This window comes from Curtobacterium sp. 1310 (assembly GCF_017834105.1).
Classification (GTDB): Bacteria; Actinomycetota; Actinomycetes; order Actinomycetales; family Microbacteriaceae; genus Curtobacterium.
In genome coordinates this window covers 632809-690479 of the sequence record NZ_JAFICY010000002.1, presented here as the reverse complement: position 1 = coordinate 690479, position 57671 = coordinate 632809, and the positions used below count along the sequence as shown (strand labels likewise).

Sequence of the window (57671 nt, the reverse complement as noted above, 5' to 3'; positions counted from 1 at the left end):
GCGGCGGGTAGTGCGAGGTGCGGATCGCGTTGACGTTGTTGCGCTTCATCAGCGCCATGTCCGCCCGGGCGTGCTCCTCGTCGAAGACGCGGCCGCGCACGGGGTGGGTCTCGTGCCGGTTCACCCCGTGGAACACCACGCGCTCGCCGTTCACCAGGAACCGGTCGCCGACGATCGACACGGTGCGGAAGCCGAGGCGCAGCGCGACGGTCTCGCCGCCCGCGCGGCCGCCGGCGTCCGTGCCGGTGGAGACGGTCGCGTCGTACAGCTTCGGGACCTCGGCGCTCCACGGCTCGACGCCCTCGAGGGTGATCGGCGCGACCTCGTCGGCCGAGGCCCACGTCACGTCGACACCGAGGTCGGGCACCCGGAAGCGCACCGGGAACGCTGCGTCGAGGGTCGGGAACGTGATCGTCCCCGTGCCGGTCTCCGGCCGTCCGGAGGCAGCCGTACCGGCCGTGGCGGCGTTGCCGAGCGTGGCGGTCCAGCCGGCGCGCACGAACACGTCGTCGATCGGCGCGGTCGGTCGGGCGAGCAGGGTGACGCTGCGGAAGATGCCGGGCAGCCACCACTGGTCCTGGTCCTCGAGGTACGAGGCCGCCGACCACTGGTGCACCCGGACGAGCAGCTCGTTCGACCCCGGCACGAGCAGCGAGGTCACGTCGAACTCGGTCGCGAGTCGGGATCCGGTCGACCAGCCCACGAGGGACCCGTTCAGCCACACCCGGAAGTGCGACTCGACACCGTCGAAGCGCAGCAGCACCCGGGCCGCGGCGTCGAAGGACGCGGGGACCTCGAACGTGCGGCGGTGGTCGCCGGTCGGGTTCTCCTCCGGCGGGTGCGGCGGGTCGATCGGGAACGGGTACTGCAGGTTCGTGTAGCTCGGCGCGCCGTGCCCGTGCAGGACCCAGTGCGACGGCACGGGGAGGCTGCCCCACCCGTCCTCCACCCCCGGGAGCGGGACGTCCGCGACCGGCGACCACCGGAAGTCCCAGTCCCCGTCGAGCGACAGGGACGGGGCGTCGGTGTGCAACCAGGCCCGCGGCGCGAGCCGGGTGTCCGAGCCCGGTGCCGTCGAGGCGAGCGCGTCGAGCGCCTCGGGCGTGGTGCTGGTGGAGGACGAGTGAGCAGCGATGGTCAACCCTTGACCGATCCTTCCGTGAGGCCCCCGCGCCAGAAGCGCTGCAGGACGATGATCGCGATCACCAGCGGGATCACCGAGACGAGCACGCCGCCGGTGGTGAGCTGGTAGAACTCTGGCAGACGATCGACCTGTGCCCGCCAGTTGTTGAGTCCCAGTGTGATCGGGTAGAGCTTCTGGTCTGCCAGCATGATGAGCGGCAGGAAGAAGTTGTTCCAGATGCCGACGACCTGGAACAGGAACACGGTCACGAGCGCCGGGGTCATCTGGCGCAGCACGATCGTGTGGAAGATCCGCAGCTCTCCGGCACCGTCGATGCGTGCCTGCTCGAGCAGCGCGGTGTCGACCGAGGCCGCCGCGTACACCCGGCACAGGAACAGCCCGAACGGCGAGACGAGGCTCGGGATGAGCACGCTCCAGTACGTGTCGGTCAGGCCCATCGTCGAGAAGAGCAGGAACAGCGGAAGCGCCGTCGCGGTCCCCGGCACGAGCACACCGCCGAGGATCGTGCCGAACACCAGCTGCCGCCCGCGGAACTCGTACTTCGCGAGCGCGTACCCGCCGGCCGCGGCGAAGTAGGTCGCCAGGACCGCGCCGACGCCGGAGTACAGGACGCTGTTCGCGATCCAGCGGACGAAGATGCCGCCGTCGTACGAGAACACCTGCTGGATGTTGCTGAACAGCGCGAACTCGCCGCCGAACCAGAACCCGTTCGTCGCGAACAGGGCGCCGGTGGTCTTCGTCGCCGCGATGACGACCCAGTACAGCGGCACGAGGAAGTAGACCGCGACGATGACGAGGATGGCCGTCACGACGATCTGCGAGCGGGGGGAGCGGTCGAGCTTGCGGCGCTGGTGCGCCGTGATCGACGTGGTGTCGACGGGCTCGGCCGCCTGCTTGGTCACTGGCGCCTCGATGGCTTCGCTGGTCATGCTTCCGCCCCCTTGCTGTCGGCCTGGAGGCGCGGCGCGGCTCCGGTGGTGGTGCTGCGGTCCGCGACGCCGGTGGCGGGTCGCGACCCGGTGGCGGACGTGCCGCGCGTCTGGAGCGCACGCCGCGCCTCCAGGCCGTCGCGCTTGGCCCGCTTCTTCTGGTCGCGCTCGTTCTTCGGCGCGCGGTTCGTCAGCGCGAGGAACGCGAACGACAGGATGAACGCGGCCAGCGCGATGATCACGGCCTGCGCGCTCGCGACGCCGTACTCGTTGAAGGCGAAGGCGTTCGTGTACGCGGCGTAGTTCGGCGTGTACTCGGTGTCGATGGCGGGCGCGACCGTCGACAGGATCTGCGGCTCGGCGAAGAGCTGCAGCGTGCCGATGATCGAGAAGACCGTCGTGAGCACCAGGGCCGGGGCGATGAGCGGGATCTGGATCCGCCACGCGACCTGGAAGGGGCCGGCGCCGTCCATCTTCGCGGCCTCGTAGACCTCGCCGGGGATCGACTTGAGCTGCGCCACGATGATGAGCATGTTGTAGCCGGTGTAGGTCCACGTGACGATGTTCGCGATCGACCACAGCACGCTGTTCGCGCCGAGGAAGTCCGGCTGCAGCCCCATCGACTGCAGCAGCGACACGATCGGCGACAGGCCGGGCACGTAGAGGAACGACCAGAGGATCGTCGCGATGACGCCGGGGACGCCGTACGGCATGAAGTAGACCGCGCGGAAGAAGGCGGGCCAGCGGGCGCTCGCCGACTCGAGCAGCAGCGCGAGGATCGTGCAGAGGACGATCATCACCGGCACCTGCACGATGCCGAACAGGAGCATGCGCCAGATCGAGCCGACGAACCCGGCGTCGTTCAGCGCGGTGACGTAGTTGTCGAAGCCGGCGAAGCGGCCGGTGACGCCGTCCTCGCCGAACAGGCCCTCGCGGTCGACGGTGGTGAAGCTCTGGAAGAGCGCGCTGATGATCGGGATGATGAACGTCAGCACGAACAGGGCGAGGAACGGGGCGAGCAGGATCCACGGGGCGCGCTTCTGGGCGCTCGTGGCCTTGGTGCTCGTGCGGAAGCCGGATCCCGGCTGGGTGGCGGTCATCGTGCGGTCCTGACGCTGAGGCCCTTGTCCTTGAAGGACTGGACGATCTCCCGCTGGGCGAGCTCGACCGCGTCCGTGAGCTTCAGCCCACCGGTGAGCTTGCGGCGGAACTGGTTCTGCAGGCTGGTGAAGGCCGACTGGGTCACGGGCGACCACGACCACTCCAGGTTCTGCTCCTGGGCCGAGGGGACGAAGACCTCCTCGTTGTAGTTCTGCCCGGAGAACCACTCGGACGGCTGCTGGCGCGCCTTGCCGATGTAGTCCTTCGCCGGCGACCACCCGATGCCGCAGTACTTGATCATCGCGTCGACGCCCTCCTTCGAGGTCGTCATCCACGTGATGAACTCGAGCGCTTCCGCCGGGTGCTTCGCGTTCGCCAGCACGGCGGCCGTCGAGCCGCCGATCGAGCTCGAGCCGTAGCCGGTGCCGCCCCACGTCTGCATGGGGGCGACCTTCCACTTGCCCTCGCCGCCCTGCACGGACTGGATGAGGGCGTCGCCCCAACTCGCGCTCGTGACCGCGGCGATCTTGCCGCTCGCGGCGGCGGCGTACCAGCCCGGGGAGTACGCCCCGGCACTCGTGTCGACCAACTTGTCGTCGATGACCCCGTCGAAGAACTCGGCGACCATCATCGTCTTGTCGTCGGTCATGTCGACGACCCAGGCGTCACCGTCGGTCCGGAACCAGCGCGCGCCCGCCTGCTGCGCGTACGCGGCGAAGGGCGAGGCGTCGGCGACCGGGAACACCTCGAGGTAGTTGCCGTTGCCCGTGCCGCGCACCTTGTCGGCCAGGTCGCGCCACTCGTCCCACGTCGTCGGGGGCTGACCGCCGGCCTTCTCGAGGATCGCGGTCTGGTAGTAGAAGCCCATCGGGCCGGTGTCCTGCGGGATGCCGTAGACGCCGTCGACGAACTCGACCTGCGACCACGCGGCCTCGTCGTACTTCGACTGCACGTCCTTCGCGCCGTACCGGGCGAGGTCGACCAGGCCGTTCGCGAGCATGAACTCCGGGATCTGCCGGAACTCGACCTGCCCGATGTCCGGACCGCCGCCGGCCGCGAGCGCGGAGTACATCTTCTGGTACCCGCCCGCGTTGCCCCCGGGGATCCAGTTCGCGGTGACCTGGATGCGCGGGTTCTTCGCGTTCCAGACGTCGCAGACCTTCTGGAGGTCCTTGAGCCACGCCCAGTAGGTGATCTGGACGGTCTCGCCACCGGCGGCCGCGGGGACCAGCGCAGCCTTGTTGACGTTCGTCGATCCCGGGACGGCGCACCCGGCGAGCAACCCCGCCGCAGCTGTTCCGAGTCCGAGTCCGAGCAGGTTCCGTCGTGACAGGACGGTTCTCGATGGGATGGGTGTCATCACGGCTCCGGTTCGTCGTTGAGCGGGGTCGGAGCCAGCAAAGCACAAAACCGAGCGAGGCTGTGCATTCCCGAAGTATCCACAGAACGTCGTGACCGAACCGTGGCCCGGTGCGTCCGGCGACGCGGTGCTCCGGCGCGAGACTCGGTCCCGCGGACACGTTCGCGGTCGCGGCGACGCGAATCCGTCCGCTCACGCGAGCCTCGGAGCGGGCCGTCGCCGCCCCGCACCGCGCTGGCTGCGTGTTCGCTCCGACCTCCGAACGTGGTCAGCGCCGAGCGCGCACCGTGGTCAGCACGCACAACACCGAAGCCGCAGGCGGCCCGACAGCGACGTCGGCGGCACCGACGCAAAGGGGCAGGCGATGACCGATCGCGGCAACAGCACGCACGGACCCGAGCTCGACGACCAGCTCGCGCACGAGGCGCAGAGCATCGTCCAGGGGCACGGCAGCAACGCACACGTCGAGGAGTTCCGGCAGTCCGAACCGGTGCCCGACGACACCGACGACGCCGAGACGGTGACGGCCTCCGGGTACGACGGCGAGCTCGAGGGGTCGTTGCAGGACGACGGGTCGGGCGTCGGCGGGGGATCGGACGCCGTCTTCACGACCGAGACCGACGAGGAGGGCGACCGCTGATGGCCCAGACCACCCGTGAGACCAGCGCCCTGCAGCCCGAGATCGTCCAGGCGCTCCAGACACCGGGCACCTGGACGTGGGCCTACGTCGACGCGTCGGGCAACCGCGAGGACCCGCGCCGCATCGCCGCACTCCAGCGTCGGACCGTCTCCGATGCGCTCGCGGGGCAGGGCTGCTCCGAGCGTGCCGCACAGATCATCGAGGAGGAGCTCGTCGAACAGCCCGGCGTGCCCGCACCCGTCGCCCGGTACGTGCTCGTCCGCGACGACGAGCTCGTGCTCAGCGAGGTGCTGCCCGGGCACCTGCACGGCCAGGAGTCGATCGGCACCGGCGCCGTCCCCGACCTGCTGCCCCTGCTCGCCCACCGGCCCTTCGACCTGCCGTTCCTCGTCGTCACCGTCGGACGTGAGGGCGGGGGCTTCCGCAGCTACCGACTCGGGCACGCCCCCACCGGCGCCGCCGAGGACGAGCAGCGCGTGCAGGGCCGGACCGACACGCTGCACAAGGCGAAGTCCGGTGCCGGGTGGAAGCAGCCGCACTGGCACCAGCACGCCGAGGAGATCTGGAAGCAGACCGCCGGCGAGGTCGCGGCCGCGATCGAGGAGACCGTCCGGGCGACCGCGCCCCGGCTGATCGTGCTCGCCGGGGACATCCGTGCCCGCGAACTCCTGCGTGGTGAGCTCTCGACGTCGACCAGGGCGCTGGTCACCGAGGTCGCGGTCGACCCGCGCGCCGACGACGCCTCCGAGAAGGCGCTCGTGCAGCACGTCGACCTCGCCCTCGCTCGCGTCCTGGCGTCGCGGCGGCACGACGTGCAGGACCTGCTCCGCACGCACGAGGGCCGCGGGGACAACGAGAGCGTCAGCGGGATCGGTGCCGTCGTGTCCGCGCTGCAGCAGGCCCAGGCAGCCGTCGTCACGCTCGACGCCGGAGCCCTCGGCGACCGGACGCTGTACGCGCTCGACGCCGCACCCTGGGTCGCCACCGCTCCCGAGCAGGCCGCGGGGGCGTCGGTGCTGGGGCAGGTCCCGGCGGTGTGCGCACTCGTCCGGGCGGTCGTCCTGACCGACGCCGAACTCGTCCTGGTGAACGCGGCGTCGCTGCCGAGCGGTGCCCCCGCGTCCGCGCTCCTGCGCTGGCCGGTCGGTCCCGCCGTCCCCGCCTGACCCCGTCCTCCGCGGAGGCCCCTCGCACGGACGCCCCTTCCGCGGGACGCAACGTCGGCGGTTGCTCGCAGCGGTACACCCCTGCGAGCAACCGCCGACGTTGCGTGTTGCGGGCGAGGCTCCTCCGGGTCGCGTGCCGGGCGTCGAGCTGCCCGGGGCGGTGCTGGGCGTCAGTCGTGGGAGACGTCGGCGCGCGGGACGACCGGCAGCGCGAGCAGGGGGAGCGCGGCCACGATCGCGAACGACGCCGCGAAGCCGAGCACCCCGACGAGTGCACCGACACCGGGGCCGACGGCGCTCGCCGCCAGGAACTGCCCCGTGTTCTGCGCACCGAGCGCCCGGCCCGACCACGAGGGCCCCGCCGCCTCGGCCACCGACGTGTAGGCGAGGCCGTTGTCCGCCACGGTGACGCTCGTGGCGATGACGAGGAACACCGCCGCGGGCGCCCAGTGCGACACGTCGACGAGCGCGAGTGCGCCCATGACCGCCGCTGCGGCCACCGCGACGACGCGCAACGGCCCGACCCGGGAAGCGACGCGGTCGCTCCAGGCGCCGACCAGGATGCGCCCGACGGCCCCCACGAACTGCGAGGCGCCGACCAGCAGTCCGGCCGCAGGCGTCGACCACCCGAGGCCCACCAGCCAGACCAGCCCGTACGTCGAGAGCGTGAACTGCGGCACGACGAGCAGCACCGACACGAGGTGCACCCGCCACAGGAACCCGGACGCCCGGTACGGGTTCGCGGGGCCCGCGTCGATCGTCGCGGTCGCCGCCGCTGCCCGGGCCTGCCGAGGCCGTGGGGGATCGACGATGCCGACGGCGCAGAGCACGGTGAGCACCGCGCACAGCACGAACGGCAGCACGAGTGCGGTCCGGACACCGTGCGTCTCGGTCAGCAGCGGCACCGTCACGGCAGCGAGCGTCACGCCGAGCGGCTGCGACATCTGCCGGATGCCCATCGCGAGACCGCGGCGCTCCCTCGGGAACCACCCGACCACGACCCGTCCGCTCGCCGCATTGGTCGAGGCACTCGTCATGCCCGCCGCCAGGAACGCGACCCCGAGCAGCAGTGGGTCGCCCGCCGTGACCCACGCCGCGACGACGGTCAGGGTGGTCAGCGCGAGTCCGCCGGCGATCACCACCCGTTCGCCGACGCGGTCGGTCACCGCGCCCCAGGCGATGAGGGTGAGGACGAGGCCGATCGTCGGGGCGGCCGCGAACAGTCCCGCCGACGCGAAGGGCATCCCCTGCGCCAGCAGGTGCGGGATGAGCAGCGCCGGGGCGGAGACGACGAGGGTCCCGGCGGCCTGTGCCGCGACGCCGAGCGCGAGCATGGTCCACGCCCTGGCGGGGACGACGGGCGGAGCGGCGGTGGTGGTCTGCGCGGGCACGTCGTCTCGATCGGGGAGCGGTTGGTGTACCAGGACGGTATACCAACACGCGTCGATCTGCACTACGCTGGTCCGCCGTGACCGAGACGACCGAGACCGCCGTGCCCGTGTCGCAGACGAGCCAGCTCTACGACAACCTGCGTGCGGCGATCCTGACCCTCGACATCGCCCCCGGGGAGCGGATCTCGGAGCGCGGACTCGAGGGGCGCTTCCACGCCTCACGGACCCCCGTGCGCGCTGCGCTGTCACGGCTCGAGCGCGAGGGGCTCATCCTCCACGAGGGGCGGTCGTGGACGGTCACCCCGATCGACCTCGACGAGATCGCGTCGCTCGCCGAGCTCCGCGGCGTGCTCGAACCCGCCGCGGCGCGTCTCGCCGTCGAGCGCGCCTCCGCCGAGCAGCTCGACGAGGTCCGTGCGCACCTCGACCAGCTCCGCAGCACACCCGACCGCGAGGCCGGAATCCGCATGGGGTCGACGTTCCACCTGGACCTCGCCGCGCTCGGGGGCAACCGCTTCGTCACCGATGCGATCGCCGACGCCCTCACCCGGCTCGAGCGGACGCGGTGGATCGAGGTCCGCACCGCAGAGGCGCGCGAGGCCGCGTGGGACGAGCACAGCGCGATCCTCGAGGCCGTCCGTGCCGGCGAGGCCGACCGCGCGGCCGAGCTGCTGGCGGCGCACGTCGCGGGGACCAACGACCGCCTGCTCGCGTTCATCGCGCAGGAGCGTCGGCGCCTGCGCGGTGCGGGCATGGCGATCGTCGGCAGCCCGGAGCTGCTCGGCGACGGCGAGCCGGTCGCCACCCAGGCGCACTGACCACGAGGCGCACTGACGCGCGCCGGCACGCGCGCTGACGCAGCCGCTCCGACCCCGAACGGTCGGTCGCGGTGGCCGATTCCGCGCTGCGCTGGCCGATCAGTCACGGACCGATGGTCCTGCTCGTGTTCGTCCCGCGCCTCGCGGCGCACGGAGTCGGATGGACTGTCGACTCTGCGTCGGGCGCATGTCCTGAGCCTCGTACAAGGTGCGCGACCAGCGCGTTGAGAGGGCGCTCGAGGTGTCGGTACGCCAGCGGAGCGACCAGCACGGGTGCCACGACCGCGAGGGACACCGGGATCGGCCACGGAGCCGCTGGTGCGATCGCCTGGACCAACCACACGACGCCCGGCCCGATCAGCGGATGCAGCATGTAGAGCGAGTACGAGGTGGTGCCTCCGTACACGAGCCATCGGGGGATGTACGTGCGGATCGCGGAGTCGTACCGAACCGCAGCGCAGAGCAGCGCGGAGATCGTGAAGAAGGAGACGCCGGCGGAAGCGCTGGGTTCGCCTTCCTTGACGGAGTGCAGCAGGGCGATGAACGCGGACAGCGTGACGATCGCGGCAACGGTGTGTACGACGGGCTTCCGCCCCTGCCGTGCGATCAGCATGCCCGCCAAGAAGCAGAGGACCGCCGGGTCTGCGTAGAACCACATCGCAGAGCCCGACTCGGGGCGGAGGAGCCAGAGCAGGGACGCGCCGCAGAGTACTGGGGCTGCGAGTCGTACCGGATCGACCCGCAGGAGCAGCGCGGCAGCAACGAGCACGTAGAACGATGCTTCGAAGACGAGTGTCCAGCCGACGCCCCAGACCGGCTGGAGGTCTCCCGCTTCGTTGCGGACCGGGATGAACAGCAGCGAGCGCAGGACCGTCAGGGGATCCGACTTGGCGTTCGTCATCTGGGAGGCGAACATCCCGGTGAGGACCAACTTGACCGCGGTCATCGTCCAGTAGAGCGGGACGATCCGCGCAAGGCGCTTGCGGAGGAAGCGAGCGGCCCTGACCTGGCCGCTCGTCGCCAGCTCGCGATCGGTGACGAAGACCATCACGAACCCGCTGATGCTGAAGAAGAGCCAGACGCCGACGTGGCCGAGATCCTCGGCGTTGAGCCAGACCCCTGGGAAGCGCTGCGCGGTGTACGCGCAGGCGTGCACGATCACGACCAGAACCGCCGCGAGGAACCGAAGAGCCTGGACGGATCGGAGCTGGTTGCGCATCGCACCAGAGTACATGTTAAATGTTATATATTCAACATCGTCGACGTTTCCCTGAGCGCTCGGCCGGTGTCGTTGCGAGGAGCCGCATCGGCGCGGACGGCGCCCGTGGACGACTGGAGATCGCTGCCGTTCCTGTGCTGCCGGTGGACCTACTGTCCGATGGTCTGCGGGAAGGTGGTCCCCGCTCCTGCGACATCCCGGGTCGGACGTCGAAGCGCTCGTTCAGTGGAGCGGGCGCACGCATCGACGCTCGCTGGACCACGCCTGCCACTGGGGGATCGGCCAGGAGGCACCGGCCGGACCGACGAGGCGGACCCGACCCGTGCCTCCCGGCTGGTCAGGCCCTGGTCGTGGGTTCCTCGGACCCGTCGATCTCCTGGGCGGACAGCGTCGCGCCGTGCTCGGTGTGGTCGAGGAGCGCGTCGCGCACCTCGGCCTCGTCGGTGGTGAGTCGGATGGCGTGCTTGCTGCCGGACCGCGTCTGCTGGGACATCGAGAGTTCCTCCTGTGTGCGTGGGCACCGTCGTGGTGCGCTTCCTCACGGGACGTTCTGAGGTCGCAACAGTCTGCGCTCGCCCCTCCGCGGAACGCAAGGGGTGTCGGCGGCCTGTGGAGGAGTCGGAGCCGGGCCAGTGCCTAGGATGGTGCGGCCGCGCACCGGTGCTGCGGCCGGGTGGACGTCGGACGGGAGGCACGGCATGAGCGCGCAGCGCACCGCACCTCCCACGGTCTACGACGTCGCGTCCCAGGCCGGCGTGTCCATCGCCACCGTCTCCCGCGTGCTCCGCACGCCGGACGCCGTCCGTGAGGGCACCCGCGACCGCGTGCAGGCGGCGATCCGGAGCCTCGGCTACGTGCCGTCCGGCAACGCACGCGCCCTGGCCGGCAAGCGGACCGGCGTGGTCGGCCTGCTGCTGCCCGGGTTCGACGTCGTCCCGGACGAGCGACCCGACCTCGTCACGGACGGTGGCGTCCGGGTGGTCGACGACCGACGCCACGTCACGCAACCGTTCTCGTCGAACCTGTACTTCGACGAGGTCCTGCGCGGTGCCGAGACCGAGGCGTGGCAGCGGGGGCTCGCCCTGATGGTGGCGGCCGGGCGCGGGTCCTCGCGGGACGTCATCGTGAACGACGTCGCGGGTCGGGTCGACGGCCTCGCGGTACTCGCGCAGACGGTGCCCGACGACCTGCTCGAGCACGTCGCCCGGCGCATCCCGGTCGTGGTGCTCGCGGACGACCGGCGCTCGCACGGCTTCGACTCAGTGAGCGTCGACAACGCCGCGGGCATGCGCACGCTCGCCTCGCACGTGATCGGTCGGCTCGGGATCCGCTCGCTGGCGTACCTGGCGGGGCCGATCGACTCTCCGGACGACATCGAGCGTTCGGCGGGCTTCCGCCAGGCGCTCGCCGACAACGACCTGGCGGCGTCCGACGTGCGGGTGGTGCACGGCGACTTCGGGCGCGCACGGGCTCGTGAGCTCGCGTCGGCCCTGTTCGACGGAGTCGACGTCCCCCGCGGGGTGATCTGCTCGAACGACCAGTCCGCGCTCGGCGTGCTCGACGCCGCCGGGGCGCGGGGGCTGCGCGTCCCCGAGGACGTCGTGGTGACCGGCTTCGACGGCATCGACGCCGGGCGCTTCTCGACGCCGCCCCTGACGACGGTGCACCAGCCGATGGGGGAGCTCGGTCGTGCGGCCGTCCGGGCGATCGTCGACCGGTTCGAGCGGCGCGACGGGCCCCCGCGCGCTGTGCGGCTGCCGGTCGAGGTGCTGCTGCGCGAGAGCTGCCCGCCCTCGATGTAGGCGTCGCCGGGTCGGGATCTGGCCCTGGCTCAGGTCGCACGACATGCCGCCGACTGCCGCTCCGGTCGCACGACTTGCCGTCTGTACGGCGAACGGGCGGCATGTCGTGCGACCGGAACGCTCGTGGACGGCCCTCGGTCGTGGCGACCACCAGAAGGGACCGCAGTTGCGGAGCGCGATGTAAGCGCATACATTGGGCGGAGCACCCACTCGACACGGAGGTCGACCGAGCAATGACGCTTCCCCCACAGCGCACGCGCGGGCACCGCGACCCGCGCCCGGACGGACGGCGGACGCCACCGGCGCCGCACACCCCCGCCCGCCGGCGCGGCCGCATCGCCGCCGCCATCGCCGGACTCGCGGTCGTGGCCCTCGTGGCCACCGGCTGCAGCATCCAGGTCCGCTCCCAGCCGGACCCGAGCATCGGCAAGGACACGATGCTCATCAACGCGGACCGCGGCAACCCACTGTTCGACCGCAACTTCAACCCGTACATCCCGAACGCCCGCACCGCGAGCAAGTGGATGTACGAGCCGCTCATCGAGATCAACCCGCTCGACGGCAAGGGCACCCCGTGGCTCGCGAGCTCCTGGGAGCTGCCCGACGCGCGGACGATCGACATGACGATCCGCAAGGGCGTCGAGTGGTCCGACGGCACGCCGTTCACCCCCGAGGACGTCCTCTTCACGTTCGACCTGCTCAAGAAGTTCCCGGCAATGGACGTCAAGGGTGCCTGGCAGCACATCGACCGCATCGAGCGGGACGGCGACCACCTGGTCTTCCACCTCAACGGCGAGGACGTCCCGAGCCTCAACATCATCGGCGCGACCTACATCCTCCCCGAGCACCACTACGGGAAGGTGAAGGACCCGGTCACCTGGCGCGACCCGAACCCGGTCGGCACCGGCCCGTTCGTGCTCGGCAACTACTCCGACCAGCAGTACTCGATGGACAAGAACCCGACGTACTGGCAGGCCGACAAGATCGCGATCGAGCACCTCGTGCTCCCCGCGACGAACACGCAGCTCGACACCGTCACGCGTGGCTACGACTGGGCGTACTCGTTCATCTCGGACGTCAAGGGCACGTGGGGGGCCGCGTCCGACACGAACCAGTGGTGGTTCCCCGCCGGCGGCGTGATCGGTCTCATCCCGAACCTGACGAAGGCGCCGTACGACGACGTCAACGTGCGCAAGGGCATCTCCTACGCGCTCGACCGCGACGGCATCGCCGAGACCGCCTCCGAGGGCAACCTCAGCGCCGCGGGTCAGACCGGCCTGATCCTGCCGAACCAGGAGCAGTACCTCGACCCGTCGATCCCCGACAAGGGGATGATCACGCAGGACACCGACCGCGCCCTCGCCGAGTTCGCGAAGTCCGGCTACGAGCAGCAGGGCGGCAAGCTCGTCAAGGACGGCAAGCAGCTCGAGATCAACCTGATGACCGCGAACGGCTACTCGGACTGGCTCCGTGCCGCACAGCAGGTGCAGCGTGACCTCGGGAAGATCGGCGTGAAGGTGCAGATCCAGGCACCGCAGCCCGCCGGCTACCAGCAGAACATCAACAACGGCAAGTTCGACATGGCGATGGGCGGCATGGGGAACGGCGACGTCTTCCAGGCGTACAACTCGCTGCTGTCGAGCGACTTCTACCAGCCCGTCGGCAAGTCGACGGTGAACAACTTCGAGCGGTACAAGAACGCGGACACCCAGAAGCTCCTCGACGAGTACCGCGGCACGACCGACCGTGCCGAGCAGCAGCGGATCCTGGACCAGCTGCAGGCCATCGTGTACGACGACCTGCCCGTGATCGGCATGTACTACGGCGGGCTCTGGGGCCAGTTCAACACCGGCAAGTTCGTCGGCTGGCCGAGCGCCGAGGACCCGTACATGGCACCGCAGAACTACGACTCCGCCCCGCTGCTCATCTTCACGAAGCTCCGGCTCCGTGACAGCGCAGCAGGCAAGCAGATCCTCGAAGAGCAGAAGACGCAGCAGAAGGAGGCGGGCAAGTGAAGTACATCCTCCAGAAACTCGTCCTCTTCGTCCTGACCCTCTGGGCCGCGGTCACGCTGAACTTCGTGCTCCCGCGCCTCATGCCGGGCAGCCCGTCCGACGCGGCGCTCGCGAAGCTCAGCCAGAACGGTCCGGTCACCGACGCCACGAAGAAGGCCATCGAGGCCCAGCTCGGCGTTCCCAGCGGCAACCTCTGGGACCAGTACGTCAGCTACCTGCACCAGGTCGTCACCCTCGACTTCGGCACGAGCTACACGTTCTACCCGCAACCGGTCGGTGACCTGGTCGGCCGCGCACTGCCGTACACGCTCGTGCTCGTCGGCACGGTGACGGTCCTGGCGTTCGTCATCGGCACGCTGATCGGTGTCGCTGCGGCGTGGAAGCGCGGCACGTGGCTCGACTCGCTCCCGACCCTGTCCGGCAGCTTCATGTCGACGTTCCCGTACTTCTGGACGGCGCTCCTGCTGCTGTTCTTCCTCGGCTACGTCCTGCACTGGTTCCCGACGACCGGGGCGTCGTCCGCGACGAGCGTCCCGGGCTGGAACGGCACCTACATCGGTGACGTCCTGCGGCACGCGGTCCTGCCGGCCGTGACGATCCTCGTGACGAGCCTCGGCGGCTGGATCATCGGCATGCGCAACGCGATGATCAACACCCTCGGTGACGACTACGTCACCTTCGCCGAGGCCAACGGCCTCCGCGGTCGCACGGTCGCCGTCCGGTACGCCGCGCGCAACGCGATCCTGCCGAACCTGACCGGCTTCGGCCTGGCGCTCGGTGGCGTGGTCGGCGGCTCGGTGCTGGTCGAGCAGGTGTTCGGCTACCCGGGCATCGGCTACCTGCTGTTCAACGCCGTGATCGGGCAGGACTACCCGCTCATGCAGGCCCTCTTCCTGATGATCACCGTGTCGGTGCTCATCGCCAACTTCATCGTGGACGTCCTGTACGGCGTCCTGGACCCGAGGACGCGCCGATGACCAACACGCGCACACCCAACGAGACCGTCGCCGTACGGACCCGAGACGAGCAACAGCAGTACAACGACCAGCAGGCCCCCTCCAAGCTCCGATCAGCAGGACGACAGTTCGGCGTCGTCTGGAGCAACACGAAGGCCCGCATCGGCCTGTGCATCCTCGGCACCTTCGTCCTCATCGCCCTGTTCGCCCCGCTCCTCGCCCCCTACGGCGGCAGTCAGAACGGCTTCGCGCGGAACGCCGACGCCAGCTGGGCGCACTGGATGGGCACCACCGCCGCCGGCGAGGACGTCCTCTCCCAACTGATCTACGGCGCCCGGGTCTCCGTGCTCGTCGGCGCGGTCGCGGGCCTCCTGTCCACGCTCGTCGCCGTCGCGATCGGCCTGAGCTGGGGTTACATCCGCGGCTGGGTCGCCGAGGTCATCGGCTTCATCGTGAACCTGTTCCTCGTCATCCCGGGCCTGCCGCTCATGATCGTCATCGCGGCCTACCTGCAGAACGGCGGCATCGCGGTCATCATCGCCGTGATCGTCGTCACCGGCTGGGCCTGGGGTGCGCGCGTCCTGCGCAGCCAGACGCAGTCCCTGCGCAGCCGCGACTTCGTCACCGCGGCGCAGTTCTCCGGCGACGGTGCGACGCGCATCGTGTTCCGCGAGATCCTGCCGAACATGACGTCCCTGATCGTCGGCAGCTTCTTCGGCGCGGCGACCAGCGCGATCCTCGCCGAGGCAGGGCTCGAGTTCCTCGGACTCGGCGACTCGTCGATCGTCAGCTGGGGCACGATCCTCTACTGGGCGCAGAACTCGAACGCACTGCTCACCGGCCAGTGGATCCTGCTGTTCGCCCCCGGTCTCTGCATCGCCCTGCTGGCGATGAGCCTCACCCTCATCAACTTCGGCGTCGACGCCGTGTCCAACCCGCGGCTGCGCGAGGGCGCGCGCCGCAAGCGCAAGGAGGTCACCGCATGAGCGGCGCAACCAGCGACGGCCTGGAGGCCCGTGGCGGCACCGCCACGCGCCTCCCGTCCGACGGCACCCAGGCCGAGGTCCTGCTCGACGTCCGCGACCTGTCCGTCGTCTACGAGTCGGCCGGCCAGACGGCCGTCCAGGCCGTCGACCACGTCTCCTTCCAGCTGCGCAAGGGCGAGTTCGTCGGCTTGGTCGGCGAGTCCGGCTCGGGCAAGTCGACCCTCGGCTACGCGCTGACCCGGCTGCAGAAGCCGCCGGCGCGCACCAACGGCGGCAACATCGTCTTCGGCGGGGCGGACATCCGCGACCTCGACGACGAGGCACTCCGGCAGCAGCGCCAGGGCGGCTTCGCGATGGTGCTGCAGTCCGGCATGAACGCGCTCAACCCGGTGCGCACGATCCGCAACCACTTCATCGACGTCTTCAAGGCCCACGGCCACGTGCCGCGCGAGCGCTGGGACGCCCGGATGCGGGAACTGATCGGCAAGGTGAAGCTGCCCGAGACGATGCTCGCGCGGTACCCCGGTGAGCTCTCCGGTGGCATGCGGCAGCGCGTCTCGATCGCCCTCGCGCTGTCGCTCGAGCCGCAGCTCATGGTGTTCGACGAGCCGACCACGGCGCTCGACGTCCTCGTGCAGCACGCGGTGATGGACACGATCATCGAGCTGCAGCGCTCCGAGGGGTTCACGGCGATCCTCATCAGCCACGACCTCGGCATCGTGCTCGAGGCCACCGAGCGCGTGCTCGTCATGCACGAGGGGCGGATCGTCGAGGACGGCCGCTCGCTCGAGGTCCTCCGCGACCCGCAGGACGAGTACACGAAGATGCTCCTGTCGCACTACGCCGACCCGCGCGCGGAGGTCGTGTCGCTGCCGGGGTTCCCCGATCGGACGCAGCGGTCGGTCTCCCGCCAGGAGACGACGTCGTCGTTCGCCACCGTCGGGTCGCGTGAGCGCAGCGCCGCCCGCAACCCGATCGTCGTCGACCACCTCGTGAAGACGTACCCGGCGCCCCGCCGCGGTGAGCAGCCCGTGCAGGCCGTCCGCGACGTGTCGTTCACCCTCGAACCCGGGCAGTCGCTCGCCCTGGTCGGCCAGTCCGGCTCGGGCAAGTCGACCATCGCGAAGATGCTCACCGGCGTCGAGCAGCCGACCTCGGGCACGGTGCGCTTCGGCGACACGGACGTGGCGAAGCTCGGGAGGCGGGGGCTCAAGGACCTGCGCTCCGAGGTGCAGATGGTGTTCCAGGACCCGTACGCGGCGCTCAACCCGCTGCACACGGTGGAGTACATCCTGTCCCGGCCGATCGCGAACTACACCGGACTCCGCGGGCGGGATGCCCGTCGCCGGATGCTCGAGATCCTCGAGACCGTCGGCCTGACCCCCGTCGAGCAGTTCGCGCAGAAGCTCCCGCACCAGCTCTCCGGCGGGCAGCGGCAGCGCGTCGTCATCGCCCGGGCGCTCGCGAGCGACCCGCAGGTGATCATCGCCGACGAGCCCGTCTCGATGCTCGACGTGACGCTGCGGGCCGGCGTGCTCGCGCTGCTCGAGGACCTGCGCGAGCAGTGGGGCGTCTCGCTCCTCTACATCACGCACGACCTGCTGAGCGCGCGGCTCATCACCGACGACATCATGGTGCTGCACGACGGCGCCGTGGTCGAGCGGGGCCGGACGGCCGAGGTGCTGCAGCACCCGCAGGACGACTACACGGTCGCGCTGCTGGACGCGGTACCGAACCCGAGGCGGACACTGCTCGCATGACCACGGTGCACGAGTTCCCGTCCGTCCCGGCCTTCGGGCACCTCCCCACGCCCGAGGGCGTCGACGTCGTCGGCATCGACCTGCCGGTCGGGCGGCTCACCGCCTACCGGGTGGTCCCGTCCGGACCGTCGAAGGGCGTCGTGCTCGTCGTCCCCGGGTACACCGGCTCGAAGGAGGACTGGCGCACCTTCATGCCGCTCCTGCGCGAGGCCGGCTGGACCGCGGTCGCGATCAGCCGCCGCGGTCAGGCGGACTCGGCGGCACCGACCGCACCGTCCGACTACGCGTTGGACGAGGAAGCGGCCGACGTCGTCCGGGTCGCGGCACTGCTCGACGACGGCGCGCCCGTGCACCTGATCGGGCACTCGCTCGGCGGGGTCATCGCCCGCGAGGCCGCCATCGCCTCGCCGCAGTCGTTCCGGTCCCTCGTGCAGTTCTGCTCCGGCCCGTACGGCTGGCCCTACCGCAAGGTCACCGAGCTGACGATCCTGCACGACACCGACGGCAACCTCCGCCAGCTGTTCGACGCGACGAACCCGCTCTGGGCGTACCGACCCGACGAGGAACTCCCCGACGACGCCCGGATGGTCCGCGACCGCTTCGACGCCACGAGCTCGCTGAGCGTCGTCGCCGGCGGGCACATCCTCGAGGACCACACCGACTCGTCCGCCGAGCTCCGCGCGACCGGGCTCCCCGTCCTCGTGGCGCACGGCGAGTGGGACGGTGCCTGGCCGATCCCGTGGCAGCGGCAGATGGCGGAGGACACCGGCGCCCGCTACGAGGTCGTCCCCACGAGCTACCACGGCCCCCACGTCGAGAACCCGACCGCGACCATCGCGCTCTTCGACTCGTTCTTGACGAGCACTGACTCGTCGCAGCACTGAAAGGACCCATCATCACCACGCTGCAGTTCCCCGACGGCTTCCTCTGGGGTGCCGCCACCGCCGCCCACCAGATCGAGGGCAACAACGTCAACAGCAACTGGTGGGTGCACGAGCACGAGCCCGACACCACCATCGTCGAGCCCTCCGGCGACGCCGCGGACAGCTACCACCGCTACCGCGAGGACATACGCATCGCCGCCGACCTCGGCCTGAACTCCTACCGGTTCAGCATCGAGTGGGCACGCATCGAGCCCGAGCGCGGTCACGTCTCCCGCGCCGAGGTCGACCACTACCGCCGCATGGTCGAGGCCTGCCACGAGGCCGGCATCGAGCCGATCGTCACGCTCATGCACTTCACCGTGCCGCGCTGGTTCGAGCGCGACGGCTTCTGGCGCGCCGACGACGCGGCCGACCTCTTCGCCCGCTACACCGAGGCCGCGCTGCCGGTCGTGCAGGACGGCGTCCGCTACGTCTGCACGATCAACGAGCCGAACATCGCCGCGATGCTCGCCGGGGGAGAGGACGCCGCCAACCTGGTCGCCTACGGCCTGCCGAACCCGGACCTGCACGTGGCGGACCAGCTGCTCGCGTCGCACAAGCGGTCCCGCGAGGTCCTGTCCCAGGTCGCCGGGCTCCAGTCCGGCTGGACCATCGCCACGCAGGCGTTCCGCGCGAACGGCGAGCCCGGCTCCGAGGAGATGCTCCGCGAGTACGGCTACCCGCGTGACGACTGGTACCTCGAGCAGGCCGCGGGCGACGACTTCCTCGGCGTGCAGGCGTACACCCGCACCTTCATCGGTGCCTCCGGTCCGGTGCCGGTCGCGGACGACGTCGAGACGACCCTCACCGGGTGGGAGTTCTGGCCGGAGGCGTCGGCCGAGGGGCTCCGCAGCGCGTGGGAGCTCTCCGGCCACGTGCCGCTGATGATCACCGAGAACGGCATCGCCACCGCCGACGACTCCCGCCGGGTCGCGTACACGCAGGGCGCCCTCGAGGGGATCCACCGCTGCATCGAGGACGGCATCGAGGTCCTGGGCTACCAGCACTGGTCCCTCCTCGACAACTACGAGTGGGCCTCCGGCTACCGCCCGACCTTCGGGCTCGTCGCGTGGGACCGCGAGACCTTCGCACGGACGCCGAAGGACTCGGCGCGCTGGTACGGGAAGGTCGCGCAGGCGAACGCGCTCGAGACGCGTCGCGACTGACGCGATCCCCTGACGGACTGGAGGCGGGGGGGCCGCGGGGCCCCCCCCCCCCCCCCCGGGGGCGGGGGGGCGGGGGGGCGGGCCCGGGGGGGGCGGGGGCCGGGCCCCCCCGACCCGCACCCCCCCCCCCGCGCCGACTTTGCCGTGGGGGGGGGGGCCGGTGACGGCGGCGGGGGCGGCGGGGGGGGGGCGGGGGGGCCCCCCCCCCCCCCCCCCCCGGGGGGGGGGGGGGGGGCCCCGGGGCCCCCCCGCCTCCAGTCCGTCCATGGGCCCCTCGATCAGCGGGTCGCCTCGTCGCTCGAGGGATCGTCGGCGACGTGGGCCTCGCCGAAGGCGTGCGCGTCGAACCAGGCGAGCAGCACCTCTTCCGCCTTGCGCGACCCGCGCTCGCGGGCGATGTCGAGCGCCGTCCGGTCCTCGGCGTCGAGCACCGTGACGTCCGCGCCCCGTTCGATGAGCGCCTCCGTCGTCCCGCGCCGGTCGAACCAGGCGGCGGCGTGCAGCGGGGCGAAGCCCCAGCGCGGGTCGACCTCGTCGATCCCGGTCGGGTCCGCGCCGAACCCGTCGAGCTCGAGCGAGAGCCCGCCGACGTCCCCGTGACCCGCAGCGCGCACCGCGGGGGCGGCCCACTCGAGCCAGCCGTCCGGCACCGGGCCGTGCCAGCCGTGGGTGGGGCGTGCCTCCAGGTCGGACCACGCCGACTCGGCGACGGGGCGGACCTCGATCACCACGTCGCGGAAGTGCACCGCGAGCTCGCCGGTGGGGGAGAGCAGCAGGCGGAGCTCCCAGACGTCGGCGTCGACGTGGGCGATCTCGCCGCGGGAGACCTGGACGTCGCCGGCGAGGACCGCGAGCGCTGCGGTGTCCGCGGGCTCGAGGACGGCGCGGTGGAACTCGAGCGTCACACGGGCGTGGTTCCAGCGGCGCCAGAGGCCGTCCGGGGTGTCGAGGACCTCGTCGGTCCGGACGACCACGACGGCCCGGACCGTGCGGGTCGGCGCCTCGTCGATGCCGGCGGTGTCCGGGGTGCCGGTCGGCGTCGTCGTCTCGGTCTCGTGCCACTCGGCGATGCGGGCCTCGTTCCACGTCACGGACGCGAGGGCGGCGACGGACGGGGGTGCATCGGTGACCAGACGGGCGAGGTGCTCGGCGTAGCCCTCGACGTCCTCGAGGGAGACGTACCCGACCCCGGGCCAGCCCACTCGACTCCATCGCACGGGGTCGACCCTACCGAATCGCCCTGCCGTTCGACTGTGCTCTGATATACTGACATGTGAAATCGGAACAGGAAGGCCTCCATGTCGCTCGTCGAGTACCTGCAGCTGCTTCGTCGTTCGTGGCTGGTGATCACCTGCACCGCGCTGCTCGGCATCGCGGCGGCGAGCTCGTTCCTGCTGGTGGTCACACCGCAGTACACGACGTCGACGCGGCTCTACATCTCGGCGTCTGCGGGCGACGGAGCGGTGGCCAGTGAACTCACGCAGAGCAACTCGTTCGCCGTGCAGGCCGCCGTGACGTACGCCGGCGTCGCCGCCAGTCCGCTCGTGCTGCAGCGCGCGATCGACGAGCTGCACCTCGACGAGTCCGCCCGAGACCTCGCGACGCGCGTGACGGCCACGACGAAGGACGGGACGGCGCTGCTCGACATCGCGGTGACCGATTCCGACCCGTCACGGGCGGCGGAGACGGCGAACGCGATCGCCGTCGCCTTCGGCGATGTCCTCACGTCGAAGCTCGAGCCTGCGCGTGACGGCGACCGCCCGCTCGTCTCCAGCACGGTCATCGCTCCCGCCATCGCCCCCGCGGCGCCGACCGCTCCCCGCCCGGTCCCGGTCATCGTCGCCGGGTTCGTGCTCGGGACGGCCGTGGGCGTCGGCTCCGCCGTCCTGCGCAAGGTGCTCGACACCCGGCTGCGCAGCGTCGCCGCGATCGAGGACGCGACCGAGGTGCCCTACCTGGGCAGCATCCTGCACGACCCCGAAGCACCCGTCCGTCCCCTGCTCCTGCAGCACGACCCGCGCAGCGCGGCGGCAGAGGCGGTCCGTCGGGTGCGCGCGGCGCTCGAGTTCGTCCGGTTCCCGGAAGGGCGGGCGACCTTCGTCGTCACCAGCGCCGGTGCGTCGGAAGGGAAGAGCTACAGTGCGGCGAACCTCGCGCTCGCCCTTGCCGAGACCGGGTCGCGTGTCGCCCTCGTGGACAGCGACCTCCGTCGCCCGCAGGTCGCGGAGCGCTTCGGGCTCGAGGGGGCTGCCGGACTCAGCGACCTGTTGATCGGACGACTCGAGCTGTCGGACGTCCTGCAGCCGTGGGGGCGCCAGGGCCTCGTCGTGCTGCCGTCCGGCCCCGTGCCACCGAACCCGTCCGAGCTCCTCGGGTCGCCGGCGATGGGTGCGCTCGTCGACGAGCTGCAGCAGCACTTCGACTACGTCGTCATCGATGCGCCACCGGTGCTGCTCGTCGCCGACGCCGCCGTCCTCAGCCGCTTCGCTTCGGTGCTGCTCGCGGTTCCGCACGGCAGGGTCAGCCGCACGACGGTCGCGGCGGCGATGCGGACGCTCCGCGGGGTGGGCGCGAACGTGATCGGGTCGATCGGTACGCTCGTACGGCCGACGGAGGGTGATCAGCCCTACCGCTACGGCGCTTACGGAGCCGCTTACGGAGCTGAGGAGACGGAGCCGGCGGCAGAGGTGCAGTCGGCTCTGGTCGTCGGTGGTCCCGCGCGACCGGGGTCGCGAGCATGAGCGTCACGCTCGTCACCGGCGGCGCCGGGTACATCGGTGCGCACGTCGTGCGGGCGCTGCTCGCCAGCGGCGACCGCGTGGTCGTGGTCGACGACCTGTCGACGGGATTCGCCGACCGCGTCGACGTCCCGATCGCACGACTCGACCTTGCCGGCGCCGGTGCCTCCGAGGCACTGGCCTCGGTGCTCGAGGAGGAGCGGGTCGACAGCGTGGTGCACCTGGCCGCGCTGAAGGACGTCGGTGAGTCCGTCGCCGACCCGGAGCGGTACTACCGGGTCAACGTCCTCGGGGTCGTGCACGTGCTCGAGGCCATGCGGCGAGCGGGGGTGCGCGACCTGGTGTTCTCGTCCTCGGCCGCCGTCTACGGGAACGTCGACAGCGAGAGCGTCGACGAGGACGCACCCTGTCGCCCGATCAACCCCTACGGTCGCTCGAAGCTCGTCGGTGAGTGGGCGATCGAGGACGCCACACGCGCCTGGGGGCTGCGCGCCCTCCGGCTGCGCTACTTCAACGTCGCCGGCGCGGGCGGTCGGCACCTGCGGGACCGCGTTGCGGCCAACCTCATCCCGATCGTGCTCGACCGGGTCCGACGGGGCGAGCCCGCTCAGGTCTTCGGTGCCGATCACCCCACCGTGGACGGCACCTGCGTTCGTGACTACGTCCACGTCGAGGACCTCGCAGATGCCCACGTCGCAGCGGTGCATGCGCTCCGATCGGACCGCACGGGCGACGACGCCCTGAACATCGGTACCGGCAGGGGGGCCTCCGTCCGCGAGGTCATCGACGTCATCGGAGCGGTGACCGGGGCCGCGGCCGAGGCGCGGGTGGTCGACCGGCGCGTGGGTGACCCGGCGGCGATGGTCGCGAACCCCGCACGAGCGCAACGACTCCTCGGCTGGCGGGCTCGTCGGGACCTGCGAGAGATCGTGCGCTCCGCCGGCGAGTGACGATGATGGCGGAGGGCGGTGCCGGTCGGTGCCGCCCTCCATCGTCGTGACCTCCCCTGTGTGATCGTCGTCGTCTCCGGTGCGTCACCTGGACGAGGACGAACCTCACACGGTCGGGGCGACAGGACGCCACCGCAGGACGGCGTGGAACCAGGGGAGGACCAGCCAGGGCGCGGCCGTCGAGGCGATCGCGACCGGGACCGGGGTGCCGAGGGCGGTGAGGGTGACCACGAGCGTGCCGAGCGAGGCTCCGAGCGTGACCAGCCGCAGTGCCATGAGTTCGCGCCACGACCGGCGGTAGCGCATGAACGCAGTCGTCGTCGACGCCAGCCAGAGCGCCACCGCGAGGAGCAGCACGGCCGGTGCCGGCGCGACGCGGAGGTCGGCGAGCAACGCACCCGGCGCCGTCAGGAGGGGGAGTGCCACCGCTGCGGCCATCCCGGCGACCACGGCCATCGCAGCCGCAGCTGCAGTCACCCAACCGAGCGAACGGAGTGCGTCGATCCTCCTGTCCGGACGGTTCCCGGCCCGCGCCTGGTCCGCCTCGCGTCGGAAACGGGCCACGAGCAGTGGTGACGCGGCGACCAGTGCCATCTGCAGCGGTCCGGCGACGAGGGTCGTGCTGGTCCGCACCGCACCGGCTTCGACGAGCCCGCTCGTCCATCCGACCATCGTGACCACGGCTGCCGGGACGCAGCCGACCAGGAACCCGTCGAGCATCATCCACGGGATGTCCCGGCCGACGGTCCGGAGGTACGTGCGCACCGCGATGTGCGTCCCGGGTGCGTGACGGAGCAGGAGGGTCGCGGCCGCAGACCACGTCGCGACCGCGAGGGAGCCCGTCACGACGACGATCCGCGTGCGCTCGCCGATCGGGGGGCCGGACGCGAGGGCAGTGGCACCGAGCGCGAGGACGGCGAGGTGGACGGCGTCCCCGGCGGCGGCGCGGCGGAACCGCCCGCTGGCGAGCTCGGTGGTCCTGGCGGCGTTCCACGCTGAGGCACCGAGCAGTGCCATCACGAGCGCCGCGGCACCCCACCCCAGCGCGAGCCGATGTGCGACGACGCCGACAGTGAGCGCTGCTGGCAGTGCCGCGGCGACCTGGAGGCGGAGGCCGGTGGTGCGGTGTGCGTCGGCGGCGGCAGGGTCTCCTGCGCACCACGTCAGCACCGGCTGCGTGACCCCGGCGAGGGTGGCGAGCGCGACGTAGTGCACCGAGAGGACCAGGGCGAGCGCTCCCCATCGCTCCGGCGGCAGGGCTGTCGTGCCGATGAGTGTCAGGGTCACCTGGCCCACGCTGAGGAGCACCTGCGCGAGGAGAGGCCATCGGAACTGTCGCACCGTGTGAGTATATCGTATGATATTGATATGACAGCAGACGCTCCCCTCGAATTCGACGCGCTCCCCAGGCGCGCACTGACCGGGATCCCGGTGGTCGTGGCCGACCGCGGTCAGGCCGTCGGACACCTCATCGACCTGGCACGTGCCGGCCGCCCCGGTGACGTGCACCTGGCGAACTCCTACGTGATGTCGCTCGCCGCGCGTGACCCCGAGTACCGCCGGATCCTGATCGAGTCGGCCGCCGTCTACCCCGACGGCAAGCCGCTCTCGTGGGCATCCCGACTGCTACCGGGTCCGCGGTTGTCGCAGGTGCGCGGGCCGTCGCTCTTCCCGGACGTGCTGGATCGAGGGCGCGCTCGGGGTGTCCGGCACTACCTGCTCGGCAACACGGACGAGGTGCTCGAGATGATGCGTCGCGAACTCGAGCGACGCTTCCCCGGAGTCCTGATCGTCGGGACGCACAAGTCGTACTTCCGACCGATGACCGACGAGGAGCAACGCGCGCAGGACGACGACATCCGCGCCGCGGACCCGGACATCGTGTGGGTCGGCCTCGGCACTCCGCTGCAGGACGCCGAGACCCGGCGTCTGGCGCGCGAGGTCGGGGTGCTCGCGATCGGCGTCGGGGTGGTGTTCGACTTCGTCGCGGGTACCAAGGCGGAGGCCCCGGCGTGGACCACACGACTCGGTGTCGAGTGGTTGTTCCGCCTCTGCTCCGAACCCCGACGCCTGTGGCGACGGTACCTCGTGGGCAACGCGGTGTTCCTCTGGGCGGTGCTCCGTCAGCTCGCGTCCCGGACCCGCTCGTGACGCCCTCGCGCGGTCTCGCCCCCGATCTCGTCGTCCTCAGCCAGGTACCGCCGCCCGTGCACGGCCAGACGCTCATGACGAAGCGGACCCTCGACCTGCTCGCTCGTGACGGTTGGATGCTGCGTCTGGTGGACCGGAGGTTCAGCCGGAGCATCGACGAAGTCGGCGCCCCCGGTGTGCGCAAGATGCTCGCGGCCGTCGGTCTCGCCGCTCGACTCGGAGGGCAGGTGATCCGCCGACGCCCCGACGCCGTGCTGCTGTTCGCGACCACCAGGACGGCGTCCTTCTGCGTCGACGTCGTCCTCGTCCGCCTGCTCCGAGCGGTGCGGGTCCCCGTCGTCCTGACCATCCACTCGGTGGGATTCCGCCGGATCGCGGCGAGGAGTGCGGTCGGCGCCGCTGCGGTCCGGAGCCTGCTCGGAGCAGCCGAGGCAGTGGTGTGCCTCGGGCCGACCCTGACCGCCGATGTCCGACCGTTCGTGCGCACCGACCGGGTCCGGGTCATCCGGAACACCCCGGCGGAGGTGCCGCCCGTCAGCGTGGCGGAGCGGCAGGTCCAGGGCAGGCGGACCGTGCTCTGGCTGTCGAACCTGATGCCCGGGAAGGGTGCCGAGACGTTCGCGCACGTCGCTGCCGACCTCGCCGACCACGACGTCGACTTCCGCATGGTCGGACCGGTCGCTGACGATGCCACCGCCGCGGCGGTCCGATCGATCGTCGCCGGGTCCGCCGTCCGCTCCCGCTTCCACCTCGACGGGCCGGCGTACGGTGCCGCCAAGTGGGAGGCGGTCCGCGGAGCGACCGTGCTGGCCTTCACCTCCGAGCTCGACGAGGCCCAGCCGCTCACGATCGTCGAGGCCATGGCCTGCGGTACTCCGGTGGTCGCTTTCGACCGCGGCGGCATCGCGGACCTCGTCGAGCACGGCGTGACGGGGTTCCTCGCCGAGCCGGGCGACACCGCGGCGTTCGCTGCACACCTCCGGCAGATCCTCGACGACCCCGGTCTCGCCGCGCGACTACGGCGGGGAGCACTCGACGCCTACGCCGCCCGGCACGCTCCGGACACCCACGTCCAGGCATGGCGGGACCTCTTCGACCACCCCCGAACCACTTCCACGATCTCCAGGAGGACCAGATGACCACCCGACCCACCACCACCCGACCCATCGTGCTCGTGACCGGCGGAGCAGGCTTCATCGGCTGTGCGCTGTCCCGCGTGCTCGCCCCGACGTCGGCGCGGTGGATCGCGGTCGACGCCCTGCACCCGCAGGTGCACGCCGAGCGCCGACGCCCGGACGCGCTCGACCCGGCTGCCGAGCTCGTCGTCGCTGACGTCACCGATCCCGATGCATGGGATGCACTGCTCGCGACGGTGCGACCGGACGTCGTGGTCCACCTCGCTGCGGAGACCGGGACGGCCCAGTCCCTCGACGAGGCGACCCGTCACGCCGACGTCAACGTCTGTGGGACGACCGTGATGCTCGACGCCCTCGGCCGTCACGGTGTCCTCCCGTCCCGCATCGTGCTCGCGAGCAGCCGCGCCGTCTACGGCGAGGGCGACTGGCTCGACACCGTGTCCGGTGCCGTGGTCCGCCCCGGGCAGCGGACGCACGACCAGCTCGAGGCCGGGGCGTGGGACCATGCCGGCGCGACCTCGATGCCCTCGGACGCACGACGGACCGTGCCGGCACCGACGAGCGTGTACGGCGCGACGAAGCTCGCTCAGGAGCACGTCCTGGGTGCGTGGTGCGCTGCTCGCGGTGTGGGTCTCGCCGTCCTCCGGCTGCAGAACGTGTACGGGCCGGGCCAGTCGCTGACGAATCCGTACACGGGCATCGTCTCGCTGTTCTCGCAGCTCGCGCGTCGCGGTGACTCCATCCCGGTCTACGAGGACGGTGCGATCGTCCGCGACTTCGTGCACATCGAGGACGTGGCCGGTGCGCTCGCCGCGGCGGTCACGGGCGGCCCGGAGGTCGAGGGCGCGCCGATCGACGTCGGGTCCGGTGTGGCGACCACGATCCTCGACCTCGCGCAGCGGATCGCGGCGTTCCACGGCGCTCCGGCCCCGCGCATCACAGGCGCGTACCGGGACGGCGACGTCCGCGCGGCGTCGTGCACCGTCGAGGACGCTGCCGCTCGCCTGGGGTGGACGCCGCGGTGGTCCGTCGGTGCCGGTGTTGCGGACCTGCAGACGTGGATCGACCGGTGTCTGCGCGAGGACGTGCCCGCACTGGTGTGACGTTCTACGAGACACGAAGCGGGGCTCGGCTGACCAGCCGAGCCCCGCTTCGTGTCTCGTAGATGGGTCAGTACCCCTCGGGCGCCGGGGCGACGACGTTGGACCGCCCCTGGTCGTCGACCTGGGGCTGCGACGGCGTGACGATGCGGTTGCCCTCGGAGTCCTCGTCGAACGAGACCGCCCCGACCGCCTCGACCCGCACGTAGTTGAGCTTGCCGGACACGGTCATCGTGTCGAGATCGCGCCCCGCGGTGACCTGCGTCTTCGACGCTCGGATCTCGAGCGAGCTGCAGGAGCCGTCGAGTCGGACGACTGCGTCGTCCTCGGTCACCACGGCCTTGCCGTCAGGGCAGGTGACGGCCGCGGCCGTCGTGACCGACGTGGACGGGGATGACGAGGGCGAGGGGTGCGTGTCGCCGTGTGCCGAGCAGCCAGCGAGGCCGGCCACGAGGGCGAGGCCGACGGCGACCGGGGCGGTACGACGGGTGGAGGTGTGGAGCGTCATGGTCAGGGACCTTTCGTGTGGCGGGTGGTCGGAGCCGACAGCGGGATGGTCGTCGGCGGGTCCCGTCGCGCGTCCGACCCGAGGGACAGTCCGATGAGGACCGCCGTCGGACCGATCGCGAACGGGTAGATCAGGGTGTTGTCGGTGGCCGCCGTGACCAGCAGGGCGAGGAACGCGGCGAGCGCTGCCCAGTGCACGGCGTCGTCGGTGCGCTGCGCAGCGCGGGCGATCCGGACGAGGGTGGTCACGGCAGCGAGGGCGAAGAGGGAGACGCCGATCCAACCGGTGTCGTGCAGGAGCCGGAGCCAGTCGTTGTGCGGCTGCCGGATGCCGACGAACGTCTCGGTGACGAGCCGCGCGGCGCTCCCCGGCCCGTGGCCGACCAGCGGTGCGCTTCTCGCGTGGTCGGCCACGACGTCCCAGAGCTTCGCGCGTCCGGACGTGTTGATGGCGACCCCACCGAGCATCGCGTTGTCCCCCGAGGTGAACCGGCCGCGGTAGGACGGCACCCACGTCCACACGGCAGCGAGTGTCGCGCCGGCACCGACGACGGCGAGGATCGCAAGGCGGATCCTGTGGCCCACCGGTCGGCGGGTCACGAGGACGACGAGGACGAGGAGAGCCACCACCGACGCTGTGCGGGAGAGGCTCGCGACGATGCCGACGACGATGACCGCGGGGGCGATCCGCAGCAGCCACGGTCCGGCGCGGAGTGCGGCTGCAGCGGCGAGCATCGGCAGTGCGGCGAGGGCGTACGAACGGATGCCGTCGGTCAGCAGCCCGAGGGTCTGTTGGACGGCGAACAGCGCGGTGGCGAGCAGGCCAGAGGCGGCGAACCACCGGAGGACACGATCCGCGATGTCGGGGGTCGCCTGGAGGGCGACGAAGGCGGGCAGCAGGAGGAGGATCGTGTAGGCGGCGACGTTCTGCAGACCGTCGACGTCCGGTGCGAAGAGGGCCCGTCCGAACGCGAGCGCGAGGAACAGCAGACCCGGGACGGCGACCGGCGATCGAGACCCGATCAGCATGGGCGCGAGCGCCGTGCATGCGGCTGCGCTGCCCGCGGTGACGATCCCGCTCACCGAGGTCGACCCCACGTGGAGCACCGACGTCACGCCCGCGAGCACGCCCACCAGGGCCGCGAGCGCCGTGATGGCGTGGACGGTCCGGATCCCCTGCCCGGGCTGCACCACCATCACGTCTCGCATAGCAAATGTTAGTATATCAGAGTGAGTTGCCTCCCCATTCCTCCTGATCCGATCCGCCTCTCGATCGTCATCGCTGCGTACAACGCGCAGGCGACCCTGCAGCGGGCCATCGCCAGCTGCTTGACGCAACGTGTCGACGAGCCGTTCGAGGTGCTCGTCGTCGACGACGGGTCGACTGACAGCACCGCGGCCGTCGCGCGGTCGTTCGGTCCCGAGGTCCAGGTGCTGTCGTCGGACGGGAACCGCGGACGCTCCGCTGCACGGAACGCCGCGATCGAGGCGGCCCGCGGCTCCGTCATCGTGCCCCTCGACGCCGACGACCGGATGCTCTCCGGGCGTCTCGCCGCGCACGTCGCCGCCCTCGACGGCAACCCGTCCGCGGTCGCCGTGTTCGGACGTTCGATCGGGGTCCACCCCGGGGGCACGCGCCCATGGCCGCTGATGCCCGGAACACCGCAGGGTGTCGACGAGGCCTTCGCCCGAGGCAGGATGGCGGTCAACCACCCCGCGTGCGCGTTCCGGCGGTCGTGGTGGGAGGCGCTCGGTGGGTACGACGAGCAGGTCCGGGTGGCGGAGGACTTCGACCTGTTCCTGCGTGGCTGGACGCCCGGCGCGTACCTTCCGCACGACGACGTCGTCCTCGAGTACACGATCAGTGGCAGGTTCCCCTCGTGGCAGTACTGGTGGGCCAACGAGCGGCACCGCCGCGCGATCGTGGCCCGCGCCGGTGATCCGGCGCAACCGTTCGTCGACCACCTGCACCGCGCCTCCCGTCCGGCGTTGCACGGCCTGGAGGTGCTGCGTTGGTCCGCCTCGTCGGTGCGCGACCGCACGGCTCGCCGCAACGGCCGCTGACACGGGGAAGGCCCCCTCCGCAGTGCGGAGGGGGCCTTCTCGTCGTGACCGTCAGTTCTCGGTGATCGTGATCGTCCGGGTCTGCTGCTCACCGACCGGTCGGTCGTTCAGCAGCTGCGTGAAGGTGATCGTGTGCTCACCGACCGTCAGGTCCTTCGGGCTGATCTCACCGAACCAGCCTTCGCCGTTCGCGGTGACCGTGGTGATCTCGCTGCCGTCGGTGTCCGTGATCCGGACCTGCGCGCCCGGGGTCGCCCAGCCGATGAAGGACGGCTTCGGCCACCAGTTGGTGTAGCCGTCGGTCGGGGCCTCGATGCGCAGCGGGTCAGCCGCGATCGTGTACTGCACAGAGGTCTCCGTCGTGGCGTCGTTGAACGTCTGGCGGAAGTGCAGCGTGTGCGTGTCGTAGGACAGCGCCTTCTCGCTCACGATGCCGAACCAACCGTCGTCGTTCGCCTGGACGTGCGCCAGACGGGTGGTGCCGTCGGTGTCGAACACGTCGACCCAAGCGCCCGGCGTCGCCCAACCGATGTACGACGGGTTCGGCCACCAGCTCGAACCGCCGTCCTGAGGAGAGTCGATCTGGAAGGGCTTGTGCGCGATCGTGATCGAGACCGTCTTGGTGTTCGTCGCGCCGTTCGCGGTCTGGGTGAACGTCAGCGTGTGCTGCCCGTTCGCCAGCGCCTTCGCGCTCGTCACGCCGAACCAGCCCTCGGAGTTGATGTCCTCGCTGCCGAGGACGTTGTCGTTCTCGTCCGTGATCGTCACGTGACCGCCCGGGGTGCCCCAGCCGATGAGGGCCGGGTTCGGGTACCAGGCCGTGCTCCCGTCGACCGGGGAGTCGATCGTCAGGTCGCGGATCGAGTCGATGGTGACGGTCCGCGTGATCGTCTCGGTCTCGCCGCCGGGCTTCGTCTGCGTGATCACGAAGGTGTGCACGCCGTCACGCAGGGTGGCCGTGCTGACCTTGCCCCACCAGCCGTTGTCGTCCACGGTGGTGCTGCCGATCTCCGGCCCGCCGACGCCGTCCTGGATCCGGACGGTCGACTCTGCGGTACCCCAGCCCATGAAGTACGGCGTGCGGTTCGCGGTGGCGCTGTTGTCCTCCGGGCTCTGCACCGAGAAGGGGCGGGACACCCCGGCCGGCTTGGTCACGGTCACCGAGGAGCTCCCGGATGCCGTGAAGGCGCCGTGGTCGCTCGAGCCGGAGACGGTGAAGGTCGCGTCACCGGTACCCGGCGTCACGCCTTCGATCGGCAGGCTCCAGCGGGTCTTCGTACCCTTGGCAAGCGTCCAGCCGGCAGCCGTGCTCACCGTGACGGTGGCCTTCGCACCATCGTCCTTGACCTGCACGGTCGCGGAAGACCGGCTGTCCGTCTGCCAGGTCGAGCCGTCGGCGGAGGTCTGGGCCTTCGCGGTACCCGCGACGAACTTCGTGCCGGCCGGAGCCGTGACCTCGAACGTGGTGCCCGTGAGCGACGTCAGGTCCGCGGTGGCCTCCAGGCCCGCGAACACGTCCTGCTGCTCACCGACCTTCACCTCGGTGTCGAACCCGAGCGCCGTCGATGCGATGCCGCCGTTCTCGATGACCGGTTCGGCGACGGTGGCGGAGATGGTGCCGTGCGCGATGACCTGATCGGTCTTCGCGGGGATGACGTCGACGGTTCCGCCGGTGAGGGTGTCGCCGGCCTTCTGGTCGTCGAGGATCTGGAGCTTGAACTGGATCTTGCGGTAGGTGTTCGACCAGGTGTTGTCGCCGCTGATGGTCGCGGTCGTGCCGTCTGCCGACACGGTGCCGCCGACGGTGCTGCCGTTGCCGTCGCCGCCGCGGACGGCGGCGAACTTGGTCCCGGCGGGGGCGTGGAGCGTGACCTCACCCTGACGCGAGGCCGAGGACGACATCGTGCCGGAGACCCAGTCGGTGGTCTGCCCGGCGGGCGTCGCGGGGACGTCGAAGGCGACCTTCGAGCCGGTCTTGGCCGAGAACGAGCCCTCGCCGACGACCGTGTCCGTCCCCGCCGTCTTGATGGTGGCGGTGCCGCCGTTCAGGGTCGTGTCGGCTGCTGCGTCGTCGTTCACGCGCAGCTTGAGCTGGATCTTGCGGTAGTCATCGGCCCAGGTGTTGTCGCCCTTGAAGAGCGCACTCTGGCCGTCGCTGCTGACCTGCCCCGTGATGGTCGAGCCGTTGCCGACACCCTCGCCGCGTGCTTCGACGATCTTCGTGCCCGCGGGAGCCTTCAGCTCGAGCTCACCCTTGGTGTTCTTCGAGATCGATCCGTCGATCCAGCCCGTCGTCGTCCCCGGCGCCGCGACCGGCACGTCCGCGAAGGTGATCGTGGAGCGGCTGACCGGCGTGCTCACCGGCGAGGTCGCGTCGATCGCGACCGCGCCGTGGTTGGTCGAGCCGGTGATCTTGTAGCCGAGGGCCCCGGCCCCGTCCGGCGTCTTGTCGTCAGCCTTCACCGGAGCCAGCCAGCGGAGCTGGTAGCCCTGCTCCTGCACGAAGTAGGACGACGAGCTGTCGAAGGTGCCGGTGAGCTTGTCGCCGTCGACCTTGGTGACGCTGAGGGCGAGCGAGTCGCTGTCGCGCCAGGCCTCGCTGTTGTTCTTGCGCCACTGCCCCTTGAGCGTGGAGCCCGCCGCGAACGTCGTGCCGGACGGCGCGGTCAGCTCGACCGAGGCCTTCAGCTCGGTGTACTTGGTCGTCGCCTCCGTGCTGAACGGCACGTCGACCGTCCCACCACGAACCAGCGCCGTGCTGTCCGAGGCAGCCGCGGTGACGCCGCCGTTCTGGACGGCGACGATGGCGGAGAAGGTGCCGTGGGCGACGATCTGCTTGGTGTCGCTCGTGATGATGTCGGCGGTTCCGCCGGTGAGGGTGTCGCCGGCCTTCTGGTCGTCGAGGATCTGGAGCTTGAACTGGATCTTGCGGAAGCTGTTCGAGAAGGTGTTGTCCTTCTCGATGGTCGCGGTCGTGCCGTCCGCCGAGACGGTGCCGTTGACGAAGCTGCCCTTGCCGCCGCCGCCGCGGACGGCGGCGAACTTGGTGCCGGCGGGGGCGTGGAGCGTGACGTCGCCCTGTCGCGAGGCCGAGGACGACATCGTGCCGGAGATCCAGTCGGTGGTCTGCCCGGCGGGCGTCGCGGGGACGTCGAAGGCGACCTTCGAGCCGGTCTTGGCCGAGAACGAGCCCTCGCCGACGACCGTGTCCGTCCCCGCCGTCTTGATGGTGGCGGTGCCGCCGTTCAGGGTCGTGTCGGCTGCTGCGTCGTCGTTCACGCGCAGCTTGAGCTGGATCTTGCGGTAGTCATCGGCCCAGGTGTTGTCGCCCTTGAAGAGCGCACTCTGGCCGTCGCTGCTGACCTGCCCCGTGATGGTCGAGCCGTTGCCGACACCCTCGCCGCGTGCTTCGACGATCTTCGTGCCCGCGGGAGCCTTCAGCTCGAGCTCACCCTTGGTGTTCTTCGAGATCGATCCGTTGATCCAACCCGTCGTCGTCCCCGGCGCCGCGACCGGCACGTCCGAGAAGGAGACGACTGCTGAAGGGGCGATGGTGCTGACATCGCTCACGAGCGGAAGAGACGATTTGCTGTAGTCGAGGTAACGGTATTCCCAGGACGTCCAGCCCTCTGCTGCTGCGCCCCCGGATACCGAAGGGCCTCCGATGCCTCGGCCGGAATTGGTTTTCAGGCTTTTACCGTCGAAGCGCCACTTCGATTCTTCGCCGCTGCAAACGGCGTTCGACTGAACGACCGGGAAGAACCCGCCATTCGGGCCCCCGGCGCCTCGGCCGATGGCGCCTACGCAATAATGATTCCTCTCGAAGCCGAAGCGCCCGTCGTCGTGGAATATAACATTCCAAAAGGGTGCTCTTGCCTCTGCTTCAGCAAGCGAGCCATACGACACGTAGAACGTGCAAGGCATGTAGGTACAATCGCCGGGAGCCGGCGTGTAATACCTACCTCCGCTCTCGAAGATCAGTTGGATTTTATCTGAGTCCGCTCGAGGACTCACCGGAGTTGCCCTGGCCTCTGGGGAGCCTACTGAGAAGGTGGCAAGGGCTGAAAGGGCAACGCCGGTCGCGACGGCCCTCCGGAGGAATGACTTCATGTGAAGAGATGTCTTTCGGATCGAGGCCACGCACGCGCGACGCGCCGGGCACTGGTCATAGGACATAAGAAATATCACCCATGTTCCTGAAGTTCTGCCGAGTGTGATGACTACGATGAACTTGCCCCCGATCGACTCAACTTCCGCTTCGGAGACTTGACGCGCGGCCGGCTCTGAGTAAACTTGAGTGCAGCGGACGCAACTCCGCGTAAGCTTCAGCAAGACCACGAACCCAACCGAAGGAGCACCACAACATGGGACGTGCAGTAGGCATCGACCTCGGAACCACCAACTCGGTCGTCAGCGTGCTCGAGGGTGGCGAGCCCACCGTCATCGCGAACGCCGAGGGGCTCCGCACCACGCCGTCGATCGTCGCCTTCACGAAGGACGGCGAGGTCCTGGTCGGCGAGACCGCCAAGCGCCAGGCCGTCACCAACGTCGACCGCACCATCGCCTCCGTGAAGCGCCACATCGGTACCGACTGGAAGGTCGACATCGACGGCAAGAGCTACACGCCGCAGGAGATCTCGGCCCGCACCCTCGGCAAGCTCAAGCGCGACGCCGAGCAGTACCTCGGTGAGGACGTCACCGACGCGGTCATCACCGTCCCGGCGTACTTCAACGACGCCGAGCGCCAGGCCACGAAGGACGCCGGTGAGATCGCCGGCCTCAACGTCCTCCGCATCATCAACGAGCCGACCGCCGCGGCGCTCGCCTACGGCCTCGACAAGGGCAAGGAAGACGAGCTCATCCTGGTCTTCGACCTCGGTGGCGGCACGTTCGACGTCTCCCTGCTCGAGGTGGGCAAGGACGACGACTTCTCCACGATCCAGGTCCGTGCGACCTCGGGCGACAACCGCCTCGGCGGTGACGACTGGGACCAGCGCATCGTCGACCACCTCGTCAAGAAGTTCAAGGACGAGCACGGCGTCGACCTGTCCACGGACAAGATCGCGAAGCAGCGCCTGAAGGAAGCGGCTGAGCAGGCCAAGAAGGAGCTCTCGTCGCAGATGTCGGCGAACATCCAGCTCCCGTACCTGACGCTGACCGCCGAGGGCCCGCTGAACCTCGACGAGACCATCTCGCGCGCGCAGTTCGAGCAGATGACCTCCGACCTGCTCGACCGCACGAAGAAGCCCTTCAACGACGTCATCAAGGAGGCGGGTGTCTCGGTCAACGACATCGCGCACGTGGTGCTCGTCGGTGGTTCGACCCGCATGCCCGCCGTGGCCGAGGTCGTCAAGAGCCTGACCGGCGGCAAGCAGCCGAACCAGGGCGTCAACCCGGACGAGGTCGTCGCCGTCGGCGCCGCCCTGCAGGCCGGTGTCCTGAAGGGCGAGCGCAAGGACGTCCTGCTCATCGACGTCACGCCGCTGTCCCTCGGCATCGAGACCAAGGGTGGCCTGATGACGAAGCTCATCGACCGCAACACCGCGATCCCGACCAAGCGCAGCGAGACCTTCACGACCGCCGACGACAACCAGCCGTCGGTCGCGATCCAGGTCTTCCAGGGCGAGCGCGAGTTCACCCGTGACAACAAGCCGCTCGGCACCTTCGAGCTCACCGGCATCGCGCCGGCTCCCCGTGGCGTGCCGCAGGTCGAGGTCACCTTCGACATCGACGCCAACGGCATCGTGCACGTGTCCGCGAAGGACAAGGGCACCGGCAAGGAACAGTCGATGGTCATCTCCGGCGGCTCGTCGCTGCCGAAGGAGGACATCGAGCGCATGGTGCGCGAGGCCGAGGAGCACGCCGCCGAGGACAAGGCCCGCCGCGAGGCCAACGAGCGTCGCAACCAGGCCGAGCAGCTCGTCTACTCGATCGAGAAGCTCATCAAGGAGAACGACGACAAGCTCCCCGCGGACGTCAAGTCCGAGGTGCAGGCGGACGTCGACTCCCTGAAGTCGGCCCTCGCGGGTGACGACGACGAGGCCGTGAAGACCGCCTTCGACAAGCTCAACGAGTCGCAGGGCAAGCTCGGCCAGGCCATCTACGCCCAGCAGGACGCGGGCGCCGCGGCCGGTGGCGAGCAGCCGACCGCCGACCAGCCGCAGGAGGACGACGAGGACATCGTCGACGCCGAGGTCGTGGACGACGAGGACGACAAGGACAAGAAGTAACGCATGGCTGACGACACCAAGAACCCGGACCCGCAGGACGAGAACCTGCCTGGAGGCTCGGCTGACGGTGCGCAGGCAGGGCGCGGCCCGGCGGACGGTTCCGCCGGGCCCGCCGGCTCCGCAGGCACCGGTCACCCCGACGGGTCGGAGGACGGCGCGACGGCTGACGTCGACGGCGCCGAGGACCTGATCGAGGCCGAGGGCCCCGACGTCGAGGTCCCCACGGACCTCTCACCGGAGGACCAGGCGCTCCTCGACGACGCCGCCCGCGGAATCGCCGAGGACAAGCTGAGCAGCGAGGACCGCGACCTCGTCGCCGACATGCGCGCCGACATGCTCCGTGCGCAGGCCGAGCTGGTGAACTTCCGGAAGCGCGTCGAGCGCGACCGCGAGGCGAACCGCGACGCCGTCATCGCCGAGGTCGTCCGCGCCCTGCTGCCGGCCCTGGACGACCTGACCCGCGCCGAGGCCCACGGCGACCTGACCGAGGGCCCCATGCAGGTCATCGGGCAGAAGATCCGCGGCGGCTTCGAGAAGTTCAAGCTGGTGCAGATCGGCGAGAAGGGCGAGCTCTTCGACCCGAACGTGCACGAGGCGATCGTGCAGCTGCCCACGCCGGGTGCGACCGACCAGACCGTGGCGGACGTCGTGGAGCCGGGCTACAAGCTCGGCGACCGCGTGCTCCGCGCGGCCAAGGTCGCCGTCGCGGTCCCGGCCTGAGGCTCGGGAAGGAGGTAGGGATTCATGGCCAGTCAGGACTGGTTCGACAAGGACTTCTACAAGGTCCTCGGCGTCGACAAGACGGCGAGCGACGCTGAGCTGAAGAAGACCTACCGGAAGCTCGCCCGGCAGTACCACCCGGACTCCAACCCGGGTGACGCTGCCGCCGAGTCCCGCTTCAAGGAGATCAGCGAGGCCTACTCGGTGCTCTCCGACAAGGAGCAGCGCGCCGAGTACGACCAGGTCCGTGCCATGGGCTCCGGCGCCCGCTTCACCGCGGGTGGCCCGGGCCAGGGCGGCGGGTTCGAGGACGTCTTCGGCGGGATGTTCGGCCAGCAGGGCGGGCAGCGTGTGCGCTTCGGCCAGGGCGGTGCTCGCGGCGGCGCCGGCGGCTTCGAGGACATCCTCGGCGGGATGTTCGGCGGCGGTCAGGGCTTCGGGCAGTCGTCCGGCGGCTTCCGCGGCTTCGGCGGTCCGACCAAGGGTCGCGACGTCACGGCGTCGACGACGCTCGACTTCACCACCGCGATCGCCGGTGACACCGTCAAGCTCTCGCAGGGCAACGGCCGACCGGTGAACGTCCGCATCCCCGCGGGCGTCGCCGACGGGCAGAAGATCCGCCTGCGCGGGCGCGGCGAGCCGAGTCCGGACGGCGGAGAGGCCGGCGACCTGGTCGTCAGCGTCTCCGTCCGCAAGCACCCGGTCTTCGAGCGCGACGGGCAGCACCTCCGCGTGGACGTCCCCGTGACGTTCGTCGAGGCGGCGCTCGGCGCGACGATCCAGGTGCCGACGCTCGGCGGCGAGCCCGTCAAGCTCAAGGTCGCCCCCGGCACGCCGTCCGGCCGCGTCCTGCGCGTCAAGGGACGCGGGGTCACGACCAAGAGCGGTACCGGTGACCTGCTCGCCACCGTGCAGGTCGCGGTGCCGTCGCACCTGTCGGACAAGCAGCGCGAGGCCGTCGAGGCCCTCCGTACGGCCCTGCCCGACGAGGACCCCCGCGAGGACCTCCTCGCCAAGGCGCGCAGCTAGCGCTGCGCAGCCACAGCAGTGAACCGGTCTGGAGGCTCGGTGCGGCTCCGTCAGGAACCGTCACCGGGCCTCCAGACTGGTTTCCGGACCACGCGGACGACGGAAAGGAACCAGCCATGACCGACATGGACGAGAACTCGCCCGTCCTCGCCATCGCGGTGGCGGCGGAGCTCGCCGAGATGCACCCGCAGACGCTGCGGCAGTACGACCGGCTCGGCCTGGTCGTGCCGGGCCGCACCCGCGGTGGCTCGCGCCGCTACTCGATGCGCGACGTCGCGCAGCTGCGCGAGATCGCGCGACTCGGGTCCGAGGGGGTGTCGCTGGAGGGGATCCGGCGGGTGCTCGACCTCGAGAACGAGAACCAGGTGCTGCGCGACCGCGTGCGCGAGCTGGAGCGGGCGCTCGCCGATCAGCTCATCGCGCGCCCGGGCGCCCGTGTCTTCGCGGCGACAACCACCGGCGCTGCAGTCCCGCTGCGCGCGGGCATGCGACCGCAGCGGAACACCGCGGTCGTGCTGTACCGCCCCCAGCGCTGAGGTCAGTCGACCGGCGGGCCGAAGAGGTCGCGGCGAACACCGTCGACAGCGGTGCAGCGGGGGAGCGACGGGCGGTCGTCCTCGGGGGAGCAGCGACCGGGACGGTGCGCCCGGGCCGTGTCGATGACCGAGCGGACGCAGGACGCGCACACGTCAGGACCGCCCACGGTCGGGGTCGGGGAGCAGGTGGACCGTCCAGGTCGCCCGCTCCGCGAGCCGTCCGTCGCGGCAGTCGACCGCGACGCGGAGCGCGACGAGGCCGTTCCGGATGTGCTCCCAGGGCAGTGCGCTCCGGATGTCGTCGTGCCGCAGGCGGTACGTCAGGCCGTCGAGGGTCCCGCTCAGGGCCGCCACGAGGAGGGGGTTGTCGCACGCCGCGAGGAAGGTCCGGTAGACCGGGGTGATCGCGTCCGAACCCCACTGCCACGTGGGCATCGCCATGCAGTCGAGCACGAGCCCGATGCGCCGGAAGAGCGCGGCGCGGTCGCGGTCCCCGAGGTCGCCGATCGTGGTGCGGACGACGCCCCCGAAGAGCAGTCCGAGCGTCTGCAGCGTCGGGATGAGTTCGTCGCGGCGCGGGACCGTGACGCGCGTGTACCGGTTCGGCCGGAACTCGACGAGACCGAGGTGCCCGAGGTCCGACAGTGCTTCCCGCACCGGCGTCCGGGAGCACCGGAGCCGGAGCGCGAGCTGTTCGTCGTCGAGCAGGGTCCCCGGGGCGAGCGCCCCGCTCATGATCTCGGTCCGCAGGCGTTCCCGCGCCTGGTCCCGCAGGCGGGGACGCCGGCCGGCGTCTGGCGAAGCGAACATCGGCCCCTCTCGCTCGTCCTGCCGTTGCTCGTCGCGCAACGGTCTCCTCCGAGCGTAGGGGCTTGGGATACCACCGGCACCGGTGATATACCGCTGCCGTGCGCACCGGCGCGGCTCCGCACCGTCGTCTGAGTACCCTGGGGCCGTGCCATTCGACTTCGCCGACCACTTCCGGCGCTCCCCGGTCAGGGACGAGCCCGACCTCGTCGCGATCGACGGCACCGACCGCTTCATGCTCGACGAGGCACCGCACGTGCACGGGGACGCGCTCCGGCAGCCCGGTGAGGTCGCCGTCGTCGACGACCGGTACGGGGTGCTGACCCTCGGAGCCATGACCGTGCACGGCGCGTCGGGCGTCCGGGTCGTGCAGGACTCGCTCGTCGGGGTGCGGGCGCTGCAGGCGAACGCCGGCACCTTCGGCCGGAGCGGCTTCGTGCTGACCGAGACGCTCGAGCAGGCCTTCCGCGACGTCCGCCTGGTGCTCCTCCGGCTGTCGAAGTCGAACGACCGGCTCGACGAACTCGCACGCGCCGTCGCCCGCTGGGCGGCGCCCGACGTGGTCCTGCTCTGCGGCGGGGTCTCGAAGCACATGAACCTGTCGCAGAACGACGTCCTGCGCCGGTACTTCGGCGAGGTCACCGCGTCACGGGGTCGCGGCAAGTCGCGGCTGCTCATCGCGCAGGACCCGCTCCGTGCGACGGCGGTGCGCGCGGACGCGACGAACCCCTGGCCGCGGTCCGTGCACGTCGACGAGCTCGGGATGACGCTCGTCGCGCACGGCGGCGTCTTCGCGGGGACGTCGCTCGACCAGGGCACCCGGGTGCTGCTCGACGTCATGGACGACGCCGTCCCGTCGGCGCGGGTCGCCGTCGACCTCGGGTGCGGGAACGGCGTCATCGCGACTGCTCTGGCGCGCCGCCGCCCGGCCGTCAAGGTGGTCGCGACCGACGTCTCGGCGATCGCCGTGGCGTCGACGCGGGCGACGGCGGTGGCGAACGGCGTCGCGGACCGGGTGACGGTCGTCCGGTCGGACGCGGGCGACGAGCTCGACGAGGGGTCTGCGAAGCTCGTGCTCTGCAACCCGCCCTTCCACGAGGGCACCACGGTGAGCACCGACGCGGCCGAGGCGATGTTCCGCAACGCGGCCACGATCCTCCAGGCCGGCGGTGAACTGTGGTGCGTCTGGAACTCGCACCTGCGGTACCGACCCATGCTCGAGCGGCTCGTCGGACCGACCCGACAGGTCGTCCGGACCGCGAAGTTCACGGTGACGGCCTCGCGCCGGGCCGACTGAGGCGGGGACGACGACGGCCCCGTCACCGTGGTGACGGGGCCGTCGTGCGCGAGCGGTCGGGCTCAGATGTGCACGGACACCTGGGTCTGCTTGCCGCCGGCGGTCACGGTGATCACGTGGTCACCCTTCGCGAGACCGGACAGGGAGAGCTTGCCCTCGCCGTCGGCCTTGATCGCGCCCGCGGCGAGCTGCTGCTCGCCCTCGTGGGCCTGCAGGCCGGCGATGCCGGTGGGGAGGCCCCACACGGTGATCTGCGCGGTGCCGAAGAGGGCGCTGGTGCTCGTGACCTGGGCCTCGAGCTGGTCGGCGGCGTGGTCGCCGTTGCCGATCGTGAGCGTGCGCTCGACCTGCTCGCCGTCGATCGTCGCGGTCGCGGTGACGACCGTGGTGAGCTTCTTCGGAGCGGTCACGACGACCTGCGCCGCTTCCTCGTCGCCGAGGGTCACCGTCTTGGTCTTGCCGTTGGCCGCGACGGTCACCTCGGTGCCCTTCGGGCCGAGGACGTCCACGGCGACCTGGCTGTCGCTGATGCGGGTCGAGTCGACGGCGAACGCGGTGTCGGACGCGCCGTCACCCGGCTCCTCGGTGCCGCTGCCGTCGCCGGGCTCCTCGGTGCCGCTGCCGTCGCCGGGCTGCTCGGTGCCCTCGCCGGGCTGCTCGGTGCCCTCGCCGGGCGCCGAGTACGTGAGGACGTAGTCCGAGCTGGTCCAGGCGCCCGTACGGCTCTCGAAGAGGAAGTGCAGGTCGTTCTCGCCCTCGTGCAGGTCGCGGGAGAAGGCCAGCGTGAACTCGCCGTCGGCGTTCGCACGCCCCGACGCGTAGGTGCGGCCGTTCGCGTCCTCCAGGTCCACCGGGCTGTAGGCGCGGACGCCGGAGCCGGAGATGGCGGGACGTGCCTCGTGGACGGTCGATCCGCTCGCCAGGGCCGGCTCGAACGTCGAGGACTTCGGCGTGTAGGTGATGTCGAGTCGCTGGCGCTCGACCCAGTCGCCGTTCGCCTGCTGGAAGCGGACGACGACCCGGTTCTCGCCCGTGTTGAGGGAGCCCTCGAGCTTCGTGGACCAGTGCCCGTGCTCGTCGGCGGTGGCGACGCCGAGCGCCGGGCCGGTGATGCCGCCGACGCTCACCGAGCCGCCGGGACGGGCGGTGCCCTCGAACGTCGGCTGCGAGGTGCGGACCTCGTCGCCGTCGTGCAGGTTCGTCACGGCCTCGACCGGGGACTGCCCCTCGCCGGGCTGCTCCCCGCCGCCCTGCTGGCCGTCGCCCTGACCGGCACCCGGCTGCTCGCCGCCGCCCTGCTGGCCGTCGCCGGGCTGCTCGCCGTCGCCGGGCTGCGTGCTGCCGGTGTCGACCGGGGCCCAGTTGCTCACGGCGAACAGGTCGTGGTTCGGGGTGCTGGCCGGGATCGCGTCGTTCACGGCGCGGAGCGCGGCCTGCTCGGCGGCGGCACCGCCCGGGATCGTGATCTCGAAGCGGCCGTCGGCGCCGGTCGGGGCGCTCGCCACGATCGACCCCCGGTCGAGCGATGCCTCGACGCGCACGTCGCGGTTCGCGGTGCCGCGGACGACCAGGTCGTCGCCCTTCCGGTCGACGGACGAGACGACCGGGTCGGCGGCGTAGGCGTCGAGCTGCGCCTGGTCCGGAGCACTGTGGTGCCCGTCCGCCTTGACGACCGCGGCGGTGATGACCTGCGGACCCGACGGCAGGACGGCGAGGTCGCAGGTGTACAGGTGCTGGTTCGCCGGGGTGTTGTGCCCGGTGCAGAGCAGGTGGCCCTGCTGGTCGACGACCTTGAGCGAGCCCTTCGAGACCGAGCTCGTGACCGCGACGGACGGGGTCGCGCGGCTCGCTTCGAAGACGCTGAGCCCGTCGCGCTCGCCGGTGCTCCGCGCCCCCTGGACCTCGTTGATGCCGGTGAAGCTGTCGGCAATGGGTTGCTCGTGCGTCGCGCCCGGGATCGTCGGGAGGTCGGGTGCCGCGCTGGCGGCCGTCGCGACGACGAAACCCGACGAGGTGAGGACGAGTCCGAGTGCCGCCCCGGTGGCGGCACGGGTGATCTTGCGCATGGGTTCCTTTCGGTGGGATCCGTGCCAGTGACAGCGCGGACGAGCACCCATGTTGTATTTCGCATACTGAAACTATTCCGGGTGTGAGCGATACCCCGTGCACGACGAAGCGCCCCGCCGGTGGCGGGGCGCTTCGTCGACGTGACCTCGGATCAGGCGGGGACGTAGTCGAACGTGTCGGGGTCCGGGCCCGTGCGGTGGCCCTTGTCGAGCGACGTGATCGCCGTCATGTCGTCGTCGGAGAGCTCGAAGTCGAAGATCGCGAAGTTCTCCTCGACCCGCGAGCGCGTGACCGACTTCGGGAAGACGATGTCGCCGCGCTGGATGTGCCAGCGGAGGACGACCTGCGCCGGGGTCTTGCCCGTGGCGCCGGCGATACGGGTGATGGTCTCGTCGTCGAGCACGAGGCCCTGAGCGATCGGGGACCAGGCCTCGGTCGCGATGCCGTGCTCGGTGTCGTAGGCGCGGAGCTCGTCCTGCACGAGGTACGGGTGCACCTCGATCTGGTTGACGGCCGGGGTGATCGTCGTCTCGGCGGCCAGGCGGTTGAGGTGGTGCGCCTGGAAGTTGCTCACGCCGATCGAGCGGGCGGTGCCGGCGTGGTAGAGCTCCTCCATCGCCTTCCAGGTCGGCACGAAGTCCGACACCGTCGGCAGCGGCCAGTGGATGAGGAAGAGGTCGGTGTACCCGCCGAGCAGGTCGGCCGACTTCTTGCCGTTCTCGGCAGCGAGGGCCGGGTCGTGGAAGCCGTTGTTGAGCTTCGACGTGACGAAGATCTCCTCGCGCGGGATGCCGGACGCCTCGATGGCCTCGCCGACCTCCTTCTCGTTGCCGTACATCTCGGCGGTGTCGATGTGGCGGTAGCCGACCTCGAGCGCGGTGAGGGTCGCCTCCTTCGTGTCGGAAGGGTCGATCTGGAAGACGCCGAAGCCGAGCTGCGGGATGGTCTTGCCGTCGTTCAGGGTGATGTTCGGAACGGTCATGTCACCATGCAACCAAAGCGCCCCCAGGAGGCATTCCGGCAACACTCAGTCGGGCGCGCTGCTCGCGGGACCGGACCGCTCAGGCGAGTGCAGCCGTGATGTACGCGAGCAGTGCGTCCCCGTACGCCACAGCCGGGTCGTCGCTGCGGAACTCCCGGGCGGACCCGTCGATCGTCGCCGTGACGACGAACCCGGCGGCGAGCGACACGAACGCCGGTCCGAGCAGGTCGCGCAGCTGGTCCTCCCGCGGGAGCCAGAGCGACTCGGACGCCTCGACCGAGTCGAGCGCCCACTCCGTCGTCCCGTTGAAGCCGAGCGAGGTGCCGCTGGGGTGGTCGTGCCGCTCCACCGTCATCTCGGAGACGGTGTAGACGTCGTCGTCGACCCCGGGCTTGTCGATCACGAACCGGTCGCCCGTCCCCGGGTGCCAGCGGAGTCCGGCGTCGCGCAGCGACCGGGCGAGTTCGACGGTGATCACCGCACCACCCTGCCACGCAGGGCCGGAGGGCGGACGCGACCCGACGGGGCCCGACGCCGTCAGGACGCGTCGCGCGGTCCGTCGTCGCGGACGTGGTCGCCGGCAAGGTCGACGTACTAGCATCGCCGAGCACCCCCGCGCGCGACGAGCACTCGTCCGCGCGCGCGGACGCGACGACGCCTGGGCGACCGGTGCCGTGCCTCCCGGCCGCTCACGCGACCACGGGCACGACCGCCGGCCGGTGTCACGGTGCCGGGGCGGCCACGAGCCGCCGCCGGGTCCTGTCCGCCCTCCCCGTCCGCCCAGCAAAGGACCCGCATGACCCTCGAGCGCGAGGAACTCCGCGACGACTGGACCGTGGCGATCGCCGGCGACCAGGTGCCGACCGGGGCACCGGCCGGGATCACGGGTCGCACGATCCCCGCCACGGTGCCGGGTCAGGTGCACACGGACCTCGAACGCGAGGGGCTCGTCGCGGACCCGACCGTCGACCGCAACGAGGACGGCGCGAAGTGGGTCGGCCGGGCCGACTGGGCCTACCGGCGGACGGTGGACGTCGCACCTCGGGGGCACGAGCGCGTCGACCTGGTGTGCGAGGGGCTCGACACGGTCGCCGAGCTGAGCCTCGACGGCGTGGTCGTCGGCACCACCCGCAACATGCACCGGCGGTACCGGTTCGACCTCAACGACGTCCCGGGTGCCGCGGGCGACCGCGAGCTCGAGCTGCTCTTCGAGTCGCCGTACCGCGAGGCCGGCCGGGTCGCCGCCCGCGCCGGCTCGATGCCGGGACCGTACGACGAGCCGTTCCCGTACATCCGCAAGCAGGCCTCGAACTTCGGCTGGGACTGGGGCCTGACCGCGGTGACGAGCGGTCCGTGGCGTCCGGTCGCGATCGAGCGCTGGTCCACGGCGCGGCTCGCCGAGGTGAAGCCGCTGGTCGACGTCGAGGCCGGCGAGGGCGTCCTCGACGCGCACGTGCGGGTCGAGCGGTCCGGGATGAACGACCTCGACCAGGACGGTGAGGACGACGACCTCGTGCTCGTCGTCACGGTCGCCGGCCCGACCGTGGACGGCGGGACGACCCGACAGCGCTCCCGGGCGCAGCTGACCCCGAAGGACGACGAGACCGTCGTCACGGTGCGCGTGCCCGAGGTGCGGCGCTGGTGGCCGCGCGGCTACGGCGAGCAGCCCCGGTACGACGTGACCGTCGAGCTGCAGACCGTCGACGGCGAGGTCCTGGACCGCCGGACGGCGAAGACGGGCTTCCGCTCGGCCCGGATCGACACCGCGGACGACGCGATCGGCAAGCCCTTCACCGTCGTGGTGAACAGCACCGTCATCGACGTCCGCGGCGTGAACTGGATCCCGGACGACGTCATCGTGTCGCGGGTGGACCGCGCGCGGATCGCGGACCGGCTCGGCGTCGCCGCGGACCTCGGCGTGAACCTCGTCCGCGTGTGGGGCGGCGGGGTCTACGAGTCCGACGACTTCTACGACGTCTGCGACGAGCTCGGCCTGCTCGTCTGGCAGGACTTCGCGTTCGCCTGCGCGGCCTACCCCGAGATCGAGCCGATCCGCAGCGAGGTGGTCGCCGAGGCCCGGGACAACGTCGCACGCCTGGCCGGCCACCCGTCGCTCGTGGTCTGGAACGGCAACAACGAGAACATCTGGTTGCACGACGCGGACGGCTGGGCCGAGGAGCTCGGTGACCGCGGCTGGGGGCTCGACTACTACCTCGACCTCCTCCCGACGATCGTCGACGCGGTCGACCCGTCGCGCTTCTACACGGTCGCCTCGCCCTGGTCGGGTTCCGAGACCCTGCCCGCGAACGACGTCGACCACGAGACGCACCACTCGTGGGACGTCTGGAACCGGCTGTCCGACGACCACTACCGCGACTCCGTCCCGCGGTTCGTGTCCGAGTTCGGGTGGCAGGCACCGCCCGCCTGGCGCACCCTCCGCGACGCGGTCACGGACGAGCCGCTGCGCGTGGACTCGCCCGGTGTCGTGCACCACCAGAAGGCCGACGACGGCATGGGCAAGCTGGCACGGGGGATCGAGCCGCGCTTCGGCGTCGTCGATCCGGCCGAGTTCGACCGCTGGCACTACCTGACGCAGCTGCAGCAGACGCGGGCCGTCGCGACCGGCGTCGAGCACTGGCGGACGCACTGGCCGCGGAACACCGGGGTCGTCGTCTGGCAGCTCAACGACCTCTGGCCGGTGGCATCGTGGTCCGCGATCGACTCCGCCGGGCGGCTCAAGCCGCTCGCCCACGAGCTGCGTCGGCTGTACGACGACGTCCTGCTGACGATCCGGCCCGTCGTGCGTCCGTCCGCTGACGACGACGCGGTTCCGACGTCGTCCGGAGACCGGCCTGGAGGCGCGGACCACGTCGACACGTCGGCTCCCCTCGACGGGGCGGCCGGGACCGCCGCGAGCACCGGTACCGCCGACGGCGCCTCCGAGTCCGGAGGGCTCGTCGACACGCTGTCGCTCGGGGTGTCGCCCGGGTCGTTCGGACACTCGCCCGTCGAGATCGCGGTGCGGTCCTCCCGCGGCGGTCGCGACAGCGTGGTGCGGGTCCGGCGCATGCACGTGTCCGGCAGGATCCTCGCCGAGGTCACGCTGCCCGTCCGGCTGTCGGAGGCCGGCGTCGCCGTCGTCGACCTGCCCGAGTCGGTCGGCGTCCTGGACGACCCGACGCGTGAGCTCGTCGTGGCGGACATGGACTGGCGTCGTGCGGTCTGGACCGCGTCGCCGGACAAGGACGTGCAGTGGGAGCCGGCGCGGTACCGCACGACGGTCGCCCCCGCGGCCGACGGTGACGGACACCACCTGGTCGTCGAGGCCGAGTCGCTCGTGCGGGACCTGCTCGTGCAGCCGGACCGCATCGCGCCGACCGGCACCGTCGACCGCGGCTTCATGACGCTGCTGCCGGGGGAGCGCGTGGGCTTCCGGGTCCGCGGGCTGTCCGACGCCGAGGCTGCTCGCCTGACGGAGGGCGCGGCGCTCTGGTCGCTCACGGACGCTGTGCTGCCCGCGACACCTCACACTCCGCACTGATATACTGGCCGGGTCCGGTGTCACCGGACCCGGCAGGGAACGCCCCTGCCGGCCATCGTCCGGAGGTGCTGGATGTCGCTCGCAGTGCGTCGGCCGATGACGAGCACGCCTCGACGAGGTGTCCCTGCAGGAGCATCGCACCGGTTCTCGCTCGTCGTCGGCGCGCTCGACCTCGGGCTGCTCGTCGTCGCGTTCGGCGTCGCGCACGCCCTCCGGTTCCCGTGGGAGGGGCCCTCCCTCGCGACCAGCCCCGGCTGGACCGAGGTCGTGACGGCCCCCGCGATCATCGTGCTCTGGACTGCCCTGCTCTCCGGCTTCCGGACGCGCGACCCCCGCATCGCCGGCGTCGGTGGTGAGGAGTACCGACGGCTCGTGACCGCGAGCCTCGCCGCCGCCGCAGCAGTCGCCGTGATCGCCTACGCGGTCCGTCTCGACATCGCGCGGGGGTACGTGGCGATCGCGTTCCCGCTCGGCCTGGTCCTGCTCGCGCTCGGGCGCAAGGCCGTCCGCACGGTCATCGCCCGGCGCCGGGTCCAGGGGCGGCAGCTGCTCGACGTCCTGCTCGTCGGCGACCTGGACGACGTCCGCTACGTCGGACGACGCATCGTCGCCACCCCTGCCGCGGGCTACCGGGTCGCCGCCGTGGTCACCGATTGCGCCGACCTCGGCACGCAGGTCACCCTCGGCGATGACGCCTCGCAGGTCGTCGGCGGGATCGACGACGTGCTCGACGTCGCGACGTCGACCGGGGTCGCCGCCGTCGTGGTCGCCGGTGCGATCCGCGGCGGCCACGAGCGCCTGCGCCGTCTCGGCTGGCAGCTCGAGGAGCGTGGCGTCGAACTCGTCGTCTCCTCGCCGCTGGCCGACATCGCGTCGGGTCGTGTCCACGAGCGACCCGTGGACGGCTTGCCGCTCATGCACGTCGAGACGCCCGACTACGGGTGCCGTCGGGGAAAGCGTCTGCTCGACGTGGTCGGGTCCGCCGTCGGCCTGGTCGTGCTCGCGCCGCTGCTCGCGGCGATCGCCGTCGTCATCCGGCTCGACGACGGAGGCCCGGTGTTCTTCCTGCAGCGCCGGGTCGGCCGAGGCGGGCAGGAGTTCTCCATCCTGAAGTTCCGCACGATGTGCGTCGACGCCGAGGCCCGGATCGCCGAACTCGCCACTGCCAACGAGGGCTCCGGGCCCCTGTTCAAGCTCCAGCGGGACCCTCGTGTGACGCGGGTCGGTGCGTTCCTTCGTCGGACGTCGCTCGACGAGCTGCCGCAGCTGTGGAACGTCCTCACGGGGTCGATGAGCCTCGTCGGCCCCCGCCCCGCGCTGCCGAGTGAGGTCGCGGTGTACGAGGACTTCGCCGACCGGCGCCTGCTCGTCACGCCCGGCATGACCGGACTGTGGCAGGTCAGTGGTCGATCCGACCTCGACTGGGTCGAGGGCGTGCGGCTCGACCTGCACTACGTCGAGAACTGGTCGTTCGTGCACGACCTCGTGATCCTCGCCAGGACGATCCCGTCCGTCCTGCGGTCCCGCGGCGCCTACTAGCCGCCCCACCGACCCCGGCCGCGCCTTGACCCGCGGCCGGAACGGCGCACCCCCGGAGAGCAGCGGCCTCCGGGGGTGCTGCCATGTCGTCCGGTGCAGCCTGTGCGAACGGTGTCCGTTCCCGCTCCCGCCTGGGCTTCCGGTCGGGTGCGGGTTACGATGATCGGACGACGGACTTCCGCCCTCCCGGTCGACGATGACCGGACGGGCGTCGCCAGACCCAGAACAAGGAGACATGATGCTCGGAAACCTGACGGGGATCCACCTGCTGATCATCCTCGGGATCATCATCCTGCTGTTCGGTGCGACCAAGCTCCCGGCGCTCGCCAAGGGCCTGGGCCAGTCGATCAACATCTTCAAGAAGGAGATGGGCGACGACAAGAAGCAGACTGACGACGGCACCGTGAACACGGCGACGACCGGTCCGACCGTGCAGAACACGGCGCAGCCGACCGCGCAGCCCGTCGTCAACCCCGGCCCCTCGGTGCAGCCCGACGTGCACTCGACCGCCGAGCCCAAGAACTAGGACACCCAGCCCCGTCCTGTCGGCAGCCCCCGCGACCACTCTGGTCGCGGGGGCTTCGGCGTTCGGGCGACGTCCTGCTCCGGCCCTGGTCCTGGTCGACGTCAGGACGTCGTGGTCGGTGGATCGTCGAGTGCTCGGGCGGCACGTCGGGTGAGCGCCTCGAGGGGACCCCGACGACCGGAGCGGTGGACGAGCAGTGCGGCGACGACGGCGGCCACGAGGAGGACGACGAAGGGTCCCCACCCGCCGAGTGCCGGCAGCGGGTCCGGTTCGCCCGATCGCGACCAGACGCCGACGGCCAGGACGTGCGCGCAGTAGAGCGTCAGCGCGAGACGGCCGACGGCGCTGAGCGGGAGCAGGACCGTCGGGGCGTACCGACCGAGGAGCCCGAGCGCAGCCAGCACCGCGAGGGCGATGCCGAGGGCTCCGACGAGCTCGAAGGTCGACCCGGCGTGCGGGGTGACGTCGAGCAGGCGTGCCCAGTCGATCCGCGGGAAGGTCGGGTTCTGGGCGACGATGCCGGGGCCGCCCTCCGGGACGGCGGGCGCCACCGGCGCGGAGCCGCTGCCGCTGCCGCTGTCCCCGCCTCCGCCGACGGGGATCATCGTCCCGACCGGTCCCGTGATGCCGAGTGCGGTGCCGATCGCGGCTCCGGCTCCGTACCCGGTCGCGGCGAGCCCGACACCCACCAGGAGCACCCGGCGCAGGACGTCGGCGCGGTCGAGCCCGAGTCGAGCCACGAGCACGCCCGCGAGGACGACCCCGAACCACGACACGGCGGGGTACCCGGTGAAGAGCAGCCCCGCGGTGCTGCTGCCGCCGGTCATCTCGACGACGGCCTGTCCGACGAGGGCGAGCACGGGACCGACCACGAGGGCGAGCACGGCGGCGAGGACGACCCAGCGGAGCCGGAGCCGCAGGAACGGCAGCGCGGCGACGAACAGCACGGCGTAGGTCGGCAGGATGACGAGCACGCCTCCGGGCACCAGGGTCAGGAGCCCGCCGATCGCCAGGAGCGTCGCGGCACGGGCGAGGACGTGCCGTCGGTCGCGGACCCGACCGGCCGGCCCCGGACCTGTGGTGAGCAGGACCAGGGAGGCCCCGGCGCAGAGCGCGAACAGGACCGAGGAGCGACCGTTCACGAGGTCGGGCCAGCTCGACGGATCCGTCCAGTCGAAGAGCGTGTCCGCCGCTCCGACGTGGGCGGCGAACATGCCGAGGACGGCGAGCCCGCGAGCGGCGTCGAGGCCGGCGAGACGTGGACGAGTGGGGGCGTTGACATGTTGCATGTCGACGATGCTCGCGAGCGCGCTGTTTCGTCGGCGCAACCGGTCGCCGGATCACTCCGACGAGGAGGATGGGGCGCATGACCGCTCCGGCCGCAACGGCCCCGCTCCGTGACGACCGCCGGGTGGTCCTCGTGGTCGCGATCCTCGCGTCCTTCGTCGTCGGGCTCGACTCGAGCGTCGTCAACGTCGCCCTGCCCGCGATCCGCCGGGAGCTCGGTGGTGGTCTCGTCGTGCAGCAGTGGACCGTCGACGCCTACCTGGTCACGCTCGGCTCGTTGATCCTGGTCGCCGGCTCCCTCTCGGACCTGTTCGGCCGGGTCCGGATCATCCGGTGGGGCCTGGTCGTCTTCGGCGTCGCCTCGGTGGTGTGCGCGATCGCGCCGACGGGCGAGGTCCTGGTCGTCGCCCGGGCGTTCCAGGGTGTCGGTGGGGCGCTCGTGACCCCGAGCGCCCTGGCGCTCATCGTCGCGGCGTTCCGGGGCGCCGCGCAGGCGAAGGCGATCGGGTCGTGGACGGCCTGGTCGAGCGCCGCGTCCATCCTCGGGCCGGTCGTCGGCGGGCTGATCGTCGACGGCATCGGCTGGCGCTGGATCTTCGTGGTGACGGCCGTGCCGATCGCGGTGACCATCCCCCTGGTCCGGCGGATCTCCGGCGACGTGGTCACCGGCGACCGTCCGCGGGTGGACGTGATCGGCGCGGTGCTCGCCGTGGTCGGGGTCGGCGGTGTCGTCCTCGGCCTGATCGAGCAGGAGCGCCTCGGGTGGGGCGCGCCGGTCGTCGTCGCCGCGCTCGTGCTCGGCGCGGCGTCCCTCGTGGCCTTCGTGCCGTGGGAGCTCCGCGTGACCCGGACCGCCGGCTCGCCCCTGGTGCCGCTGGAGCTGTTCCGCGCGCGCAACTTCACGGTCGGCAACCTGGCGACGCTCTCGATCTACGGGGCGCTCGGGATGGTGTTCTTCGTCGTGACCCTGTTCCTGCAGGAGGTGTGGGACTTCCCCGCGTGGGTCGCCGGACTCGCGACGTTGCCGCCGACGCTGATGCTCCTGGCGCTGTCCACCACGGTCGGTTCGTTCTCCGGCCGGTACGGTCCACGGTGGTTCATGGCTGCCGGGCCAGCCGTGGCCGCGGTCGGCGCGCTGCTGATGCTGCTCGCCGGCGACGACCCGGCGGGCTACTGGTGGTCGGTGCTGCCCGGGCTCGTGCTGATCGGCGCGGGGATCGCGACCATGGTGACGCCGTTGACGAGTGCCGTCCTCGGATCGGTGCCGCAGGCGGAGGCCGGTGCCGGGTCCGCCGTGAACAACGCGGTCGCCCGCATCGCCGGGCTGGTGACGGTGGCCCTGGCGGGCGTCGTCCTGGGTGGCGGGGTGAGCGTCGACGGGTTGCACCGCGCGATGGTCGTGATGGCGCTGCTGCTCGCCGCCGGAGCCGTCGTCAGCGCGGTCGGGATCCGGAATGCACCGCTGCGCTCGTAAGTTGAGTGCAGTAGACTCAAGTACACCACCACCGCACGGAAAGGACGGACCGCATGGCGAACCTCCAGGGCGCCCCCGACTCGCAGGAACGGCAGAAGACCGCCCTCGAGCAGTACGGCGTCGACCTCACCGCGATCGCGCGGAGCGGCAAGCTCGACCCGGTGATCGGTCGTGACGCCGAGATCCGCCGTGTCTCCCAGGTGCTGACGCGGCGGACCAAGAACAACCCCGTGCTCATCGGTGAGCCCGGGGTCGGCAAGACCGCCGTGGTCGAGGGTCTCGCGCAGCGCATCGTCGCCGGCGACGTCGCCGACTCGCTGAAGGACAAGCGGCTCGTGTCGCTCGACATGTCCGCCCTCATCGCCGGCGCGAAGTACCGCGGCGAGTTCGAGGAGCGGCTCAAGGCCGTCCTCAAGGAGATCGACGACTCGGACGGTCAGGTCATCACGTTCATCGACGAGCTGCACACGCTGATGGGGGCCGGCGGCGGTGAAGGGTCCGTCGCGGCGTCGAACATGCTCAAGCCGATGCTCGCCCGCGGTGAGCTGCGGCTGATCGGCGCGACGACGCTCGACGAGTACCGCGAGTACATCGAGAAGGACGCCGCGCTCGAGCGCCGCTTCCAGCAGGTGTTCGTGGGGGAGCCGAGCGTCGAGGACACCGTGGCGATCCTCCGCGGACTCAAGGAGCGGTACGAGGCGCACCACAAGGTGACCATCAACGACTCCGCCCTGGTCGCCGCCGCGAGCCTGTCGAACCGCTACATCTCCGGTCGCCAGCTCCCCGACAAGGCGATCGACCTCATCGACGAGGCCGCCAGCCGACTGCGCATGGAGATCGACTCGAGCCCGGTCGAGATCGACGAGCTCAAGCGCAGCGTGGACCGCCTGCGCGTCGAGGAGTTCGCGCTGAAGCAGGAGAAGGACGACGCGTCGAAGGCGCGGCTGGCGACCCTGCGCGCGGAGCTCGCCGGGCGCCAGGAGCGGCTCGACGAGCTCGAGCAGCGGTGGCAGGCCGAGCGGGCGAGCCTCAACCGCATCGGTGAGCTCAAGCAGCAGCTCGACGAGCTGAACATGCGCAGCCAGCGCGCGCAGCGGGAGGCGCAGTACGAGACGGTGTCGCGCATCGAGTACGGCGAGAAGCCCCGGATCGAGGCCGAGCTCGCGGCGGCCGAGCAGGCCGAGAGCGCCGACCGCATGGTGAACGACAGCGTCACGGACGAGGACATCGCCGCCGTGATCGCGCAGTGGACGGGCATCCCGATGGGGCGCCTGCTGCAGGGTGAGACCGAGAAGCTCCTGCACCTGGAGACCGAACTCGGTCGTCGGATCATCGGGCAGCGCGCCGCGGTGTCCACCGTGTCCGAGGCGGTGCGTCGCACCCGCGCCGGCATCTCCGACCCAGACCGCCCGACGGGCTCGTTCCTGTTCCTCGGCCCCACCGGCGTCGGCAAGACCGAGCTCGCCAAGGCGCTCGCCGAGTTCCTGTTCGACGACGAGAAGGCCCTCGTCCGCATCGACATGAGCGAGTACGGCGAGAAGCACTCGGTCGCGCGGCTCATCGGTGCCCCGCCCGGGTACGTCGGGTACGAGGCCGGCGGGCAGCTCACCGAGACCGTCCGTCGCCGCCCGTACTCGGTGGTGCTGCTCGACGAGGTCGAGAAGGCGCACCCCGAGGTGTTCGACGTCCTGCTCCAGGTGCTCGACGACGGACGCCTGACCGACGGTCAGGGGCGCACGGTCGACTTCCGGAACACGATCATGGTCCTGACGTCGAACCTCGGATCGCAGTTCATGACCGACCTGACGCTCACGGACGAGCAACGGGACGAGGCCGTGCGTGAGCTCGTGCAGCAGGCGTTCCGGCCCGAGTTCGTGAACCGTCTCGACGACATCGTCGTGTTCCAGGCGCTCACCACCGACGACCTCGGCCAGATCGTGTCGCTGTACGTCGACCGTCTGGCTCGTCGTCTGTCGGACCGCCGACTCGAGCTGGCCGTGACGCCGGCGGCGCGCAGCTGGCTCGCCGACCGCGGCTACGACCCCGTCTACGGGGCGAGGCCGCTCCGCCGCCTCATGCAGCGGCAGATCGACGACCGGTTGGCGCGGGCGATCCTGTCCGGGGACGTCCGCGACGGGGACACCGTCCGCGTGGACGTCGCCGCGGGCGGCGACGAGCTGACGGTCGAGCCGTTCGAGCTCGCGGAGATCGTCGAGGAGTAGGTCGCGTCCGCCCCGCGGCAGGGTGCGGCCGGGAGGCCCGGTGTCGGTCCGTCGGACCGGCACCGGGCCTCCCGGTCGTTGCGTCGCCCTCGGCAGCGTTACGGCCGCGAAACAGTGCACGCGCGACGGTGGTCGCATGGAACCACAGACCGTCGACACCGTCCCCCTGTTCATCACTCGATCGGCGGGTACGGCCGAGTTCGTCGTGCGGTTCGACGAGCGGCGGGGGACCGTCCACCTCGACTCGGCGGATTCATAGACATCGCATGTGAAATGTAGAATGTGCGTGTACTCGTGGTTGACGATGAGACCTCCCTGGCCGATCTCGTCGCGAAGGGACTCTGTCGCCAGGACATGGCCGTCGACGTCGCGTACCGAGGCGACGAGGCGGACGAACTCCTGTCCGTGAACGACTACGACGTCGTCGTGCTCGACCGCGACCTGCCGGGTCTGCACGGGGACGAGGTCGCGCGTCGACTCGCGGCGAGGGGCTCGCTGACCCGGATCCTCATGCTGACCGCCGCGACCACGCTGGCAGACCGCGTGCACGGGCTCGAACTCGGTGCGGACGACTACCTCGCGAAGCCGTTCGAGTACCCGGAGCTCGTCGCCAGGGTCCGTGCGCTCGGGCGGCGGAGCGTCGCGCCGGTCGCGCCGGTGCTCGAGCGGGACGGGATCGTCGTCGACTCGAACCGGCGCATCGCCACCCGCGACGGCCGACCGCTCGACCTGACGTCGAAGGAGCTCGGCGTGCTCGAGGTGCTGCTCCGCGCGGACGGTCGCATAGTCTCGTCCGAGGAGCTGCTCGAGAAGGTCTGGGACATGAACATCGACCCGTTCACGGCGGCCGTCCGGGTGACCCTGTCGAAGCTCCGCAAGAAGCTCGGGCCGCCCGACCCGATCCGGACCGTCCCGGGGTGCGGGTACGCACTGTGACGCGGCTCTGGAGCATCGGCGTCCGGACGACCGTCGGATTCGCGGTCTCCGCGATGGCCCTGACCACGGGCGTGCTCGTGTTCGTCGCGCTCGCGTCCCAGTGGTCGCTCCGCGCAGCCACCGAGTTCCGACCGACGGCGCTGTCCTCGGCCGCGACGCCGTCGGTCGGACGTGATCCGCACGTCGACCCCTCGGCGGTGCCCTCCGGTGCGGTCGCCTTCGTGCAGGTCGCCGCCGAGCAGCAGTGGCAGTGGTCGGCGGTCGGCATCGCCGTCGCGGGGGTGCTCGCCGGTCTGCTCGGCTGGGTCCTGAGCCGCCAGGTCCTGCGCCCGATCGACCGGATGGCGCGCACCGCCGACCGGATCTCGGCGTCGACCCTCCACGAACGCATCGCGCTCGACGGTCCCGACGACGAACTCCGCAGGCTCGCGCGCACGGTGGACGCCCTGCTCGACCGGCTCGAGGCGGCGTTCGCGAGCCAACGGCGGTTCGTGGCGCAGGCCGCGCACGAGTTGCGCACGCCGCTCGCGGTGCAGCGCGCGTCGGTGCAGATCGGGCTGCCCGACGACGCCACCCCGGCCGAGCTCGCGGCGGTCCGGGCGGAGCTCCTCGAGCAGAACCGCCGCACCGAGCACCTCGTCGACTCGCTCCTGGTGCTCGCCGAGGCGGAGCGCGGACTCGAGGACCGGTCGACGGCGGTCGACCTCGGTGCCGTCGCCCGTGACGTCGTCGCGCAGGCCGCCGGTGCTGCGCGTGACGCCGACGTCACGCTCGTCGTCGACGAGCAGGACGTGCCCCGCGGGCTGACCGGCGAACCGCTGCTCGTCCGGCAACTCGTCGGCAACCTGGTCGACAACGCGATCGAGTACAACGAACCGGGCGGCACGGTCCTCGTCCGCACGGGCGTGCACGGGGTGACGGTCGAGAACACCGGGGTGCTCGTCGACCCGGACGAGGTCCAGCACCTCACCGAGCCGTTCCGTCGCGGGGACCACCCGGGCTCGAAGCGGCACAGCGGCCTCGGGCTGTCGATCGTCGCCGCGATCGCGGACGCGCACGGCTGGTCGCTCCGGCTCGAGCCCCTGCCCGACGGTGGGCTCCGCGCCGTCGTCGGTGTCTCGTCGGTGTGATCGGTGTTTCGTCGGTGTAATCCGCGGGCAGCCGTTCGCGAAACACCCTGTCCGGTGTCCTGGATGCATGAACCACACCACCACACCGACTCCCTCGATCCTCCACCGGGCCGCCGTCGTCCTCGCGCTCGTCGTCGGCGCTCCGCTCGCCCTCGCCGGGTGCACCGCGCACGACACGGCGGGAGCGGCTGACACCGCCGCGTCCAGCGGGCTCGGGTCGAAGTGGGGGTCCTGCATGCGGGACGCCGGCTTCGAGGCCGAGGACCCGAGCGACGACGAGGTCACCAGCGGCTCGGTGCTCACGCCGCCCGGGGTCGATCAGGCTGCCTTCCTGGAGGCCGCACAGACGTGCAACAAGCAGATCGGCGTGCAGTCCGCCGACTCGGCGCAGAAGGACGAGTGGAAGCGCCAGTACGCCGCCGTCGACGCCTGCGTGCGCGAGGAGTACCCGGACGCACCGGCGCAGAAGCCGGGCGTCATCGACTACGGCGCCCTCTCCGAGGACCCGGCGTTCGACGACCACCTCGACGAGTGCCTGGCGAAGCACGCGCCCGACACGAAGACGCGGGGCAACTGATCATGACCGGCCGCACCAGGACCACCACCATCCCCGACGACGCGAGGAGCACCATGACACGGACCATCACCACCACCGGGACCGCCGCGGCGATCCTCGTCCTCGCCGGCGTCCTCGCCGGCTGTTCCGCCTCGCAGCCGGACCCCGGCCGGCCGACGGGCCCCGCCGAGACGAGCAGTGACCACGCCGTCGCGTCCTGCATGCGGGACGCGGGCTACGACGTGACCGACGACGACTACCGGTTCACCCCGACGACCGGAGACGTGCAGGGTCAGCAGGACGCCCTGGCGGAGTGCACGCGGGAGCACGACCCCGAGGCGGCGCGCGAGGCCGAGAGCGGTCGGGACAGCGCGGAGTTCCGGGCGCTCGCCCTGAAGGTCGCGGAGTGCATGCGGAAGGCTGGGTACACCGACTACCCGGACGACCCGGAGCGCGCGGACGCGTACCGGGCCCCAGCGGGCGACACCGCGTACGCGGACGTCCTCGGGAAGTGCTACGAGGGTTCCGGCGCGAAGGTGCAGACGAAGTGACCGGGACCGTGCGCGGGCGCACCGTCGTCGTCAGTGCGTGCCTGGTCGCCGTGCTGGCAGCCGGAGTCGGCACGTGGGCGGTCGTCGGCGGGACCCCGACGGAGTCCTCGGCCGCCGAGACCCGCAGCAAGCAGGCCACCGCCCCGGTCGAGAAGGGGGACCTGACCGACTCGAAGCTCTTCGCGGGTGCCCTCGGGTACGGCGCACCGACCGGGGTCC

The 57671-nt window shown here is 71.2% G+C and carries 48 protein-coding genes and 1 pseudogene (2 of these 49 only partly in view); 32 read left to right on the top strand and 17 right to left on the bottom strand.

Annotation, left to right across the window (positions count from 1 at the left end):
* From JOD95_RS07260 to JOD95_RS07245, 4 genes and pseudogenes are all read right to left on the bottom strand, one after another.
* Window positions 1-1135, bottom strand: partial view of a glycoside hydrolase family 2 TIM barrel-domain containing protein gene (locus tag JOD95_RS07260; protein ID WP_209684487.1) — the beginning only. The gene continues 1922 nt to the left of window position 1, outside the view; only the first 1135 of its 3057 coding nucleotides appear in the window; it begins with the start codon at window positions 1133-1135; its stop codon lies off the left edge, out of view.
* A 2-nt stretch (window positions 1136-1137) separates the two neighbouring features.
* Window positions 1138-2046, bottom strand: a complete 909-nt coding sequence (locus JOD95_RS07255; protein ID WP_374109357.1) for a carbohydrate ABC transporter permease — start codon at window positions 2044-2046, stop codon at window positions 1138-1140.
* Between the two features lie 209 nt (window positions 2047-2255).
* Window positions 2256-3173, bottom strand: a pseudogene (locus tag JOD95_RS07250) (carbohydrate ABC transporter permease); the annotation flags it as partial.
* Window positions 3170-4534, bottom strand: a complete 1365-nt coding sequence (locus tag JOD95_RS07245; RefSeq protein ID WP_209684167.1) for an ABC transporter substrate-binding protein — start codon at window positions 4532-4534, stop codon at window positions 3170-3172. The gene JOD95_RS07245 and the pseudogene JOD95_RS07250, both read right to left, overlap by 4 nt.
* Before the next feature lie 364 nt (window positions 4535-4898).
* Here JOD95_RS07245 and JOD95_RS07240 point away from each other — a divergent pair, with 364 nt between their 5' ends.
* Window positions 4899-5174, top strand: a complete 276-nt coding sequence (locus tag JOD95_RS07240; protein ID WP_209684166.1) for a hypothetical protein — start codon at window positions 4899-4901, stop codon at window positions 5172-5174.
* Window positions 5174-6340: a Vms1/Ankzf1 family peptidyl-tRNA hydrolase gene (locus JOD95_RS07235; RefSeq protein ID WP_209684164.1), complete on the top strand. Its 1167-nt coding sequence runs from the start codon at window positions 5174-5176 to the stop codon at window positions 6338-6340. Before JOD95_RS07240 ends, JOD95_RS07235 begins: the two co-directional genes overlap by 1 nt.
* 170 nt (window positions 6341-6510) lie before the next feature.
* Here JOD95_RS07235 and JOD95_RS07230 read toward each other — a convergent pair whose 3' ends face one another.
* Window positions 6511-7674 carry an MFS transporter gene (locus JOD95_RS07230; RefSeq protein WP_209684485.1) on the bottom strand — a complete coding sequence of 388 codons (1164 nt, stop codon included), beginning with the start codon at window positions 7672-7674 and terminating at the stop codon, window positions 6511-6513.
* Window positions 7675-7808: 134 nt separating this feature from the next.
* On the opposite strand from JOD95_RS07230, the gene JOD95_RS07225 reads away from it, so the two are divergent.
* A complete protein-coding gene (locus JOD95_RS07225; protein WP_307810403.1) occupies window positions 7809-8549 on the top strand; it encodes a GntR family transcriptional regulator in 741 nt (246 codons plus the stop codon).
* Window positions 8550-8652: 103 nt separating this feature from the next.
* On the opposite strand, the gene JOD95_RS07220 is transcribed toward JOD95_RS07225, so the two are convergent.
* Window positions 8653-9768: an acyltransferase gene (locus JOD95_RS07220; protein WP_209684162.1), complete on the bottom strand. Its 1116-nt coding sequence runs from the start codon at window positions 9766-9768 to the stop codon at window positions 8653-8655.
* 337 nt (window positions 9769-10105) lie between these two features.
* Window positions 10106-10261, bottom strand: coding sequence for a hypothetical protein (locus JOD95_RS07215; protein WP_158407723.1), 156 nt, complete (start codon window positions 10259-10261; stop codon window positions 10106-10108).
* A 205-nt stretch (window positions 10262-10466) separates the two neighbouring features.
* On the opposite strand from JOD95_RS07215, the gene JOD95_RS07210 reads away from it, so the two are divergent.
* From JOD95_RS07210 to JOD95_RS07180, 7 genes are all read left to right on the top strand, one after another.
* Window positions 10467-11570 carry a LacI family DNA-binding transcriptional regulator gene (locus JOD95_RS07210; RefSeq protein WP_209684160.1) on the top strand — a complete coding sequence of 368 codons (1104 nt, stop codon included), beginning with the start codon at window positions 10467-10469 and terminating at the stop codon, window positions 11568-11570.
* Window positions 11571-11803: 233 nt separating this feature from the next.
* Window positions 11804-13585 (top strand): ABC transporter substrate-binding protein, encoded by a 1782-nt coding sequence (locus tag JOD95_RS07205; protein WP_245171618.1) that lies wholly within the window; start codon window positions 11804-11806, stop codon window positions 13583-13585.
* Window positions 13582-14562 carry an ABC transporter permease gene (locus tag JOD95_RS07200; protein ID WP_066651916.1) on the top strand — a complete coding sequence of 327 codons (981 nt, stop codon included), beginning with the start codon at window positions 13582-13584 and terminating at the stop codon, window positions 14560-14562. Before JOD95_RS07205 ends, JOD95_RS07200 begins: the two co-directional genes overlap by 4 nt.
* Window positions 14559-15527 carry an ABC transporter permease gene (locus JOD95_RS07195; RefSeq protein ID WP_209684158.1) on the top strand — a complete coding sequence of 323 codons (969 nt, stop codon included), beginning with the start codon at window positions 14559-14561 and terminating at the stop codon, window positions 15525-15527. Before JOD95_RS07200 ends, JOD95_RS07195 begins: the two co-directional genes overlap by 4 nt.
* Complete coding sequence (locus tag JOD95_RS07190) at window positions 15524-17287, top strand: ABC transporter ATP-binding protein (protein WP_245171617.1); 1764 nt, start codon at window positions 15524-15526, stop codon at window positions 17285-17287. The genes JOD95_RS07195 and JOD95_RS07190 overlap by 4 nt, the downstream gene beginning before the upstream one ends.
* Window positions 17284-18171 (top strand): alpha/beta fold hydrolase, encoded by an 888-nt coding sequence (locus tag JOD95_RS07185; protein ID WP_209684156.1) that lies wholly within the window; start codon window positions 17284-17286, stop codon window positions 18169-18171. Before JOD95_RS07190 ends, JOD95_RS07185 begins: the two co-directional genes overlap by 4 nt.
* An 8-nt stretch (window positions 18172-18179) precedes the next feature.
* The gene (locus JOD95_RS07180; RefSeq protein WP_374191727.1) at window positions 18180-19376 is read left to right on the top strand and encodes a glycoside hydrolase family 1 protein; all 1197 of its coding nucleotides are present in this window, start codon (window positions 18180-18182) and stop codon (window positions 19374-19376) included.
* Between the two features lie 278 nt (window positions 19377-19654).
* Here the strand turns inward: JOD95_RS07180 and JOD95_RS07175 are convergent, their stop codons facing one another.
* Window positions 19655-20593 carry a hypothetical protein gene (locus JOD95_RS07175; RefSeq protein ID WP_209684154.1) on the bottom strand — a complete coding sequence of 313 codons (939 nt, stop codon included), beginning with the start codon at window positions 20591-20593 and terminating at the stop codon, window positions 19655-19657.
* A gap of 81 nt (window positions 20594-20674) precedes the next feature.
* On the opposite strand from JOD95_RS07175, the gene JOD95_RS07170 reads away from it, so the two are divergent.
* A complete protein-coding gene (locus tag JOD95_RS07170) occupies window positions 20675-22117 on the top strand; it encodes a polysaccharide biosynthesis tyrosine autokinase (RefSeq protein ID WP_209684152.1) in 1443 nt (480 codons plus the stop codon).
* A complete protein-coding gene (gene galE, locus JOD95_RS07165) occupies window positions 22114-23064 on the top strand; it encodes a UDP-glucose 4-epimerase GalE (protein WP_209684151.1) in 951 nt (316 codons plus the stop codon). Before JOD95_RS07170 ends, galE begins: the two co-directional genes overlap by 4 nt.
* 105 nt (window positions 23065-23169) lie before the next feature.
* Here the strand turns inward: galE and JOD95_RS07160 are convergent, their stop codons facing one another.
* Window positions 23170-24405, bottom strand: coding sequence for a hypothetical protein (locus tag JOD95_RS07160; protein ID WP_209684150.1), 1236 nt, complete (start codon window positions 24403-24405; stop codon window positions 23170-23172).
* 27 nt (window positions 24406-24432) lie between these two features.
* Between JOD95_RS07160 and JOD95_RS07155 the strand changes: the two genes are divergently transcribed.
* The 3 genes from JOD95_RS07155 to JOD95_RS07145 are packed head-to-tail and all read left to right on the top strand — an operon-like array spanning window position 24433 to window position 27454.
* Window positions 24433-25215: a WecB/TagA/CpsF family glycosyltransferase gene (locus JOD95_RS07155; protein ID WP_209684149.1), complete on the top strand. Its 783-nt coding sequence runs from the start codon at window positions 24433-24435 to the stop codon at window positions 25213-25215.
* Window positions 25212-26354, top strand: a complete 1143-nt coding sequence (locus JOD95_RS16660; RefSeq protein WP_209684148.1) for a glycosyltransferase family 4 protein — start codon at window positions 25212-25214, stop codon at window positions 26352-26354. The genes JOD95_RS07155 and JOD95_RS16660 overlap by 4 nt, the downstream gene beginning before the upstream one ends.
* On the top strand, window positions 26351-27454 hold the full coding sequence (locus JOD95_RS07145) for an NAD(P)-dependent oxidoreductase (RefSeq protein ID WP_209684147.1): 1104 nt from the start codon (window positions 26351-26353) through the stop codon (window positions 27452-27454). The genes JOD95_RS16660 and JOD95_RS07145 overlap by 4 nt, the downstream gene beginning before the upstream one ends.
* 67 nt (window positions 27455-27521) lie before the next feature.
* Here the strand turns inward: JOD95_RS07145 and JOD95_RS07140 are convergent, their stop codons facing one another.
* Both JOD95_RS07140 and JOD95_RS07135 read right to left on the bottom strand, forming a co-directional pair.
* A complete protein-coding gene (locus tag JOD95_RS07140) occupies window positions 27522-27959 on the bottom strand; it encodes a hypothetical protein (protein WP_209684146.1) in 438 nt (145 codons plus the stop codon).
* A 2-nt stretch (window positions 27960-27961) separates the two neighbouring features.
* Window positions 27962-29167, bottom strand: a complete 1206-nt coding sequence (locus JOD95_RS07135; protein WP_209684145.1) for an O-antigen ligase — start codon at window positions 29165-29167, stop codon at window positions 27962-27964.
* Between the two features lie 21 nt (window positions 29168-29188).
* Here JOD95_RS07135 and JOD95_RS07130 point away from each other — a divergent pair, with 21 nt between their 5' ends.
* Window positions 29189-30022 carry a glycosyltransferase gene (locus JOD95_RS07130; RefSeq protein WP_209684144.1) on the top strand — a complete coding sequence of 278 codons (834 nt, stop codon included), beginning with the start codon at window positions 29189-29191 and terminating at the stop codon, window positions 30020-30022.
* A 51-nt stretch (window positions 30023-30073) separates the two neighbouring features.
* Here the strand turns inward: JOD95_RS07130 and JOD95_RS16915 are convergent, their stop codons facing one another.
* The gene (locus tag JOD95_RS16915) at window positions 30074-33592 is read right to left on the bottom strand and encodes an Ig-like domain-containing protein (RefSeq protein ID WP_209684143.1); all 3519 of its coding nucleotides are present in this window, start codon (window positions 33590-33592) and stop codon (window positions 30074-30076) included.
* Between the two features lie 794 nt (window positions 33593-34386).
* Between JOD95_RS16915 and dnaK the strand changes: the two genes are divergently transcribed.
* From dnaK to JOD95_RS07105, 4 genes are all read left to right on the top strand, one after another.
* Window positions 34387-36252 (top strand): molecular chaperone DnaK, encoded by a 1866-nt coding sequence (gene dnaK / locus JOD95_RS07120; RefSeq protein WP_209684142.1) that lies wholly within the window; start codon window positions 34387-34389, stop codon window positions 36250-36252.
* 3 nt (window positions 36253-36255) lie between these two features.
* Window positions 36256-36972: a nucleotide exchange factor GrpE gene (locus tag JOD95_RS07115; protein WP_209684141.1), complete on the top strand. Its 717-nt coding sequence runs from the start codon at window positions 36256-36258 to the stop codon at window positions 36970-36972.
* Between the two features lie 24 nt (window positions 36973-36996).
* Window positions 36997-38001 (top strand): DnaJ C-terminal domain-containing protein, encoded by a 1005-nt coding sequence (locus JOD95_RS07110; protein ID WP_209684140.1) that lies wholly within the window; start codon window positions 36997-36999, stop codon window positions 37999-38001.
* Between the two features lie 125 nt (window positions 38002-38126).
* Entirely contained in the window at window positions 38127-38537 is a 411-nt protein-coding gene (locus tag JOD95_RS07105; RefSeq protein WP_209684476.1) for a heat shock protein transcriptional repressor HspR, read from the top strand.
* 153 nt (window positions 38538-38690) lie between these two features.
* On the opposite strand, the gene JOD95_RS07100 is transcribed toward JOD95_RS07105, so the two are convergent.
* Window positions 38691-39347, bottom strand: a complete 657-nt coding sequence (locus tag JOD95_RS07100) for a GntR family transcriptional regulator (protein WP_066651959.1) — start codon at window positions 39345-39347, stop codon at window positions 38691-38693.
* 145 nt (window positions 39348-39492) lie between these two features.
* Here JOD95_RS07100 and JOD95_RS07095 point away from each other — a divergent pair, with 145 nt between their 5' ends.
* Entirely contained in the window at window positions 39493-40641 is a 1149-nt protein-coding gene (locus tag JOD95_RS07095; protein ID WP_066651961.1) for a class I SAM-dependent methyltransferase, read from the top strand.
* Between the two features lie 62 nt (window positions 40642-40703).
* Here the strand turns inward: JOD95_RS07095 and JOD95_RS07090 are convergent, their stop codons facing one another.
* The 3 genes from JOD95_RS07090 to JOD95_RS07080 form a co-directional block, all read right to left on the bottom strand.
* A complete protein-coding gene (locus JOD95_RS07090; protein ID WP_209684139.1) occupies window positions 40704-42707 on the bottom strand; it encodes a hypothetical protein in 2004 nt (667 codons plus the stop codon).
* A 152-nt stretch (window positions 42708-42859) separates the two neighbouring features.
* On the bottom strand, window positions 42860-43690 hold the full coding sequence (locus JOD95_RS07085; RefSeq protein ID WP_209684138.1) for an aldo/keto reductase: 831 nt from the start codon (window positions 43688-43690) through the stop codon (window positions 42860-42862).
* Between the two features lie 79 nt (window positions 43691-43769).
* A complete protein-coding gene (locus tag JOD95_RS07080) occupies window positions 43770-44168 on the bottom strand; it encodes a pilus assembly protein CpaE (protein WP_209684137.1) in 399 nt (132 codons plus the stop codon).
* Window positions 44169-44486: 318 nt separating this feature from the next.
* On the opposite strand from JOD95_RS07080, the gene JOD95_RS07075 reads away from it, so the two are divergent.
* The 3 genes from JOD95_RS07075 to tatA all read left to right on the top strand — a co-directional run bounded on the left by JOD95_RS07075 (window position 44487) and on the right by tatA (window position 49296).
* Window positions 44487-47231 carry a glycoside hydrolase family 2 protein gene (locus tag JOD95_RS07075; RefSeq protein ID WP_209684135.1) on the top strand — a complete coding sequence of 915 codons (2745 nt, stop codon included), beginning with the start codon at window positions 44487-44489 and terminating at the stop codon, window positions 47229-47231.
* A 96-nt stretch (window positions 47232-47327) separates the two neighbouring features.
* Complete coding sequence (locus JOD95_RS07070; RefSeq protein WP_066651971.1) at window positions 47328-48770, top strand: sugar transferase; 1443 nt, start codon at window positions 47328-47330, stop codon at window positions 48768-48770.
* A 235-nt stretch (window positions 48771-49005) separates the two neighbouring features.
* Window positions 49006-49296 carry a twin-arginine translocase TatA/TatE family subunit gene (gene tatA, locus JOD95_RS07065; RefSeq protein WP_374191721.1) on the top strand — a complete coding sequence of 97 codons (291 nt, stop codon included), beginning with the start codon at window positions 49006-49008 and terminating at the stop codon, window positions 49294-49296.
* Window positions 49297-49397: 101 nt separating this feature from the next.
* Here the strand turns inward: tatA and JOD95_RS07060 are convergent, their stop codons facing one another.
* A complete protein-coding gene (locus tag JOD95_RS07060) occupies window positions 49398-50585 on the bottom strand; it encodes a heparan-alpha-glucosaminide N-acetyltransferase domain-containing protein (RefSeq protein WP_209684133.1) in 1188 nt (395 codons plus the stop codon).
* Between the two features lie 77 nt (window positions 50586-50662).
* Between JOD95_RS07060 and JOD95_RS07055 the strand changes: the two genes are divergently transcribed.
* From JOD95_RS07055 to JOD95_RS07025, 8 genes are all read left to right on the top strand, one after another.
* The gene (locus tag JOD95_RS07055) at window positions 50663-52057 is read left to right on the top strand and encodes an MFS transporter (protein ID WP_066651976.1); all 1395 of its coding nucleotides are present in this window, start codon (window positions 50663-50665) and stop codon (window positions 52055-52057) included.
* 53 nt (window positions 52058-52110) lie between these two features.
* A complete protein-coding gene (locus tag JOD95_RS07050; RefSeq protein ID WP_081984593.1) occupies window positions 52111-54279 on the top strand; it encodes an ATP-dependent Clp protease ATP-binding subunit in 2169 nt (722 codons plus the stop codon).
* Between the two features lie 136 nt (window positions 54280-54415).
* Complete coding sequence (locus JOD95_RS16650; RefSeq protein ID WP_280914895.1) at window positions 54416-54538, top strand: hypothetical protein; 123 nt, start codon at window positions 54416-54418, stop codon at window positions 54536-54538.
* Between the two features lie 23 nt (window positions 54539-54561).
* A complete protein-coding gene (locus JOD95_RS07045; protein WP_209684131.1) occupies window positions 54562-55215 on the top strand; it encodes a response regulator transcription factor in 654 nt (217 codons plus the stop codon).
* Window positions 55197-56345: a HAMP domain-containing sensor histidine kinase gene (locus JOD95_RS07040; protein WP_209684129.1), complete on the top strand. Its 1149-nt coding sequence runs from the start codon at window positions 55197-55199 to the stop codon at window positions 56343-56345. Before JOD95_RS07045 ends, JOD95_RS07040 begins: the two co-directional genes overlap by 19 nt.
* Window positions 56346-56412: 67 nt before the next feature.
* On the top strand, window positions 56413-56922 hold the full coding sequence (locus JOD95_RS07035; RefSeq protein WP_209684127.1) for a hypothetical protein: 510 nt from the start codon (window positions 56413-56415) through the stop codon (window positions 56920-56922).
* Between the two features lie 53 nt (window positions 56923-56975).
* Window positions 56976-57452 carry a hypothetical protein gene (locus JOD95_RS07030; protein ID WP_209684125.1) on the top strand — a complete coding sequence of 159 codons (477 nt, stop codon included), beginning with the start codon at window positions 56976-56978 and terminating at the stop codon, window positions 57450-57452.
* A protein-coding gene (locus JOD95_RS07025; protein ID WP_209684123.1) for an efflux RND transporter periplasmic adaptor subunit crosses the window boundary here: on the top strand, window positions 57449-57671 show its start. The gene runs 824 nt beyond the window's last position; 223 of the gene's 1047 nt are visible here — the first part of the coding sequence; its start codon is at window positions 57449-57451; the stop codon falls past the right edge of the window. Before JOD95_RS07030 ends, JOD95_RS07025 begins: the two co-directional genes overlap by 4 nt.

Coding starts and splice junctions, on each gene's coding strand:
- JOD95_RS07205 (WP_245171618.1), top strand. CDS start 11,804: ATGACGCTTCCCCCACAGCGCACGCGCGGGCACCGCGACCCGCGCCCG.
- galE (WP_209684151.1), top strand. CDS start 22,114: ATGAGCGTCACGCTCGTCACCGGCGGCGCCGGGTACATCGGTGCGCAC.
- JOD95_RS07100 (WP_066651959.1), bottom strand. CDS start 39,347: ATGTTCGCTTCGCCAGACGCCGGCCGGCGTCCCCGCCTGCGGGACCAG.
- JOD95_RS07185 (WP_209684156.1), top strand. CDS start 17,284: ATGACCACGGTGCACGAGTTCCCGTCCGTCCCGGCCTTCGGGCACCTC.
- JOD95_RS07235 (WP_209684164.1), top strand. CDS start 5,174: ATGGCCCAGACCACCCGTGAGACCAGCGCCCTGCAGCCCGAGATCGTC.
- dnaK (WP_209684142.1), top strand. CDS start 34,387: ATGGGACGTGCAGTAGGCATCGACCTCGGAACCACCAACTCGGTCGTC.
- JOD95_RS07145 (WP_209684147.1), top strand. CDS start 26,351: ATGACCACCCGACCCACCACCACCCGACCCATCGTGCTCGTGACCGGC.
- JOD95_RS07215 (WP_158407723.1), bottom strand. CDS start 10,261: ATGTCCCAGCAGACGCGGTCCGGCAGCAAGCACGCCATCCGACTCACC.
- JOD95_RS07210 (WP_209684160.1), top strand. CDS start 10,467: ATGAGCGCGCAGCGCACCGCACCTCCCACGGTCTACGACGTCGCGTCC.
- JOD95_RS07240 (WP_209684166.1), top strand. CDS start 4,899: ATGACCGATCGCGGCAACAGCACGCACGGACCCGAGCTCGACGACCAG.
- JOD95_RS07155 (WP_209684149.1), top strand. CDS start 24,433: ATGACAGCAGACGCTCCCCTCGAATTCGACGCGCTCCCCAGGCGCGCA.
- JOD95_RS07220 (WP_209684162.1), bottom strand. CDS start 9,768: ATGCGCAACCAGCTCCGATCCGTCCAGGCTCTTCGGTTCCTCGCGGCG.
- JOD95_RS07085 (WP_209684138.1), bottom strand. CDS start 43,690: ATGACCGTTCCGAACATCACCCTGAACGACGGCAAGACCATCCCGCAG.
- JOD95_RS07090 (WP_209684139.1), bottom strand. CDS start 42,707: ATGCGCAAGATCACCCGTGCCGCCACCGGGGCGGCACTCGGACTCGTC.
- JOD95_RS07245 (WP_209684167.1), bottom strand. CDS start 4,534: ATGACACCCATCCCATCGAGAACCGTCCTGTCACGACGGAACCTGCTC.
- JOD95_RS07055 (WP_066651976.1), top strand. CDS start 50,663: ATGACCGCTCCGGCCGCAACGGCCCCGCTCCGTGACGACCGCCGGGTG.
- JOD95_RS07030 (WP_209684125.1), top strand. CDS start 56,976: ATGACACGGACCATCACCACCACCGGGACCGCCGCGGCGATCCTCGTC.
- JOD95_RS07035 (WP_209684127.1), top strand. CDS start 56,413: ATGAACCACACCACCACACCGACTCCCTCGATCCTCCACCGGGCCGCC.
- JOD95_RS07110 (WP_209684140.1), top strand. CDS start 36,997: ATGGCCAGTCAGGACTGGTTCGACAAGGACTTCTACAAGGTCCTCGGC.
- JOD95_RS07050 (WP_081984593.1), top strand. CDS start 52,111: ATGGCGAACCTCCAGGGCGCCCCCGACTCGCAGGAACGGCAGAAGACC.
- JOD95_RS07230 (WP_209684485.1), bottom strand. CDS start 7,674: ATGCTCGCGCTCGGCGTCGCGGCACAGGCCGCCGGGACCCTCGTCGTC.
- JOD95_RS07115 (WP_209684141.1), top strand. CDS start 36,256: ATGGCTGACGACACCAAGAACCCGGACCCGCAGGACGAGAACCTGCCT.
- JOD95_RS16650 (WP_280914895.1), top strand. CDS start 54,416: ATGGAACCACAGACCGTCGACACCGTCCCCCTGTTCATCACTCGATCG.
- JOD95_RS07105 (WP_209684476.1), top strand. CDS start 38,127: ATGGACGAGAACTCGCCCGTCCTCGCCATCGCGGTGGCGGCGGAGCTC.
- JOD95_RS07075 (WP_209684135.1), top strand. CDS start 44,487: ATGACCCTCGAGCGCGAGGAACTCCGCGACGACTGGACCGTGGCGATC.
- tatA (WP_374191721.1), top strand. CDS start 49,006: ATGATGCTCGGAAACCTGACGGGGATCCACCTGCTGATCATCCTCGGG.
- JOD95_RS07170 (WP_209684152.1), top strand. CDS start 20,675: ATGTCGCTCGTCGAGTACCTGCAGCTGCTTCGTCGTTCGTGGCTGGTG.
- JOD95_RS07060 (WP_209684133.1), bottom strand. CDS start 50,585: ATGCAACATGTCAACGCCCCCACTCGTCCACGTCTCGCCGGCCTCGAC.
- JOD95_RS07135 (WP_209684145.1), bottom strand. CDS start 29,167: ATGCGAGACGTGATGGTGGTGCAGCCCGGGCAGGGGATCCGGACCGTC.
- JOD95_RS07190 (WP_245171617.1), top strand. CDS start 15,524: ATGAGCGGCGCAACCAGCGACGGCCTGGAGGCCCGTGGCGGCACCGCC.
- JOD95_RS07140 (WP_209684146.1), bottom strand. CDS start 27,959: ATGACGCTCCACACCTCCACCCGTCGTACCGCCCCGGTCGCCGTCGGC.
- JOD95_RS07195 (WP_209684158.1), top strand. CDS start 14,559: ATGACCAACACGCGCACACCCAACGAGACCGTCGCCGTACGGACCCGA.
- JOD95_RS07070 (WP_066651971.1), top strand. CDS start 47,328: ATGACGAGCACGCCTCGACGAGGTGTCCCTGCAGGAGCATCGCACCGG.